Origin of the sequence: Fortiea sp. LEGE XX443 (genome assembly GCF_015206815.1) — a bacterium.
GTDB lineage: Bacteria > Cyanobacteriota > Cyanobacteriia > Cyanobacteriales > Nostocaceae > Nostoc_B.
Window position 1 is genome coordinate 1 of the sequence record NZ_JADEXZ010000044.1, and the last position, 50,358, is coordinate 50,358.

The 50,358-nt window shown below is 40.6% G+C and carries 46 protein-coding genes, 1 tRNA gene and 1 other RNA gene; 27 read left to right on the forward strand and 21 right to left on the reverse strand.

The annotated features are described in order from the left end of the window. Window positions 1–369: four helix bundle protein (locus IQ259_RS16560; RefSeq protein ID WP_193886685.1), on the reverse strand; the 369-nt coding region annotated here is incomplete at its 3' end. 131 nt (window positions 370–500) lie between these two features. On the opposite strand from IQ259_RS16560, the gene IQ259_RS16565 reads away from it, so the two are divergent. From IQ259_RS16565 to IQ259_RS16615, 11 genes are all read left to right on the forward strand, one after another. After that, the gene (locus tag IQ259_RS16565) at window positions 501–659 is read left to right on the forward strand and encodes a hypothetical protein (protein WP_193886687.1); all 159 of its coding nucleotides are present in this window, start codon (window positions 501–503) and stop codon (window positions 657–659) included. Between the two features lie 283 nt (window positions 660–942). Next, window positions 943–1,386, forward strand: a complete 444-nt coding sequence (locus IQ259_RS16570; RefSeq protein ID WP_193886689.1) for an ATP synthase subunit I — start codon at window positions 943–945, stop codon at window positions 1,384–1,386. Between the two features lie 158 nt (window positions 1,387–1,544). Beyond that, the gene (gene atpB / locus IQ259_RS16575) at window positions 1,545–2,306 is read left to right on the forward strand and encodes a F0F1 ATP synthase subunit A (RefSeq protein ID WP_193886691.1); all 762 of its coding nucleotides are present in this window, start codon (window positions 1,545–1,547) and stop codon (window positions 2,304–2,306) included. A 224-nt stretch (window positions 2,307–2,530) separates the two neighbouring features. Next, complete coding sequence (gene atpE / locus IQ259_RS16580; RefSeq protein ID WP_015112744.1) at window positions 2,531–2,776, forward strand: ATP synthase F0 subunit C; 246 nt, start codon at window positions 2,531–2,533, stop codon at window positions 2,774–2,776. A 179-nt stretch (window positions 2,777–2,955) separates the two neighbouring features. After that, on the forward strand, window positions 2,956–3,387 hold the full coding sequence (locus IQ259_RS16585; RefSeq protein ID WP_193886693.1) for a F0F1 ATP synthase subunit B': 432 nt from the start codon (window positions 2,956–2,958) through the stop codon (window positions 3,385–3,387). A gap of 316 nt (window positions 3,388–3,703) precedes the next feature. Further along, a complete protein-coding gene (locus tag IQ259_RS16590; protein WP_193886695.1) occupies window positions 3,704–4,273 on the forward strand; it encodes a F0F1 ATP synthase subunit B in 570 nt (189 codons plus the stop codon). Next, complete coding sequence (gene atpH / locus IQ259_RS16595) at window positions 4,273–4,824, forward strand: ATP synthase F1 subunit delta (protein WP_193886697.1); 552 nt, start codon at window positions 4,273–4,275, stop codon at window positions 4,822–4,824. The genes IQ259_RS16590 and atpH overlap by 1 nt, the downstream gene beginning before the upstream one ends. A 133-nt stretch (window positions 4,825–4,957) precedes the next feature. Then, entirely contained in the window at window positions 4,958–6,478 is a 1,521-nt protein-coding gene (gene atpA / locus IQ259_RS16600; protein WP_193886699.1) for a F0F1 ATP synthase subunit alpha, read from the forward strand. Window positions 6,479–6,569: 91 nt separating this feature from the next. Next, window positions 6,570–7,517, forward strand: coding sequence for a F0F1 ATP synthase subunit gamma (locus IQ259_RS16605; protein ID WP_193886701.1), 948 nt, complete (start codon window positions 6,570–6,572; stop codon window positions 7,515–7,517). Window positions 7,518–7,872: 355 nt separating this feature from the next. After that, complete coding sequence (locus tag IQ259_RS16610; RefSeq protein WP_193886703.1) at window positions 7,873–8,652, forward strand: nucleotidyltransferase; 780 nt, start codon at window positions 7,873–7,875, stop codon at window positions 8,650–8,652. Window positions 8,653–8,654: 2 nt separating this feature from the next. Continuing rightward, complete coding sequence (locus IQ259_RS16615; RefSeq protein ID WP_193886704.1) at window positions 8,655–9,440, forward strand: hypothetical protein; 786 nt, start codon at window positions 8,655–8,657, stop codon at window positions 9,438–9,440. A 150-nt stretch (window positions 9,441–9,590) separates the two neighbouring features. Here the strand turns inward: IQ259_RS16615 and IQ259_RS16620 are convergent, their stop codons facing one another. Then, complete coding sequence (locus IQ259_RS16620; RefSeq protein ID WP_193886706.1) at window positions 9,591–9,920, reverse strand: helix-turn-helix domain-containing protein; 330 nt, start codon at window positions 9,918–9,920, stop codon at window positions 9,591–9,593. Next, window positions 9,904–10,314 (reverse strand): type II toxin-antitoxin system RelE/ParE family toxin, encoded by a 411-nt coding sequence (locus tag IQ259_RS16625; protein ID WP_193886708.1) that lies wholly within the window; start codon window positions 10,312–10,314, stop codon window positions 9,904–9,906. The genes IQ259_RS16620 and IQ259_RS16625 overlap by 17 nt, the downstream gene beginning before the upstream one ends. A 131-nt stretch (window positions 10,315–10,445) precedes the next feature. Here IQ259_RS16625 and IQ259_RS16630 point away from each other — a divergent pair, with 131 nt between their 5' ends. Beyond that, window positions 10,446–10,703 (forward strand): type II toxin-antitoxin system ParD family antitoxin, encoded by a 258-nt coding sequence (locus IQ259_RS16630; RefSeq protein ID WP_193886710.1) that lies wholly within the window; start codon window positions 10,446–10,448, stop codon window positions 10,701–10,703. Window positions 10,704–10,754: 51 nt separating this feature from the next. On the opposite strand, the gene IQ259_RS16635 is transcribed toward IQ259_RS16630, so the two are convergent. Next, window positions 10,755–11,330 (reverse strand): Uma2 family endonuclease, encoded by a 576-nt coding sequence (locus IQ259_RS16635; RefSeq protein WP_193886749.1) that lies wholly within the window; start codon window positions 11,328–11,330, stop codon window positions 10,755–10,757. A 95-nt stretch (window positions 11,331–11,425) separates the two neighbouring features. Here IQ259_RS16635 and ssrA point away from each other — a divergent pair. The 5 genes from ssrA to IQ259_RS16660 all read left to right on the forward strand — a co-directional run bounded on the left by ssrA (window position 11,426) and on the right by IQ259_RS16660 (window position 18,326). Continuing rightward, window positions 11,426–11,815: a transfer-messenger RNA gene (gene ssrA / locus IQ259_RS16640) on the forward strand. Between the two features lie 140 nt (window positions 11,816–11,955). Then, window positions 11,956–13,011, forward strand: a complete 1,056-nt coding sequence (locus IQ259_RS16645; RefSeq protein ID WP_193886712.1) for a low specificity L-threonine aldolase — start codon at window positions 11,956–11,958, stop codon at window positions 13,009–13,011. A gap of 164 nt (window positions 13,012–13,175) precedes the next feature. Next, a complete protein-coding gene (locus tag IQ259_RS16650) occupies window positions 13,176–13,808 on the forward strand; it encodes a DUF2996 domain-containing protein (RefSeq protein WP_193886714.1) in 633 nt (210 codons plus the stop codon). A 608-nt stretch (window positions 13,809–14,416) separates the two neighbouring features. Beyond that, entirely contained in the window at window positions 14,417–14,905 is a 489-nt protein-coding gene (locus tag IQ259_RS16655; RefSeq protein ID WP_193886716.1) for a hypothetical protein, read from the forward strand. Window positions 14,906–15,377: 472 nt separating this feature from the next. Next, entirely contained in the window at window positions 15,378–18,326 is a 2,949-nt protein-coding gene (locus IQ259_RS16660) for an S-layer family protein (protein ID WP_193886718.1), read from the forward strand. 201 nt (window positions 18,327–18,527) lie between these two features. Here the strand turns inward: IQ259_RS16660 and IQ259_RS16665 are convergent, their stop codons facing one another. Then, a complete protein-coding gene (locus IQ259_RS16665) occupies window positions 18,528–18,725 on the reverse strand; it encodes a hypothetical protein (protein ID WP_193886720.1) in 198 nt (65 codons plus the stop codon). A gap of 46 nt (window positions 18,726–18,771) precedes the next feature. Here IQ259_RS16665 and acsF point away from each other — a divergent pair, with 46 nt between their 5' ends. The 4 genes from acsF to IQ259_RS16685 all read left to right on the forward strand — a co-directional run bounded on the left by acsF (window position 18,772) and on the right by IQ259_RS16685 (window position 21,508). Continuing rightward, window positions 18,772–19,848: a magnesium-protoporphyrin IX monomethyl ester (oxidative) cyclase gene (acsF, locus tag IQ259_RS16670; protein ID WP_193886722.1), complete on the forward strand. Its 1,077-nt coding sequence runs from the start codon at window positions 18,772–18,774 to the stop codon at window positions 19,846–19,848. 194 nt (window positions 19,849–20,042) lie between these two features. Continuing rightward, window positions 20,043–20,115: transfer RNA gene (locus IQ259_RS16675), tRNA-Ala, on the forward strand. 729 nt (window positions 20,116–20,844) lie between these two features. Further along, complete coding sequence (locus tag IQ259_RS16680) at window positions 20,845–21,210, forward strand: Mo-dependent nitrogenase C-terminal domain-containing protein (protein WP_193886724.1); 366 nt, start codon at window positions 20,845–20,847, stop codon at window positions 21,208–21,210. Window positions 21,211–21,232: 22 nt separating this feature from the next. Then, a complete protein-coding gene (locus IQ259_RS16685) occupies window positions 21,233–21,508 on the forward strand; it encodes a cupin domain-containing protein (RefSeq protein ID WP_193886725.1) in 276 nt (91 codons plus the stop codon). Window positions 21,509–21,768: 260 nt separating this feature from the next. Here the strand turns inward: IQ259_RS16685 and psaK are convergent, their stop codons facing one another. Together psaK and IQ259_RS16695 are read right to left on the reverse strand one after the other, a co-directional pair. Beyond that, window positions 21,769–22,029 (reverse strand): photosystem I reaction center subunit PsaK, encoded by a 261-nt coding sequence (gene psaK / locus IQ259_RS16690; protein ID WP_193886726.1) that lies wholly within the window; start codon window positions 22,027–22,029, stop codon window positions 21,769–21,771. A 226-nt stretch (window positions 22,030–22,255) separates the two neighbouring features. Next, window positions 22,256–22,873 (reverse strand): serine O-acetyltransferase, encoded by a 618-nt coding sequence (locus IQ259_RS16695; protein WP_193886727.1) that lies wholly within the window; start codon window positions 22,871–22,873, stop codon window positions 22,256–22,258. Window positions 22,874–23,239: 366 nt separating this feature from the next. On the opposite strand from IQ259_RS16695, the gene IQ259_RS16700 reads away from it, so the two are divergent. Then, window positions 23,240–24,964 (forward strand): ABC transporter ATP-binding protein, encoded by a 1,725-nt coding sequence (locus IQ259_RS16700; protein ID WP_193886728.1) that lies wholly within the window; start codon window positions 23,240–23,242, stop codon window positions 24,962–24,964. 69 nt (window positions 24,965–25,033) lie between these two features. Here IQ259_RS16700 and IQ259_RS16705 read toward each other — a convergent pair whose 3' ends face one another. The 3 genes from IQ259_RS16705 to IQ259_RS16715 all read right to left on the reverse strand — a co-directional run bounded on the left by IQ259_RS16705 (window position 25,034) and on the right by IQ259_RS16715 (window position 27,808). Then, on the reverse strand, window positions 25,034–26,422 hold the full coding sequence (locus tag IQ259_RS16705) for a CHAT domain-containing protein (protein ID WP_193886729.1): 1,389 nt from the start codon (window positions 26,420–26,422) through the stop codon (window positions 25,034–25,036). A 120-nt stretch (window positions 26,423–26,542) separates the two neighbouring features. After that, window positions 26,543–27,268 carry a peptidylprolyl isomerase gene (locus IQ259_RS16710; RefSeq protein ID WP_193886730.1) on the reverse strand — a complete coding sequence of 242 codons (726 nt, stop codon included), beginning with the start codon at window positions 27,266–27,268 and terminating at the stop codon, window positions 26,543–26,545. A gap of 165 nt (window positions 27,269–27,433) precedes the next feature. Continuing rightward, window positions 27,434–27,808: a cytochrome c gene (locus IQ259_RS16715; protein WP_193886731.1), complete on the reverse strand. Its 375-nt coding sequence runs from the start codon at window positions 27,806–27,808 to the stop codon at window positions 27,434–27,436. Window positions 27,809–28,016: 208 nt separating this feature from the next. Here IQ259_RS16715 and petG point away from each other — a divergent pair, with 208 nt between their 5' ends. After that, window positions 28,017–28,130, forward strand: coding sequence for a cytochrome b6-f complex subunit V (gene petG, locus IQ259_RS16720; protein ID WP_010995538.1), 114 nt, complete (start codon window positions 28,017–28,019; stop codon window positions 28,128–28,130). A gap of 162 nt (window positions 28,131–28,292) precedes the next feature. Here petG and rsmD read toward each other — a convergent pair whose 3' ends face one another. Then, window positions 28,293–28,865: a 16S rRNA (guanine(966)-N(2))-methyltransferase RsmD gene (gene rsmD, locus IQ259_RS16725; RefSeq protein WP_193886732.1), complete on the reverse strand. Its 573-nt coding sequence runs from the start codon at window positions 28,863–28,865 to the stop codon at window positions 28,293–28,295. Between the two features lie 93 nt (window positions 28,866–28,958). Beyond that, window positions 28,959–29,594: an imidazole glycerol phosphate synthase subunit HisH gene (gene hisH, locus IQ259_RS16730; protein WP_193886733.1), complete on the reverse strand. Its 636-nt coding sequence runs from the start codon at window positions 29,592–29,594 to the stop codon at window positions 28,959–28,961. Between the two features lie 58 nt (window positions 29,595–29,652). On the opposite strand from hisH, the gene IQ259_RS16735 reads away from it, so the two are divergent. Both IQ259_RS16735 and IQ259_RS16740 read left to right on the forward strand, forming a co-directional pair. Beyond that, complete coding sequence (locus IQ259_RS16735; RefSeq protein WP_193886734.1) at window positions 29,653–30,165, forward strand: peptidase C15; 513 nt, start codon at window positions 29,653–29,655, stop codon at window positions 30,163–30,165. Between the two features lie 40 nt (window positions 30,166–30,205). After that, window positions 30,206–31,564 (forward strand): DUF3370 domain-containing protein, encoded by a 1,359-nt coding sequence (locus IQ259_RS16740; RefSeq protein WP_193886735.1) that lies wholly within the window; start codon window positions 30,206–30,208, stop codon window positions 31,562–31,564. Between the two features lie 43 nt (window positions 31,565–31,607). Here the strand turns inward: IQ259_RS16740 and IQ259_RS16745 are convergent, their stop codons facing one another. Continuing rightward, window positions 31,608–32,222, reverse strand: a complete 615-nt coding sequence (locus IQ259_RS16745; RefSeq protein WP_193886736.1) for a hypothetical protein — start codon at window positions 32,220–32,222, stop codon at window positions 31,608–31,610. A 251-nt stretch (window positions 32,223–32,473) separates the two neighbouring features. On the opposite strand from IQ259_RS16745, the gene IQ259_RS16750 reads away from it, so the two are divergent. After that, window positions 32,474–33,040 carry a Uma2 family endonuclease gene (locus IQ259_RS16750; RefSeq protein WP_193886737.1) on the forward strand — a complete coding sequence of 189 codons (567 nt, stop codon included), beginning with the start codon at window positions 32,474–32,476 and terminating at the stop codon, window positions 33,038–33,040. A 1-nt stretch (window position 33,041) separates the two neighbouring features. Here the strand turns inward: IQ259_RS16750 and IQ259_RS16755 are convergent, their stop codons facing one another. The 6 genes from IQ259_RS16755 to prfC form a co-directional block, all read right to left on the reverse strand. Further along, on the reverse strand, window positions 33,042–34,376 hold the full coding sequence (locus IQ259_RS16755) for a hypothetical protein (protein WP_193886738.1): 1,335 nt from the start codon (window positions 34,374–34,376) through the stop codon (window positions 33,042–33,044). Between the two features lie 224 nt (window positions 34,377–34,600). After that, window positions 34,601–34,996, reverse strand: coding sequence for a DUF1499 domain-containing protein (locus tag IQ259_RS16760; RefSeq protein ID WP_193886739.1), 396 nt, complete (start codon window positions 34,994–34,996; stop codon window positions 34,601–34,603). A gap of 791 nt (window positions 34,997–35,787) precedes the next feature. Next, a complete protein-coding gene (locus tag IQ259_RS16765; RefSeq protein WP_193886740.1) occupies window positions 35,788–38,508 on the reverse strand; it encodes a DUF3536 domain-containing protein in 2,721 nt (906 codons plus the stop codon). A 1,203-nt stretch (window positions 38,509–39,711) separates the two neighbouring features. Further along, a complete protein-coding gene (locus IQ259_RS16770) occupies window positions 39,712–40,197 on the reverse strand; it encodes an RNA-binding protein (protein WP_193886741.1) in 486 nt (161 codons plus the stop codon). Window positions 40,198–40,861: 664 nt separating this feature from the next. Beyond that, window positions 40,862–43,120, reverse strand: a complete 2,259-nt coding sequence (locus IQ259_RS16775) for a M48 family metalloprotease (protein ID WP_193886742.1) — start codon at window positions 43,118–43,120, stop codon at window positions 40,862–40,864. A 249-nt stretch (window positions 43,121–43,369) separates the two neighbouring features. Beyond that, window positions 43,370–44,998 carry a peptide chain release factor 3 gene (prfC, locus tag IQ259_RS16780; RefSeq protein ID WP_193886743.1) on the reverse strand — a complete coding sequence of 543 codons (1,629 nt, stop codon included), beginning with the start codon at window positions 44,996–44,998 and terminating at the stop codon, window positions 43,370–43,372. 142 nt (window positions 44,999–45,140) lie between these two features. Between prfC and IQ259_RS16785 the strand changes: the two genes are divergently transcribed. Further along, window positions 45,141–45,482 carry a DUF4870 domain-containing protein gene (locus IQ259_RS16785; protein WP_193886744.1) on the forward strand — a complete coding sequence of 114 codons (342 nt, stop codon included), beginning with the start codon at window positions 45,141–45,143 and terminating at the stop codon, window positions 45,480–45,482. Between the two features lie 193 nt (window positions 45,483–45,675). Here IQ259_RS16785 and IQ259_RS16790 read toward each other — a convergent pair whose 3' ends face one another. After that, complete coding sequence (locus IQ259_RS16790; RefSeq protein ID WP_193886745.1) at window positions 45,676–45,906, reverse strand: hypothetical protein; 231 nt, start codon at window positions 45,904–45,906, stop codon at window positions 45,676–45,678. A 218-nt stretch (window positions 45,907–46,124) separates the two neighbouring features. Further along, window positions 46,125–49,637 (reverse strand): HEAT repeat domain-containing protein, encoded by a 3,513-nt coding sequence (locus IQ259_RS16795; RefSeq protein ID WP_193886747.1) that lies wholly within the window; start codon window positions 49,635–49,637, stop codon window positions 46,125–46,127. Window positions 49,638–50,358 lie beyond the last annotated feature (721 nt).

Consider the following 50,358-nt stretch of genomic DNA (forward strand, 5'->3'; position numbering starts at 1 on the left):
GGTTACTAAAATGCCTAAAATTCGATTGTAATTTCCATAGATTTCTCTGGCTTGCTCAATATCCAGATAATTACATTTCACTGCAAATTTGAGCCAAGTTTGAGCTTCAGCAGCTTCGGCTTGTCTACGACACGCTCCGCGAACGGAATCATTTAACTTAGCCACAAAAGCTGCTTCATAACGTCTTTTTCTCCACGCCTCTGCTAAATTAGCACAGACAGACCGCGATGATCTACGAATTTGATCAGTAAGCGAATATTTCTCTTCTACAGGAAACTTCTTTGATAACTCGAAAATGTTCATGGCTGCATCAAATGCCATTTGGTACACTTCTAAATCTTCATGACTTTTTATAGGTTTTTTTTCCACACCCTACCCCTATGTTTTATGACATTCTCCCTGTTATAAATTATCCCCCTGCTCCCTGCTCCCTGCTCCCTGCTCCCCGCCCCCTGCCTATTAATCGCAAGCAATTTTGGCCAATCTAATGTAAATTAAGAATGTACACAGCAATGCCCTTTTCAGTGGGTAGTACAAATTTAACAGGCTGGAGTTTAGCAAGGTTCAGCTTTGGTGTGATGTCTAACGACAAGACGTTCCGCGTCTACGCTCCTCAAGCACCAACTAATTTTCTAGACCCAGCTTTTCCAAAACATTAAGTAGCTAATTACACAAAAGTTCTGGAGGTCACTGAATTTTTTAGAACAAAGCAATTGCACATAAAGTTAGGAATTATTCAGGCGGCGATCGCGTTGCATCTTCCTTTGCCTAGTTCCTAGATTTACTCTAGCTTTGTCTTTGCCCATAGTTCAGCTTCTATTACCCTTGGGCAGCAAACAAGAAGTTAATTGTTTTTTTCTAAAGTAATGTTACCGGATCGTGATATGATTCAGCTGACTGAATGTGCAGTCAAAATAGTTAGCTGTACTGGTTTCAAGTCCCGTGAGCTTGTCAGAAGAACCAATCGCACCCACTCCGACAACACAACAAGATACTCCCTCTGGTTTTGAGGAAACAAAACCAGCAAGCACCTCTATGCAGGAGTTCCATCAACTCTATCAGAAGTTGTTGGTAATCACACTTGTTTTGACGGGGATTATATTTATCTCTGTGTGGATTTTTTATTCCTTGAACATTGCCCTGAATTATTTAATTGGGGCGTGTACAGGTGTGGTTTACTTAAAGATGCTGGCTAAAGACGTTGAGCAACTCGGCGCTGAAAAAAATCGTCTGAGCAAAAATCGTTTTGCTCTATTTATTGGGTTGATTATACTAGCAACTCAATGGCACGATCTACATGTAATGCCCATATTTTTGGGATTTCTCACTTACAAAGCCACGCTCCTCGTCTATACGGTGCAAACTGCGTTCCTTCCTGATTCTTAAAACAGTGAACAGTGAACAGTGAACAGTAAACAGGGTTCTGGTGTACATAGAAGCAGACAAACTTGACAACTGATAACTGATAACTGATAACTGCTTAACAAGTCAGGCTCACAAAGACAATACACCCATCCTCGCTTGTTGGGGAAAATGCTTGAAGAATGCAAATGCTTAGTGTCTTAAACGCCTTTAATTCTTTTCCCCTCGCCGAATTAGAAGTAGGTCAACATTTCTACTGGCAATTAGGCAATCTTAAAATTCATGGGCAAGTTTTTCTCACCTCATGGTTTGTGATTAGCATTCTAGTAGTAGCTTCATTAGCAGCTACTCGCAACATACAAAAAGTTCCTAGTGGCATCCAAAACCTGATGGAATATGCCCTGGAATTTATTCGGGATCTAGCAAAAAACCAACTTGGTGAGAAAGAGTACCGCCCTTGGGTACCATTTATTGGTACATTGTTCTTGTTTATCTTCGTATCGAACTGGTCAGGCGCTTTAATTCCTTGGAAGCTGATCAAGCTACCATCTGGTGAATTAGCAGCTCCCACCAACGACATCAATACGACGGTAGCATTGGCGCTGCTGACTTCCCTGGCTTACTTTTACGCAGGTTTCAGCAAGCGGGGTCTGGGCTACTTCAAGAAATACATAGAGCCGACACCCGTTTTGTTGCCGATCGCCATTCTTGAAGATTTTACTAAGCCCCTCTCCCTAAGCTTCCGTCTTTTCGGTAACATCTTGGCGGATGAATTGGTAGTGGCGGTATTAGTGCTGCTCGTTCCTTTATTTGTACCTCTACCTGTAATGGCCTTGGGTTTATTTACCAGTGCCATTCAAGCGCTGGTGTTTGCTACCCTAGCTGGGGCATACATTCATGAGGCAATGGAAGGACACGGCGGCGAAGAGCATGAGGAGCATTAAATCAGTAAACAGTAAACAGTAAAAAGTTATCATGCAAGTTGATAACTGATAACTGATAACTGATAACTGTTAATCTGCTCAGTTGTTAGCACAGTTCCGACGAGCATTCATGCTCAAAACGTCGCAAAACGCGATTTGCGAGAACTCGGTGCAGCGTGAAAAAACACGTCTTTACTAGTTAATTTACATTTGTTAGTTCTGTAATTAAAGCAAGGAAAATCAACATGGATCCATTAGTTTCTGCTGCTTCAGTTCTGGCTGCTGCTCTAGCAATTGGTTTGGCTGCGATCGGCCCTGGTATTGGACAAGGTAACGCTGCTGGTCAAGCAGTAGAAGGTATTGCCCGTCAACCAGAAGCAGAAGGCAAAATTCGCGGTACTCTGCTGTTAACCTTGGCGTTCATGGAATCCTTGACTATCTACGGTCTGGTAATCGCCCTAGTGTTACTGTTTGCTAACCCCTTCGCATAAGAACTCAAAGTTTTTTTAGTGTAGAGACGTGAAACATCACGCCTCTACAGTTGTAAAACTTTGAGTATTAAGTGGTTCTGATGTCGGCTGACCCTTGTGGCTATGGGTCTCTAAAATACGAACAGGTTGGATGATGTTGCAAGCCATGAAAACTGCTACTCCAGCCAAAGAGGAGAGAAATGTTTGATTTCGATGCTACCTTGCCTTTTATGGCATTGCAGTTCCTGCTATTGGCAGCCTTGTTGAATGTAATTTTCTATAAACCACTGACCAAGGTACTAGACGATCGCGATAACTATATCCGAACAAATACCTTAGAAGCTAAGGAACGTATAGCTAAAGCCGAACGCTTAACTAAAGAATATGAGCAGCAGCTGGCAGACGCTCGTAGGCAGTCGCAAGCCGCTCTAGAAACAGCCCAGGCGGAAGCTAAGAAAATTACTGCCCAGAAAATTGCTGAGGCACAACAAGAAGCTCAAACTCAAAGAGAGAAAGCTGCTATTGAAATAGAGCAACAAAAGCAGGAAGCAATGCGTTCCTTAGAACAACAAGTTGATGCTCTAAGCAGACAGATTCTAGAAAAACTATTAGGGCCGAGTCTAGCTAGATAAGCTGGAGATTATTGGCCTAGTGAAAGCATACGCGCCACTGGGTATTTGTCCCAGAGCGCTTAATTAAGTGTCAACCAATTTTGGATTTTGGATTGCCGTTAGCGAGTCTGCGAGCGTCTTTTGGATTGACCTTACCAAGTTTTGGATTTTGGATTGCCGATTGATAAATTACCCAATCTAAAACCACAAATCTAAAATTTCGGTGGGGTATAAACCAAAAAATCTAAAATTTAAAATTTAAAATCTAAAATTCGTAGGCACTTTTTTCCTCCGGGAAAACAAAAACTTAATTAGCAAGCGAGCAGCGCACTTGTAGATGGGTATCATGGGCACTTTCTTATTACTTGCCGCAGAAGCTCAAGCTGTTCACTCTGAATTGGCAGAAGGCGCAGCAGAAGGTGGTTTCGGTCTAAACCTAGACATCTTTGAAACCAATCTCATAAACCTAGTGATTCTGATTGGCATACTATTCTACTTTGGACGTAAAGTTTTAAGCAATATCCTGAGCGATCGCAGAACCAATATCGAAACTGCCATTCAGGAAGCAGAACAACGCTTAAAAGAAGCACAAACTTCTCTTTCGCAAGCACAAGAACAATTGACCCAGGCTCAAACTGAGGCACAACGCATCCGCCAAGCAGCCGAAGAAAGCGCCCAGGCAACAAAACAAGCCCTGTTGGAAAAAGCAGTACAAGACGTAGAACGCTTGAAACAAACAGCAGCGGCAGATTTAAACACCGAAAGAGAGCGAGCGCTTACCGAATTGCGGCAGCGAGTAGCCGTTCTAGCATTACAACAAGTCGAGTCACAGCTGCGCTCTGGTGTTGCTGACGATGTTCAACAAGCACTAATTGACAACAGCATCGCTCAGGTGGGAGGACGGTAATGAAAAGTAATGTAGAAACAGCCGAAATCGCCCAACCTTATGCACAGGCGTTGATGTCCGTAGCACAATCCAAAAATCTGACAGAAGAGTTCGGTAACGATGCTCGTTCTTTACTAGACTTGTTGCAAAATTCCCAACAACTGCGGAGCTTGATCGACAACCCCTTTATTGCGCCTGACAGCAAAAAAGCAGTGATCAGTCAAATAAGTGAAGGCGGTAATCCGTATTTACGGAACTTTTTGCTACTTTTAGTAGACAAACGACGCATTTTCTTCCTAGATCAGATTTTAAAGCAGTATCTGGCATTGTTGCGACAGCTGAATCAAACTGTATTAGCAGAAGTAAGTTCTGCTATTCCTCTCTCACCAGAGCAGGAGCAAGCGATAAAAGAGAGAGTCATCGCCATCACCAATGCTCGTCAAGTAGAACTGGAAACTAAAGTAGACAGCGAATTGATTGGTGGTGTAATTATCAAAGTTGGCTCACAAGTAATTGACGCTAGTTTACGCGGTCAACTACGACGCTTGTCCTTACGCTTAACCAGCGGCTAAATGGAGGCAGGAGGCAGGAGGCAGAAGGCAGAAGGCAGGAGGAAAATTTATTACTCAGCACTCGGTACTCAGCACTCAGCACTCGGCACTTTACTATCAAACTTTTCCGTGTTGCAAGAAAAAAACATAAACCATGAGCATATCAATCAGACCTGACGAAATTAGCAGCATTATTCAACAGCAAATTGAGCAATACGACCAAGAAGTCAAAGTTGCTAACGTTGGTACCGTTCTGCAAGTTGGTGACGGTATTGCCCGGATTTATGGCCTAGAAAAGGCTATGGCTGGGGAACTTTTGGAATTTGAAGATGGCACCATCGGTATCGCCCAAAACTTGGAAGAAGACAACGTGGGTGCGGTACTCATGGGTACAGGTAATAACATCCAAGAAGGTAGCTCTGTAAGAGCGACCGGAAGAATTGCTCAGGTTCCCGTAGGTGACACCTTAGTTGGCCGGGTGGTTGACGCTTTAGGTCGCGCAATCGATGGTAAAGGCGACATCAAAACCACCGAAAGTCGTTTGATTGAATCTCCAGCACCTGGTATTGTGGCTCGTCGGTCAGTACACGAACCCATGCAAACAGGGATTACCGCTATCGACTCCATGATTCCCATCGGTCGGGGTCAGCGGGAATTGATTATTGGTGATCGCCAAACTGGTAAAACCGCGATCGCGATCGATACTATCATTAACCAAAAAGGTGAAGATGTAGTTTGCGTTTATGTGGCGATCGGTCAAAAAGCTTCAACCGTTGCTAACGTAGTCCAAACCCTCCAAGAAAAAGGCGCAATGGACTACACCGTAGTTGTTGCAGCTAGTGCCAGTGAACCCGCTACATTACAATACCTAGCTCCTTATACTGGCGCTACTATTGCTGAGTACTTCATGTACAAAGGCAAAGCCACCTTAGTAATTTACGACGACCTTTCCAAGCAAGCCCAAGCTTATCGCCAAATGTCCTTGCTGCTACGTCGTCCACCCGGACGGGAAGCATACCCAGGAGACGTATTCTACATCCACTCTCGCTTATTGGAGCGAGCAGCTAAACTCAGCGATGAATTAGGTAAAGGCAGTATGACTGCACTACCAATCATCGAAACCCAAGCAGGTGACGTATCTGCTTACATTCCTACTAACGTAATTTCCATCACCGATGGTCAGATTTTCTTATCTTCTGACTTGTTCAACGCTGGTGTGCGTCCCGCTGTAAACCCTGGTATCTCCGTATCCCGTGTAGGTTCTGCGGCACAAACCAAAGCAATGAAAAAAGTTGCTGGTAAGATTAAACTCGAACTAGCACAATTTGACGACCTCCAAGCCTTCGCGCAATTTGCTTCTGACTTGGATAAAGCTACCCAAGACCAGTTAGCACGGGGTCAACGCTTACGGGAACTCCTCAAGCAGTCCCAAAACGAGCCTCTGTCTGTAGCTGAACAAGTGGCAATCCTCTACGCTGGGATTAACGGTTACTTAGATGATATCGCCGTTGACAAAGTAACCAGCTTCACCAAAGGTTTCCGGGAATACTTGAAAACTGGTAAGTCTCCCTATTACCAAGCAGTACAAACTAAAAAAGTACTAGCTGATGATGAAGAAGCCGCTTTGAAGGCAGCATTGGAAGATTACAAAAAGACCTTCAAAGCCACAGCGTAATTTAGTCAAGCATCAAGGGTCAACAGTCAAACAACGCCAGACTTTTGACCCTTAACTGTTGACCATTGACCATTGACTACTGACAAAAAATATGCCTAACCTCAAAGCAATACGCGATCGCATTCAGTCGGTCAAAAACACCAAAAAAATCACAGAAGCCATGCGGCTAGTCGCTGCGGCGAGAGTACGTCGGGCGCAAGAACAAGTCCTGGCTACTCGTCCATTCGCTGACCGATTAGCGCAAGTACTATATGGTCTACAAACCCGTCTGCGGTTTGAAGAAGCCAACCTGCCACTACTGAGAAAACGCGAAGTTAAATCAGTCGGGTTGTTAGTCATATCTGGCGACAGAGGTTTGTGTGGTGGTTACAACACCAACGTCATCCGTCGCGCTGAAAACCGTGCCAAGGAACTCAAGGCAGAAGGTATAGACTACACATTTGTACTAGTCGGCCGTAAAGCCACCCAATACTTCCAACGTCGTGAACAGCCTATTGATGCTACCTACAGTGGCTTAGAGCAAATTCCTACTGCTGAGGAAGCTAACAAGATTGCTGACGAGTTGCTGTCTTTGTTCCTCTCGGAAAAAGTAGACCGCATCGAATTAATCTATACCCGTTTCGTCTCCCTAGTTAGTTCTCGTCCGGTAGTTCAAACTTTGCTACCTCTTGATACCCAAGGTTTAGAAGCAGCAGACGACGAAATCTTCCGTCTTACAACTCGTGGTGGTCAGTTTGAAGTCGAACGGCAGAAAGTGACTGCTCAAGTCCAACCCCTAGCCCGCGACATGATTTTTGAGCAAGACCCAGTACAAATTTTGGATTCCTTGCTACCTCTGTATTTGAGTAATCAATTACTACGGGCATTACAAGAATCTGCTGCTAGTGAACTAGCAGCACGGATGACAGCTATGAGTAACGCCAGCGACAACGCCGGTGAATTAATTAAAAGCTTATCGCTGTCTTACAACAAAGCCCGACAAGCTGCTATTACTCAAGAACTCCTAGAGGTTGTCGGCGGTGCAGAAGCACTGAGTTAGGAACAAGTTAATTGGTAACTATAATTAATAGCTAATTGCTGGTGATGTTAAAACCTAGCAATTAGCTATTTTTGCTTTTGAGGATGTTTTAACAAACAAGTTTTATACAAATCGTTGTCGTGTTGGTGTTCCCAACGGTAATAGAATGCTTGAGAGTATTGATTACACGTTTTATCATAAAACTACCAATAAACATTAATTAGTGGTGATATACTGGGTAGACTTTCTCAAAACTACATTAATAGCTTAAAAAAATCTAAAAAATATACACTTCTTTTCTAATTTTACGCCACAACAAAAATGGGCATGAGTTTACTCTGAAAAGTCAATTTATTTAGCTCAATGTTAAAGAACTATGTCCGTAAATTCCCACTTAACAAGTCTAGCAAGCACTCTCGTCCTTGATGATGTGGAAGAACTGAGTATTTCTACTTCTATTAAAACGCTTTCATCTAGGCTGAATTTATACTTTGACAGTATGGTGACTGGCCACTTTCAATTTGGTTCTAGCACTCGTGGCACTATTCTTCCGCGCAAAGTAGACAAATATTCTGATATAGATTACATGGTTGTATTTAAGACATCAGATGGACAAAAGAAACCACAAACTTATCTTGACCGTCTTAGACATTTCGTGGAGTTAAAGTACTCTAGATCAGAAATTTGCCAATCACATCCCACAATTGTTCTGTCTTTAAATCACATCAATTTTGAACTTGTTCCAGCAATCTACTACTCTGGTTATCAGATTCCCTCGCCAGCGTCATCCTGGCTAGAATGGACAACTACAGATCCTGTTGCAACTAATCAATTGCTTCAAGCGCATAACAAAAACAATAATTATCAAATTAAACCATTAGTCAGATTAGTAAAATATTGGAATACGCTTAATGACTATCCATTTACTTCATTTTCGCTAGAGCAATATATTGTGAGTCGGCCATTCTTTCAATGCTCACTTTTAAAAGATTACTTTTATGAGTTTTGGTCAGGTTTCAATTGTAGCTACAATGATGCTCAATACAAAAAGAATATAGTTAATAGTGCCAAGAATCATGCAATAAAAGCTAAGGAGTATGAGAATAATAATATGCCTATGAATGCAGAGTTAGAAATAAGAAAAATTGTACCATAGTTATGAATAATAAAAGTACACAGAAACTTGATGAAGTCTCCCAGTATTACGCTCCAATTAAAAAACTTGAGACTATTAGTATGGTACTTTTCTGGAGCAATGCAGCCTTGTCGTTAGCCATACCATACTCTGTTTCAATTATTGGAAAGGCAGGGACAGGTATTTTCCAAGTATTTTTCCTTGTTTTGGTTTTGATATATTTCAGCATTTCTCAAGTATCAAGTTTGTATCTAGTACCTAGAGCAGAACTAATGAGAAGAAAGCAGTTGCTTTCCGACTCATTTGGAGTACCACTTTCTCAAGACCATACATCTCTTTACTACAACAATTCATTTTCTCCGTCGGTACAACGCCTTGGGGCAAATACTATGGAAAACGCCCTCTTTAGCAAGGAAATTGCTTCAAGGATGTTGGGTCGTAAGAGAATTATTATTTTTGGATATCTTTTAGCTTGGCTATTTGCTTTTTTCCTCCGCCATGACCATCTTGAACTGCTTGCATGGATTACACAGTTAGTTTTTTCTGGTGAAATTATTGCTGAATGGTTGAAACTTGAAATTCTTCGATTTCGCTATGAACGAACGTATGACGATCTTTATTCCCATTTTCTGCATAAAATAGGACAGGATTCCTCTCATGCCACTGCCAATGTATTGAATTCTTTCGTAAACTATGAAGCAGCAAAATCTAGTGCTGGAATATTGCTTTCAACAGATGACTTTGAGAAATTAAATCCGACTTTAAGCAAGCGATGGGAGAAAATTTGTCAAGAACTCGATATGAAGTAGAGACAGATATAGTGGTGTAATGGCGGTAAAAAAGTCTGCATAATGGCATTAATTCTCAAACGATTTTATTGCGATCGCCAATTTACACAGCATAATAATAATAGATTGGGTGAGCGATCGCTAAATCTATCGTTAAATGTACATTAATAGTTAATAGCAAACTACAGTAGTAGAAGCAGAAGAACGATTTTCGGGCTTAGGTTTGACTCTAATTTCTACGTCATTGCCCAAAATATTCAAAAATTTTATTAATCTGTCAACTGAAAAATCTTTTAGTTTACCTCTAATTAAAGCAGAAACTTTTGGTTGATCTATACCTAAAATTTCCGCAGCTTGAACCTGAGTTAGTTTTTGATTAGTAATAATTTCACTAATTTTTATCGCCAGTTCAGCTTTAACTAAACATTCTTCAGGATTAGATAAACCTAAATCAGCAAATACATTACCACTACCACTAACAATTTTATTCTGTTTGTCCATCTTTATTCGCCTCGCTTCTTTTAGTCTCTTGTAAATAATCCTCTTTAGCTGCTTTTAATCTCTTTTCTACTAATTCAATATCTTGTTTTGGTGTAGAAATACCATGTTTTGATTTCTTTTGAAAAGAATGTAGTAAATAAACAAAACCTTCAAACTTAACAGTGTATATTGCTCTATAAGTATCCCCATCAAAATCATCGACAATTTCTAAAACACCTGCGCCTGAAAACCCGCCTAAAGGTTTTGCATCTGGATGCTTTTTACCCGGTTGTGCCAACTCAAGAGCATATCCCATTACATCCTGTACATCTTCAGGAAATTCTTTTAAATCATCAAGTGCGCTGGCTATGGATTTAAATTTTTTTAGCTGTGGTTTTTCTTGTTTTGTATCCATGCACTATAAATTATGCTGAAATTAGCATATTGTGTCAATAAGTAATTTTGGCACATAAAGCAATAACAAATTTAGACATTTTTTGTTATTCCCGGTAGGATAATTGCTATCAGCCTATAGGGAGGTAGCAGATGAACGTTTCTTTAACCCCCGAATTGGAAAAGTGGGTACAATCTAAAGTTGAAAGCGGTATGTATACTTCTGCAAGTGAAGTTATCCGTGAAGGTTTACGGCTTCTCAAGGAACAAGATGCTTTGAAAGAAATACGCCTTGCAGAGTTGCGTAGGGAAATTCAGCAGGGAATTGATAGCGGAGAATCTACACCTTTAAACATGGATGAAATTATCGCCAAGGCAAAACAACAACGGCAGGGGAAAGAATCTGCATAGTGGCGATAATTCTCAAAAAACGAACAGTAGATAAGTATTATTGCGATCGCCTTAACCTCTTGACACAAAAAGACGTGCTACTTCACAGGCAAAGTTAGGGAGCAACGGTGACGTAATCACATCATCCACGAGTAAGGTCGTTACCAGTTTTAATTGAGCATTGTCTCGTCGATAGACTTCAATCCTTTGAGCGATGCGATCAACAATCCAATATTCCCGCACTCCCTGAAGCGAATACAATTTCAACTTAGCTAATCGATCGCGGTCTTCATTGGCTTTTCCCGGCGACAGCACTTCCACCACCAGTTCCGGCGCTCCGCGAAAATGCCCAGCTTCATCTTGAATTTGAGCCAACCGTTCATAACTCACCCACACTACATCAGGCGCTACATTATCAGAGTCCGAAAAAATCAGTCCTGGCATAATGGAGGGTTCACCCAAACCACTATCTATCGACCAAGTGTTTAGCACTGAAAAGATACATCCTATGACATGCTGATGTTTATGGTGGGGCGATCGCGTCACAAACAGTTCTCCGTCAATAATTTCATAACGAATCCATTCATTATCAGGTAATGCTGCGACATCTTGAATTGTCCAGCGAACGCCGCCTGTAGTCTGGCTCATGACAGTTAAGGGTGCGGAATGTAGGTTTAATATTTCTTTGTCATCTTGTAACACATTTCGCCAACAGCGAACTATAATAGGAATATAAAGCACAGGGGTCCGTAACGGTTTCGACAGGTTGGCGAACGCTACTCTGTGATTCAGGTCGAGAGTGAGTCTCCTCTCGAAAATCAAAGGCTCAAAAAAAAGTAAATGCGAATAACATCGTTAAATTTGCTCGTCGGGAAGCTCTAGTAGCTGCCTAAAACGCCTCTTATAGGTTCGAGCGTCTCTAGTTTGACTCCGTTAAGGATTAGAGACCAACCCCCAACGGATGCTCTAACAAGCGTTCTCTGGTTGGCTTGTTAGCTAAGATTAAATCAGAGCATCCTACGTTCGGGATAATGAACGATTCCCGCCTTGAGGGTCAGAAAGGCTAAACCTGTGAATGAGCGGGGGGTCAATACCCAATTTGGACAGCAGTTCGACTCTGCTCGGATCCATTAAAATTAATCCTTAAATCCACCAAACAATTGTTTAGGTGGATTTTGTTTTGGAGCTATAAAATGGTACTGCAAACTAAAATCATATAATTTCTACTTCATAGATTATGATTCGGTAGCGATGATTTTTGCCCATGAAAAATATGAGTATTAACACAGAACAGTTTGCCAGTGATAATTACTCTGGTATTTGTCCAGAAGCACTAGAGTATATGCTTCAAGCTAATCTTGTTAGTGCGCCAGCCTACGGTAACGATGAATGGACTCAAAAAGCGGCTGACTATTTTCGGGAATTGTTTGAAATTGATTGTGAGGTATTTTTTACCTTTAATGGAACAGCAGCTAATTCTTTATCTTTAGCAGCATTGTGTCAGTCATATCATAGTGTGATTTGTCATGAAACAGCCCATATAGAAACAGATGAATGTGGTGCGCCTGAATTTGCTTCTAACGGTTCTAAACTTCTATTGGCTCCAGGGGAAAATGGCAAATTAACAGCACAAAATATAGAAGCCATTATTACCAAGCGTACAGACATTCATTATCCTAAAGCTAAAGTTATTAGTATTACGCAATCAACAGAATTAGGAACTGTATATTCTGTTGAAGAACTCTTAGAAATTAAAGAAATTGCACAAAAATATAAATTAAAAATTCATATGGATGGCGCTCGGTTTGCTAACGCCGTTGCTGCTATGAATAAAAGCCTCGCAGAAATGACTTGGAAAAGTGGTGTAGATGTGCTGTGTTTTTGTGGGACAAAAAATGGCATGGCTTTAGGGGAAGCAATTATCTTTTTTAATAAAGCCTTAGCAGAAGATTTTGATTATCGCTGTAAGCAAGCAGGGCAATTAGCTTCTAAAATGCGGTTTATTTCGGCTCCTTGGTTAGGTTTGTTAGAAACAGGCGCATGGCTCAAAAATGCCAGACATGCTAACCAATGTGCAGAATATTTAGAAAATCAACTATTACAAATAGAAAGTGTAAATGGTTTAGAAATTATGTTTCCGAGAGAAGCCAATGCTGTGTTTGTCAAACTGCCAGAGCAAGTTATTCAAAGTTTAAAAGAAAAAAACTGGCAATTTTATACATTTATTGGTGTAGGAGGAGTACGTTTTATGTGTTCTTGGAATACAACCAAATCCAGAATGGATGAGTTAATTAGAGATATTCAACAAGCGAGCGATCGCCTAAATTAATCCAAACAGGCAGAGAGTAAGGGAGCAGAGGGGATAAAATGACGAATAACCATTGACTATTAACTCTTGACTAGTAACTAGCTCTTCTATGTCAAAATCAAGATAAGTTAGTACTCAAAGGTGAGCGATCGCTCCCAAAGCTAGATAAAGGATTGACCTGAGCAATGGCAGACGAAACCAATCACAATCAAGCGGGAGAGGTAGCTCCCAGCACTGTTGACAAACAAGCTCCCACTGTCGCCGAAGCAAACGCCCCCAGCACCAGCGAACCAGTAGCGACAGATATACCTACTGCCAACACGCCAGATCCCAAAGCAGCAAACCCAAAAGTTAACCCCAATGCTGCTAAAACCGCCGCCGCTAAAGCCGAAGATGGAGAAGAAAAACCCGCCGCCGCTAAAGCCGCGAAAAAAGAGAAAGCCCCAGCAGTTGAAGATAAGCCGTTTGCCGAGTTTATCCAGCAAGAGTATTTACCTGCTTTGCAAAAGGCGATCGCTGAAGAAGGCGTACAGGATTTACAATTGTCTTTTGCCAAGCAGCAACTTCCCATCGCTGGCTTACCTTCAGATGAAGAATACTGGCAAGTTATTGGTAGTTGGCAAAATGGCCAGCGTCAATTTAACGTGTATTTCCCCGATGAAGATATTCAAGGGCAAAAAGGTTTTTCCTGCAACGAAGGCAAAAAAACCAGTACTCTTGAGTCCTTCTTAATCGACGAGCGGAAAACTACACTTGATTTATTAGTATTTGGCTTAGTGCGGCGCTTGAACAGTCAAAAATGGCTAGGTAGAAATTAGTTGCTTAGAAACTGTTCACGCACCGTCCAAAGATAAATTCAGTAAAGTATTGTTACAAATCACTCCTTTGTTTTGCCAAAGGAAAAATAGCTCAGGAAGTAAGAGAAAGAAACTAAGTTGAGCTTTCCTCTTGCTTTCTGAGAATTTTTTTAATATCCTTTTGGCTACTAATACCAATTCACAATTCGCAATGACGCTCTCTACGAGACGCTAAAAGCGTAGACTTCGGCGTGAGCTTAGTCGAACGCTTGCTTCTCCGCAGGAGTACGCGCACTCGCTAACGCAATTCGCAATTAAAAAACTTAGACGCAGTAAAGTTTTCAGGGTTTGCATCTGTATCAAAATTTTCGTGAAATGGTATAACACTATGAGAATTGCAATAGATTTTAAATTATTTTTATTTAAAAAAAATACAAAATTTAATCAGCAAAATCCCAGAGTAGGAAGTAGTATAAAATCAAGCCTTAGTTATTTATAGAATTAGTTATAGACCAGAAATGTTGAATACACTAAACTCATGGATAGTGTAGCTATCAAGGTATGGGAAGTAGCACATTATTTTATAACTGATAGGCCAAATTCATTGCTGTTACTCAGGAGTTATTTATATGATTCAAGTTGGAAAAAATTGGCTATTGAAATTATTTTTCGTAGTCACTCTAACTATAACCATACTAGTTCCAGGAAATGCTGCATTAGCAGATAATTTTACAAGCATGATTCCCGAACAAATGGTAATTTTAAATAAAACTGTTACGCAGAAACCCATTGTCATAGCACTATTAGGTCTAAGTCAAATGCGCGTAACATCCATAAAAAACTCTAGTAGTCAGCCAGGCCAAGTAATTGTTTTAGTCCAAGGAACTAGTGTCAAAAAAACTAATATTTTGTCAATTGCTCCAGGGGAAGAATTCCCACTGAATCTTGACACCTGTTTTAGCACTACAACAACCGTACAATTTGCTGATGCGATTACAAAACTTCAAACTCAGCAAACACTTTCTGCTCTGAATTTTCCAACTGTGTCTTCAAACACAATGGATTTTAAAGGTTACAAGGTTAATTACCAAGTTTCACCCCAAACTTGCCCATCGTAGCCAAAGAAATATTTAATCCAGCCACAATTTAATACAATTATCAGTTGAAGGTAGCCATCACCCTAAAGCAACTCTGTTTCATTCCCTCAGAGAAAGATTTTGTCAAGAGTATCAGCCAAAAATTTTAGGGATTAGGCAATCGAAAAATTACTACTATAACGAGTAAATTTTAACTGCGATCGCCAGATTGATCAGCAAATTCAATTTTTTACCTGATTTTTTTCGTTGATAAACTTGTAAATTGAAGTCTTTTAGGGAACGAAACAGTCTTATCTTATTCCACCACAAGAATAAGGCTATCTGTTCAAATAGCCTTATTCTTTAAGTCTCTCAGTTTATTTAAAAGGGATTAAGAATTTATCATCTCTGAGTCATCAGCAAGAAATTATGGCTATTTGTATAATTTTTGCTCAGTTATTTATCATATAGCTATCTTCAAATATATTAACAATTAACTCATGCACGCAGCATTATGAAGAATTACATTTCTGACTCTTGCGTAGTTAGTGGAATAATCTGGTGTTGTCTGAATCCGATAAACGTTACTCAGGCTCAAATTATTCCCGATACAACACTACCTAAAAACTCTGTTGTTACACCCAATAATATGATATTGGAAATTACAAAAGGTACTGTAGCGGGTAATAACCTTTTTCATAGTTTCAAGCAATTTACTGTTCTTGAAGGGAACACAGCCGATTTTGTCAATCCTAGTGCAAATATTCAAAATATTTTAGTTCGCGTAACTGGTGGAAGCCGTTCTGATATTTTCGGAACTCTCAAAACTTCTGGAAATGGTAGTCCAAACTTATTCTTGTTGAATCCTCATGGAATCTTATTTGGGACTAATGCTAGTTTAAATGTTGGTGGCTCATTTGTAGCAACAACAGCAAATGCGATCGCATTTGGCAATCAAGGTTCTTTCAGCGCCTTTGTCCCCAATAATCCAGGATTGCTCACAGTTAATCCTTCAGCTTTTTTATTCAACCAGATTATTGGTTCATCTATTACCAATCAATCTAGATATCGAAATCCATCTACATCATCCGTAGTTGGTCTATCAGTTCCTAATGGTCAAAGTTTATTGTTATTAGGTGGTAATGTTTCTATAGATGGGGGACACCTATTTGCGCCTGATGGAAGAATTGAATTAGGAGCAGTAGCCGGAAAAGGAACTGTAGAACTGAATACAAATAATCAGAATCTGCGCTTGAATTATCCCCAGAACTTAACGCGAGGCGATATTTCAATTATCAACGGATCTGCCAATGTCAATGTGACATCTAATAGTGGTGGTAGTTTGATAATCAATGCCAGAAATATAGAAATTACAAGTAGTCAGCTAACAGGTGGTCTTATCGAAGATGGAATTCAGGCGGGAGATATTATCCTTGATGCAACAGAAAGGATAAATATTATACAGAGTAATATCACCAATAGTCTTGGAGACTTTTCTACTTCAGCCACGGGTAATACTGGCGGTATTTATATCAAAGCTAGGTCACTATTTTTGAATGATAATTTCATTAGTAGTGATGTGGGCAACATTTTCTCTTCACTCACAGATAATACTGAAGGTAGTACTGAAGGTATTCATATTCAAGCTGGTTCAGTATTTTTGGATAATACGATATTGAGTGCAAGTATTTATGGAACAGGAAGTACTGGTGGAGTATTTATACAGGCGAAAGAATCTGTTTCCATCGCTAATAACAGTTCTATCAATAGTGATATTAATAGTGATATTAATAGTGATGCCTTTAGCAATACAGACGGTATTAAGATCGTAGCTGCTTCTATTTCATTAAATGGCACTACATTGAATGCCAGAAGTTTAGGAAATGGTAATACAAATGGAGTGTCCATAACAGCTAATAATTCCGTTGTGTTAACTAACAGTTTCATAAATACTATTGCTACTAACGAGAGTACTGGCAATGCTAGTAACCTTAATCTCCAAGCTAGAGACATTTTTTTAGATGCTTCCTCCTCTTTAGACTCATCTGCCTTCAATACAGGGTTTTCTGGCAACATAATAATTAATGCTCACAATATCTTTTTAAATAATAGGAGTTTTATTGGAACTCCAGTAGATGGTACGGCTAGTCCTGGACTAATTGATATTAATACTAGAAACCTAACTTTAACGAACGGTGCAGCAATTTCATCTGCAACTACTGGGTCGAGAAATGGCGGAAATATTCAGATTAACGCTACCGAGTCGGTCAAATTGGCAGGATTTTCTTCAGACCCAAGATTCAGATTCTCCACTTCAGGATTATTTACTGACACTGTGGGTAATGCGATTGGTACAGCTGGAAATATTGATATTAAAACTCGTAGTTTGCAGATAACAGATGGAGCATTAGTGAGCGCCAGTAGTAGTAGTGCGGGTGCTGGAGGTAACATTAATATTATTGCCGATACCGTTGATTTATCTCGTGGCGGTCAGATTTTGACTAGTGCTTCTAATAGTGGGAATGCTGGTAACATAACTATTGAAGCAAAAAATGAAGTGAGTATTGCTGGTAGCGATCCTACTTTTGCAGCACGTCTGGCAGAATTTAGTAGTGAATCAATTAATAATGACGGCGCTAATAGTGGTTTGTTTGCTCGTGTGCGAGGTACTGAACGCGCCAATGCTGGCAACATAACAGTAACCGCTCGCTCTTTACGACTTGATAATCAGGGAACAATTACAACAGGGACAACTGCTGGTGAAGGAGGAAATATCAATATCACAGCGAATGATATTGTATTACTTCGGAATAATAGTAGTATTTCTGCCAGTGCTGGTATTGATAATGCGGGTGGTAATGGAGGAAATATTAATATTGACACTAAATTTTTAATTGCTGCCCCTTCGGAAAATAGCGACATTAGCGCCAATGCTTTTAATGGTAGGGGTGGCAGAGTAAATATTACAGCTCAAAGCATTTTTGGTATCGAGTCGCGTCCCAGCCAAACGCCCCTGAGTGATATTACTGCTAGTTCCGAGTTTGGAGTCAGTGGACAAGTTAGCATTTCTACCCCAGAAGTTGATCCTGTCCAAGGCTTAATTGAATTACCTACGAATATTGTTGATACTTCAAAATTGCTGGCAGCCGATTGCTCAACAGAAGACGAAAATGACAATAGTCAATTTATCGTTACAGGACGTGGTGGATTACCGACCAATCCCTATGAACTTCATGGTGGGGATATTCTGTGGTCAGATAGTCGCGCTAGAGAGATTACAGCAAGGCAAAATCAAACTATTGCTACCAAATCACCTTCTGTTAACGTCACAAATGCCTTTGTCCCTGCTCGTGGTTGGGTGTTCAATGGTGCGGGCGAAGTTACTCTGATTTCCGATGCAAGCGCTACTCACAATCCTTTGAAGTCTAGTTCTTACGCCTGTCCAAAACCAAACATGAACTAATTCCCGATTGTGAGTGGTCAATGCTGCAAAGCTTGAAGTATTGTTGCAACTCTTAATGTTTTACACACCAGTTTCCCGCTGCACCTTGGTAGACTGAATTTTATACAAATGAATTATTGTCCTTTGCTGCGCCCTATGAGAGCATTACCTTTTGCTTTCAGGTGAGGCAGTCTGGTCTTCTCCCAAAGAGAAAGGCTAGTGCTAAGGGGGTTTCCCCCATGAAAAACTGCCGTTAGCACAGCGTAAAGCCTGCGGCATGGTGTCTCGTAGAGACGCTACGCGAACGCTTAAAGCGAAGTAGAAGCGTCGCCCGTTGGCGTGGCCTCTGTCTGTGACACGCTGCGCGTAAACTTCGGCGTGAGCGCAGTCAAACGCTTGCTTCCCCGCAGAGGTAAGCACAGAAGGACGTAATCAAGATAATAAAGACACTCATGGCAATCGAGACATGGTAGATTCCCTCAAAAAACCAGGCTTTGAAGAAATACGGCCAGGGATTAAAGTCCCGGCAAAAGAAACCTTATTAACACCACGGTTTTATACTACCGATTTTGATGAAATGGCGCGGATGGATATATCCGTCAATGAAGATGAGTTAAAAGCCATCTTAGAAGAGTTTCGCACTGACTATAACCGCCATCACTTCGTTCGGGATGCCGAGTTTGAACAATCCTGGGATCACATTGACGGTGAAACTCGCCAGTTGTTCATTGAATTTCTAGAGCGTTCTTGTACAGCAGAGTTTTCTGGCTTTTTGCTGTATAAAGAATTAGGTCGTCGCTTGAAAGATAAAAGCCCCGTCCTAGCAGAGTGTTTTAACCTGATGTCACGGGATGAAGCACGTCATGCTGGCTTTTTGAACAAAGCGATGTCAGACTTTAATTTGTCTCTAGACTTAGGGTTTTTGACAAAGAGCCGTAATTATACCTTCTTTAAGCCCAAATTCATCTTCTACGCTACTTATCTTTCTGAAAAAATTGGTTATTGGCGATATATCACCATTTATCGGCATCTAGAATCACATCCTGAAGACAGGATTTATCCAATTTTCCGGTTCTTTGAGAACTGGTGTCAGGATGAAAACCGCCACGGGGATTTCTTTGATGCAATTATGAAATCCCAGCCACAAATGCTGAATGACTGGAAAGCAAAACTGTGGAGTCGCTTCTTCTTGTTGTCAGTGTTTGTGACGATGTATCTCAATGACATTCAACGCAAGGATTTTTACGCCTCAATTGGTTTAGATGCACGAGAATACGATATCTACGTCATCAAGAAAACCAATGAAACTGCTGGTAGAGTCTTCCCAGTCATGTTGGATGTAGACAATCCAGAGTTTTACGATCGCCTGGATAGATGTATCCAGAATAACGAAAAATTGACAGCGATCGCTAACTCTAACACCCCCAAATTCCTGCAATTCTTCCAGAAGCTGCCATTATACATCTCCAATGGTTGGCACTGCTTACGGTTGTATTTGATGAAACCGATTGATGCTGCTTCTGCTCAAGGAGCAGCTCGCTAGATAGAAGGATTTTATTTGAAAGGCGCGGTTTCTGGTTATCAGATGCCGTGCCTTTTGTTTATAACTTTGTAACTAGAATGTGTCAGCACAATAATATTACTCCTGTAAAGAGCCTACTAATTTATACTTTCTGCTCTTTCTGAGCAAAGAACTTCAGGCAACCGTAAGTGAATGTTAGAATACTTTGTGGTAGCGGGGAATTAGCTCAGTTGGTAGAGCGCTGCGATCGCACCGCAGAGGTCAGGGATTCGAGTTCCCTATTCTCCATTTGTCCATTAAATGATTATTGTCAGTTTTAAAGAATTATTGTCCATTTTGACAGGGGTAAAGGACATAAGTTACCTGTTTACTTGATTTTCAGCCATCAAGCTCAAAAAATTAGCTATGTTCATTGGTTTGAGGAGATGCCATGTTGACAATTTCACGCTTTGTAGATTTAGTATAATCAACAATGTAAAGTTTTGTATCAACATTCGACGTTTCTGGATTAGTCTATGCTTATCAAACGATTTTGTGTAGCTAATTAAATAATATCTAGGACTCTTTGTGTAGCATACATGACAAATTATTTGATACTCAATGCCATAAAATTATCTGGTCTTGAGAAATAATCCCCTCAAAGTTTAGCTAAAGTCAGAATATAACTGCGCTTCTGCTCGCAAAATTCCACCTCCAGATACTGTATAGTTTCCGAACCGATAATCTAAATTTAATATATGAAATTGCTATTTTTTGTATCAGCAATCAATAAGTTAAAAAAATCCCACTTTTATATTTTCTTTGTTATTTTGTAGTTAACGGGACAGTTCTCCACCATACTGTGAGTTTAAATATCAATTAAGTCAACTTTCCCAACATTTTGTAACTCAAATAAGCATTTTGTGCTTGTAGCAGTTTATATCTGCAAGCACTATACAAACTAGTGGAATCAATTGCGAGGTAAAACTTAAGTCTGCAAATCCCTAGTTATCAACCTGAAAAAAATTACTAACAACTATGCTCAGAACAACTAATCTATCTATTATTCTGACTGCTTTCATTCAACCTGAAAATTTAGGTCAAACCGCGAAAGTAGCGAAGAAACACCCATTTGCTCAATCTCAATATGATTTTCTCCAACCATTACGTCAATGGCTTGACAACCTCGAAGTTCAAAATCGTAAACTAGCACACTTTATTGCTAAATTGATTCCGGCACAGTGTCCTTTCGAGCGTGATATTATTCTGTTCGGTCGAATAGTAGCCCACATTCCACCCATGTGCAAGCTTAATCCTCTTTATGATCAATTTGTAGGCTTGCGTTTTCGTGCTTTGTGTTATTTAGTAGATCAGTGTGGAGAAGATATCCAGTCCTACTGTTAAAAGCACACTGAGAATATAAAACATGGAAATTAAAGTTGAGCATGAACCCAGTCAAGAATACCTCGAAAATTTGGGTGTGTTCAAATGGGCGATTTGGGAAAAGGAAGTCTCCAAATTTCCCTGGACTTACGATACTGAAGAAACCTGCTACTTTTTGGCTGGTGATGTAATTGTTACACCAGATGGCGGACAACCAGTGCAAATGGGTAAAGGAGATTTGGTGACCTTTCCTGCTGGTATGTCCTGTATATGGGAAATTCTCAGCGACGTAAAAAAACATTATTACTTTTTTGAATAAGAATACCTTTAAATGAGGTATCAATGTCCCTCAGCCTTCCCTTCGCTCTTTGTGATTGGTAGAGGTATTTTTGAAGAAACTGGGGTTATGTCATATGGTAACACCCTATCTCGTCGTCAATTATTGCTTCTGACTCTCCCATCAAAGGCTAATTAAGCAACTGCTAACCGATGTATACAAAAGAGCCAGAAATGTTAATTTCTAGCTCAAATCGTTGAGACAAAACAATATTTATCCGAAAGCAAACTGTGGTACAAAACTTAGAATCTACCCAGGTTATGCAACCCTAAGATGATACCTACGCCTAAAATGTGGCCAAAGGCTGTAGTTGCTAGTAGTGCAGGTAAACCAAAGCCACCAAAGAAATTTGCTGAGGGTAAGGCTGGCTCAGAACTGGGATATTTAATGCTGGATTTGCCAAAGGTAATAGCCAAGATATTGGCAATAATCATGATGATCCCAATTGTGGGACTCCATTGTAGGGGTGTGGTGGCAGCAGCTAGTAAGGTTGAAGTCAACACTAGATTTACTCCTGAAATTTGTTAACCATTGAAAGTATCATCGGGAAATCTGCGAATATAATTCAAGGAAACCCTCAATTTTGCAGCAATATTTAACAGTTATTTTAAATCCTTAATATAAACCAATATCTGACTATTACTACTTAAGGATATATCAAAGGTAACAAGTAATACTTGAACTGCAATGATTAAGCAAGTATAGTGTGTTGGCTTAAAAAAGCCTAATTTATAATTTCTCTTCAACTTTAATACCGTTTCTTTTAATAATGGAAGCAGGAATTCCAACGACTACGCAATCCCTAGGGACATCCTTGACAACAACTGAATTTGCGCCAATTGTGACATTATCACCTACCTGAATATTACCTAGTACTTTAGCCCCCGCAGTAATCCGAACATTGTTACCAATTTTGGGACGACCTGATTTATCTTTATATCCAATCGTCACTTGTTGGTTCACCCAACATTTTTCACCCATATCTGCCATAATAATTGTGCTAAATCCATGCTGGATAAACAAACCTGCACCAATGCAACAGGAGGAATCCAAGAAAAGAGAGGGACATTCTGGATAAATCAACTTGAGTAAATACATGGTCATCCGTCCGCTCAAATTGCCTTTAAATAGACGGTAGTAATATAAATTTCTAAATTCTTGTGTTTTGTTAAGTAAAACAAGTAATTGAATCCACAAATGTTGCTCTAGTAAACCTAGTACTTCAACCCATCTTTTGATATCAGCAGTAATAATTTCCTTTTCTGTTGTTAATAAAAATGGTATTGATAGTGGCAAAAACCATAAAATTACTAAGATAAACAAAGCTTGCTTTAAAATACTTTTCATCGTGGCTACCACATAATCATAGAACTCAAACTTCTAGATGCAATGTATCCGATAAAACTTGTAATGGCAATTGCTTCCTACGCCAACCAGAAAATAGCTTAACAGAATTGCTTTTTAAGCTTTACGGGGTGGGCATTTTACCCATTCTCTAAGAAGATAAGTAGTCGGACGCAATTAAATTCATGGGTGGAGATAAGGGATAGGGTACAGATTACAGTCAAAAGTTTGTGTAATTAATTCTCTCTGATTACTTAGATTATTTATTTCTTAATAAAAAATTAAATTAATTTAAAAATTAAGTACATTGAAACTACACAAAAGCTGATAGCGTCAAACAAAGTAAATTTATCTTCGGGAAGTTACAGTTTGAAAACCCGTTCTAATTACTGGCAACTACTGCCCTATATCAAACCCCAGTCGGCAAATATCATCAAGGGCTTTATTGGCATTATCGGATACGTGCTGGCGACACTGACGTTAATTAATCTTGCAGGTAAATTAGCAGCACCTTTTGGACAAGGTAATGTAGTAGCGATCGCTCAACTAGCCAGTATTTGTGCTTTAGTATTTCTGGTGCGCGGCTTTTTTCAGTCTGTGCAAGATATATATATGGCGAAAGTAGCTTTAAGAGTTGCTTATTATCTCCGCAAGCAAGTATACAGCCATTTACAAAAATTAGATTTGAGCTATTTTGAAAAAGCCAAAACAGGTGACTTAGCTTACCGCCTTACAGAAGATATAGATCGAGTTGGCGAAGTTGTCAATAAATTACTACATGATTTTGTTCCCTGTGTGTTGCAATTAATTGCCATACCCATATATATGATTTACCTCAATTGGCAACTAACATTAGCGACAATTGTTGTTGCACCGTTAATGGGGGTGTTAATTGGCTGGTTTGGGGAACGGTTACGGAAGTATTCCCTTAAAAGTCAAAATCGCGTGTCGGGTTTATCAGCTATTTTGACGGAAGTTTTCAGCGGAATTCGGCTTGTACAAGCATTTGCTGCTGAAAATTATGAAATTGCTCGCTTTGGCTATGAAGCAGAACGCTCTTTAAAAGCAAAGTATTCTGCTGAACGTCTCAAAGCAATTCAAATTCCGATTGTGGGATTTTTGGAAGCCTTAAGCGCCTTATCGTTATTAATGGTGGGGACGTGGCAAATTTATCAACGCAACTTAACTGTGGGGGATTTTTTCAGTTACCTAGCCGCAGCTGCATTGCTAATTGATCCAATAGGACACACTACTAACAACTATAATGAGTTCAAACAAGGTGAAGCATCAGTAGACCGAGTGTTTGAATTGATAGCGATTCAACCAAGGGTAGTAGAAAAGCCGATCGCGCTCACCCTTCCCCCAGTTAAAGGTAAAGTGGAATATCGCCATATTTCTTTTGCTTACAAACCTGGTGAGCCTGTACTTCAAGATATCAGTTTATTGGCATCACCGGGAGAAGCGATCGCCTTGGTTGGTGCTTCCGGTGCAGGAAAGACTACTTTTGTTAATCTCCTTCCGCGTTTTTATGATCCCGAATTTGGTCAAATCTGCATAGATGATATTGATATTCGGGATGTCACCTTACATAGTCTGCGGCGACAAATCGGTATCGTTCCCCAAGAAACAGTGATGTTTTCAGGAACGATAGCTCAAAACATTGCCTTTGGACAAGATAATTTTGACATGGATGCAGTGATAGCAGCCGCGAAAATTGCTAACGCCCATCAATTTATTACCCAATTACCAGAAGGTTATCAAACTTGGGTAGGTGAGCGGGGTGTAAATTTATCGGGTGGACAAAGACAAAGAATTGCGATCGCCCGTGCTGTTCTGCTCAACCCGCAAATATTAATATTAGATGAGGCGACATCTGCATTAGATTCAGAGTCGGAAGCCTTGGTGCAGGAAGCACTAGAAAGACTAATGCAGAACCGCACAGTTTTTATTATTGCCCACCGTTTAAGCACAGTGCGACGATGCGATCGGATCTTAGTTCTGGAAAAAGGTCAAATAGTAGAATCAGGTAATCATGAAGAATTGTTAAGGTTAGAAGGTCGCTATGCTAGGTTTTATGCCCAGCAGTTTAGTTAGTTGTCAATGCCTAAGTTTTATATTTATAGTTTTAGCGATCGCTAACTGTAATTTCTGCTGACAGTCATACTACCAAGGATTTCCAATCAATGTAAATCCAGACCAATAATAAGGATGAGATAACTCATCGCTATCAAGCTCCGCAAGTTCATGCGAATCTGAAGAACTACCCCCAGGAATTACGAGATTATCTTCCAAACTTACGCGCTCTTTAAGCATGTCGATTTGAGCTTGTCGTAATGCTTCTGATTTAACTGGATTAGCTTTCAATTTTCCGTAAAATTGAAGCATTAAAGCCAAAGTACCACTATCATTAACCGTCCAAAGGCTTGCCAAAGCGGCTTTTGCTCCCGACTGTACAGCCAACCCAGCAAACCCCAGTTCGGCTTGGGGATCACCCAATGCAGTCTGACAAGCACTCAATACTAATAACTGCACAGGAGGTTTATCAAGTCCTAGAGTTTTCAGTTCATCTAAGCGAACTTTGGTATCCCAAAACTGAATGTAAGATTGCTCGACAGAACCAGGAGAAAATTCTGCATGGGTAGCTAAATGTACTATTCCAAAAGGATAAGCAGCACGTTCCTTCTTCAGATTTTTGAGCGTAAATTTTTGGTTTAGTAAAGACTTTCCTGCCCAGTTATTGGCAATAATATTTGATAATTCTAAGGGAACGGCAGGTAAAGGTTCATGATTTTTAAATTCCGAGGCTCCCATTGCTAAAATCTGGGTTTTCGTAATATTTGTAGATTGAAAATCCAGGAGGCTGAAAGCAGGAATAATTCCTAAACTATATTTCTCAATTAAAAATTTTTTACCATCAGAAATTGCAGCTAGAGGAACAGTGCGTAACCCACCTCCTAAACAAAATATAAGATTATTAACACCTTGTGTTTGTAATTCAGATGCCAAAGGAGCAATTAGCAAGTCATATATTTTTTTACCAGAACTTAAATACTTACTGCGCGGAGAAGCTGGGTTAACAATATCATTGCGAAATTTAGTAACTAAGCTCGTCAATGCCTCTTTTTTTGCTGCTGGAATACGCTTGTGAATCGGTAATTTATCCGGCAATACCAATATTAAATCAAGGTGATTAGGAGTTGGTACTGCATAGATTAAAGCACTTTTTTTACCAACTTTCTGGCTAATTTTATTGAGAGTTTGACTTATTTTTTTTACTTCAATAACCTGATTTGAAGGCAGTTTCACCTGCATATATTCATCATATTGCTGCTTCCAACCCTTTTCAATATGTATAACAGCAGAGTTAATATCTTTACTATCAAGTAATTTTTTGACAACTTCCGGTTGCAAACGAGACAAGGGAAGCGCATTCTGTTTTACTGGTGGCGGAACTGCTTTGATTTCTGCTTGACTAAACTTTAGCAAGTCCAGCCCAATTATGAATAAACTGAGGGTTGAAAGAGCCAATAAATTTAGCTGATGTTTGTTCATATCTGTTCATGCACCAAGTTATTAATTATTCTTACTGGACTGACACGAGTAAGTAAACTTTAGGTTGTAGTAGCGTGACACGACTAAAATTAAATAGCTAGTTGTTGATTCAGGGATTAATTAGTTTGACATCTGTTGGATTTGCTTCTGTTGTTCTTGCAACCAAGCTTCAAAAAGTTCATTCAGCAGCCGTGCTTTCATCGGTTCATCTAGTTGAGCTGGGATAAATTTCTCCAATCGCAAAATTACAATCCACTCGGCTATTCGCGCTGGCGGTAGGACTTGACCTGGTTGACTGCTAGATAATATCTGCACCATTGTGGGATGAATTGCTTGTAGTTCAACTGGGCCAATTAACCCACCAGTTTGGGCTTCTGGCCCTTGGGAGTATTCTTTTGCGACTTCTGCAAAGGACTGTTCTTTCGCTTGAAGCCGGAAGTAAAGTTCTTGGACAAGTCCAATATCTTGAGTACGTAGAAGAGAATAAATAACTTTATCCAGTTTTCCTTTGTTTTGAAAGAAATAGGACTCTAGTTTACCACCCCAAGTTTCTAGCTTAAATTTCTCTATTTTCAGCTTGCGAATCGTCACGGATTCTAATTGCTCTGGAGTTATACCATGATAGGACATCCAGGTTTTAATATCCGCATCAGTTTTTAACTGCCTTTCAGTGTAAAACTGTTGTTGAGCGCGAGTTACTTCTTCTTTTATACATTCTATATTTGCGATCGCCTCATCAATAATTAATTCCCGTAGTAGCTGTGGTAGCATTTGGTAACTAGCTAGTAAAGGAATTAGCTCAGTAGCCTGAATTGTACGGTTGCCAATTTGAAGAACTTCTGTCATTTTTTTTGCCAATTGCGATCGCATCATCACGCAATTCATTTTCACACATTCAACTACATTGGCACTTAGTTATCTTAAAAGTATTGTTAACAAAAATTAAAGATGTAGAAAACTTTTGTTCCTACATCTTGATTAATTCTTCATTTCTAATGAAAGGTTAAGAATCTACAAAGTTTCCAAGAAGCTCAAAAGATCGGCCATTTCTTGGGGGCTAGGCTGAAATTTGGGCATAGGTGGCGTTTCACCGCTAATTACTTGTTGAATCAACTTATAACGAGATTTACGTTTAGAAACAGCTTGTAAACTGGGGCCGACTCGCCCATCTGCTTGCCAACCGTGACAACCAGCGCAATTGATTTGAAAAATAGCATTTCCTTGCTCTGCATCTCCGGTTAAAGACAAAACGCTTTTAACGTATGGATCTGAGGCTTGTACCATTTGAACACCAAAGATGCCCAAAGGGATTGCCAGCAGTATCGCTAGAGCCAACAAAGCGATCCGCTGAATCAGAATTTCAGGTTTGGTAATCTGGTTATCCAAAAGGTTTGCTGTGAAAGTGTAAGGTTCTAAAAATTTTTCATTTCCTACACATAGCTTAAAAGTTCTTGATTTGCACTGCAAGCACAGATGACAGTTTTATTACAACTAGTCATTGCTCAAAAACATTGTGGTCAGCGGGATTCACCGCAATTTGATAAAATCAAATACAGGAAATGAATCATTAATAATTGCAAACAGGAGAATTAACGTGGTTGAACCCCTGCTTTCAGGCATTGTTCTTGGTCTAATTGTAGTGACTCTCGCTGGTCTGTTTTACGCTGCATATAAGCAATACAAGCGCCCCAATGAGTTGGGTGGTTGAGAAAGTGCTGAGGATTTAGCCAGTAGGGTGTGTTAGGCGTAAGTCATAACGCACCTTGACTGATGAGAGCAAGACGGTGCGCTACTTCGTTAACGCACCCTGCAAAACTGGATTAAAAAAAATGGGTCATGGAAGTTAAGCAAAAAGACTCTTTGGCTAAAATTACGGACTGATATCGTTGATCACATTGGAGTCAATGACTCTGTAGAAAGTTAAGGCTGTGTTACCGTAAACTTTGGCACGGCAAATTTCCCAGTTGGGGATTAGTGGTGGTGTCCAGCTTTGGGGATTATGTTCTACCGCGATTTCACCTTTGGGATCTAAGAGGTTATGGAGAGCGATCGCTTCTAACACAGGCTGATATAATCCACTGGCATAAGGTGGATCGAAGTAAATTCTGTCAAATTGTTTGCCTGACAAAGTTTTTAACTGCTGAATAACATCACCGCGTAATAGCTGCCATTTTTGCTCGCCATCAGCTAATTGCTGCCAATTCTGTTGAATAATCCCACAGGCTCGGCTTGATTGCTCAATTCCTACTACCAAGCTGGCTCCTCTACACAAAGCCTCTGCGCCCATTGAACCACTACCCGCGCACAAATCTAGCCAGCGACAACCTGCTATTTCACCTTGCCAAATATTAAAAATAGCTTCCCTTACCCTAGCACTTGTAGGTCTGGTTTCTTTTCCCGGTAAGGTTTTAATCGGACGATTGCCGTAAATTCTCAGGCTCATGATTGATTAGTCATTAGTCACTGGTCATTAGTCATTGGTCGTTAGACATTTGCACAAGACAAATGACAAAAGACAAAGGACAAATAACAAATCCTATGCAGCAATTTGTTCACGGACTTGAGAAACAAAATTAGACAGGATTTGCAATCCTATATTAGAGGATTTTTCCGGGTGAAATTGTACTGCCATCAAGTTTTCATGAGAAATTGCAGCTGTAATAGTTTGAGTACCGTGGGTAACAGTTGCAGCTTTAACTTGCGGATCAATTGGGTCAACAAAGTAGGAATGAACAAAATAAACCCAAGGGTTAGCTGGTAAATGCTCCCATAAAATACTTTTTGGTTGAGTCAATTCCAGTTGATTCCAACCCATGTGCGGAATTGTAATTCCTGGTTCATGATGAAATCGGCGGACTTTTCCCCGAATAATTCCCAGTCCTGGTTGAGTACCTTCTGCACTTGATTCAAACAGAATTTGCAATCCTAAACAAATTCCTAAGAAGGGTTTACCAGATGCGATGGTGTCCTTAATCGGTTTTTCTAAACCACGTTCTCGTAAATGTTGCACGGCTGGATCAAATGCTCCGACTCCTGGCAATAGTACTCCATCAGCCAACGATATCTCTTTAGCAGAATCAGTAATCTTAGGAGTTGCTCCAGCTTTTTCTAAGCCTTTGCAGACTGAGTGCAAATTTCCCATGTCGTAATCTACAACTGCAATAACTGGCATTGACCGGCTCCTTGTAAATTTATTATGGAGGGTTTTTCTATTTTAAATAATAATTCCCATGAAGAAAAGAATTCTATTAACTTCTTTTGACACTTGGTTAAGCGATCAACAGTCAAATTCCTCGGATGATTTATTACTAGAAGTTACCAAAGTTGATTCCATCCCACACGATTTAAAATTTTTGCGTCTGTTACCTGTAGATGTGATGCTTGCTAGTTCCTGGGTAATTCAAAAAATCGCTGAGTTGCAACCAGATTACATTATCTGTTGTGGCATGGCTGCCAGTCGTCAGCAATTAAGTGTGGAGGTGGGTGCTAATCAAGGGAAAATGTTTTTGCCGACGGTAGTTGATTTGGAAAAACTAGTGTCGGGAACAGTAGCAACTGATATTAGTAACGACTGCGGTAAATTTGTTTGCGGAGGTCTTTATTATGCAGTTCTGAACTATCTACAGGAATATCAACTGACAACTCGTTGTATCTTTGTTCACGTTCCATTTTTAAATCAAGAAAATTTGGTAGCTATTCTTGCCGATTTCTTATTAATTATTCACAATCTGGCACTCGCATAAAATAGTGTGCGTCTTTTAGGAAAAATAGCTAACTAAGTATATGTTGTCATTTTTACTGGGTTTACTGATTGCTCAAACAACTCCTCCCACACCACCACCAGAAGAAGTTGTCCAACCACAACAAGTCCTTCCCTTACCAGGACAGTTAGATAAAGTACCAACTTTTAATAGCAACAGTCCAGAATTAGTATTAAAAGAAGGGATTTTACTGTCTACTTTTCCGGGAGATAGTAAAAAAGTCCCAACCGCCCATTTGAATTATCCTTTTCGGGGACGATTTGATATTTTTGCTCATCACGTCGCCAAAGCTGATCCACCAGAAAATGTGCGATCGCTCTACCTCGGCATAATTCTAAATAACCCAACTGAGAAACCAGTCACAGTAGATGTATTGCAAGCGGCAAGTTATTTAAGTCAACCTGATGCACCGTTTGTTGAGTTACCGCCTTTTGTGGAAGATCCTGCGGGTAAAGTATTTGCCGGGCCAGGCGATCGCGTCATGTCTGATATTCTTAGAGGCAGGCGACAAGCAACTTTCCCCGCACAAATTGTACTTCCGCCGAAGCAAAGCCAAATGTTACTTAATCTTCCAATTCCTGTGCAGGGATTAACACCACCTTTAAATGGTCGCTCTACCTTAATGCGCTTGCGGAGTAATGGTAGAGTCTACACTGCTAGTTTAGCGATGTTTGCCAAGACTAATGCTGATGGCAGTGAACGTGCGCCAACTTTAGAAGAGTGGCAAAGTTTATTAGATAACGGTGAGTTGTCCACGCCACGAGATAAAACACCTACTCCCTTAGAAGAAACTGGTAAGCCAAGAATTTACGGACGTGTGGCTGGTGTGGCTGGTGGTTCCTCTTGGAGAGCATTTATAGTCGATAGTCCCAAAGCCAGATTGCTGACAATTCCTCAGCCGGGAAAAGCTGTTTCATATGCTCTTAGTACCTTGGATGGTGGTACTTTGGGGACTAGTCAAATTCAGAGTGCGCCGATGTTAGTACGTTATCCTGACACTGCATATCGAGCGCATGGCAACTATGGAATTCAATACAACCTCAAGTTGCCGCTACATAACAATACTTCCAGTCCGCAAACCGTTGCTGTATCTATGCAAACACCAATCAAAGAAGATCAGTTAGTCAAACCTGGACTGCGCTTTTTTAGTACCCCAGCACGTCAAACCTTCTTTCGGGGAAGTGTGCGGATACGTTACAAAGATGACAAAGGTATGCCGCAAACTAAGTTTGTGCATTTAGTTCAAAAGCGGGGTCAACCAGGAGAGCCTTTGGTAGTATTGAATATGAAAGCTGGCGATCGCAGATTAGTCGAAGTAGACTTTCTCTATCCACCAGATGCGACACCACCACAAGTATTAACGGTGTCAACTCAAAGATGATTGTTTGATGTGTAGAGACGTTGCACTGCAACATCTCTACACATTAGTCAACAGGTTCAATACCAACGTGTTGCGTAAAGACGTACCAATCTTGCGCGAAACCTTTAAATTCGATATCTTTCAGGCTAAATTTTAGATGACTATCCTGAAGCGAAAATTTAACAATATTATTAGTGTCCGGCTTGTCTGTTAATAAAATTAATTCTGTACCGGCTGGGATTACCTGCTTAGATTGATCATTCAGCACTTTAGAATCTACAGGCTGGCGCTTGATGATGGTGTCTGCGTTAAACACAAGCTTGAGAAAACCTTGTTGATTACCGACACTTTGGCGATCTACAGTAATTTTTAATATATCCTTGGATTGTTGCTTAGTTGCGATCGCTTGAATAGTTGCTACGGGGTTAATTGTCTCTTGGATAATTTTGGCGTGTTTTGCGAAAGCAAACCAGTTACTACTCAAGCCTTTAAATTGAATATCTTCTAAAACTAATTTATAGTGGTCAGAATTATTGGCAGGTATTTCGTAAGACTTGAGTACCAGTATTGTACCGACGGGAATTTTCTGTTGTTTAGTGCTAGGTAATTGACTTGATTGCACTGGTTCTTGTTTAAGATTTGTCTCTTGGATAAACAGAATGCGGTTTAAGGTAGCCATATTTTCGCCCTGAAAAACTCATATCAAGTTATACAATATAAAATTCAACTTCTACAGCGAAAATTCCAGATTTACTGCTATTCAGATCCCCGACTTCTTAAAAAATCGGGGATCTTATCGTTCATCAATAATTAAGCTGGCCATACCACTAAAATTTAAGGTTTACTTTATAAATCATCTCTTATTATCTACTGCTAAAATTTAACTTAAAGATAACTAATGCTAGTAAAAAAGACACGAGGAAAGGTTAAATGAATAGTGTGGTTCTCAATCTAGAACCGATAGCTCATTTAAGTGATGAGCAATTCTATCAATTATGTCTGGCGAATCGTGACTTAAGCCTGGAAATGAACGCAGCAGGAGAATTAATTATTGTGCCACCAGTAGGAGGAGAAATCGGAAATCAAGAAGCTGGACTAATAACTGATTTAGAAATTTGGAATCGGCAAGCTAAATTAGGCAAAGTTTTTAGTTCTTCAACTATTTTTATCCTGCCAAATGGTGCAAAACGTTCTCTTGATGCGGCTTGGGTAAAATTAGAACGGTGGCAAGCTTTAACCCCAGAACAGCGCCAAAAATTCCCGCCACTTGCACCCGATTTTGCTATTGAACTCCGTTCTCAAACAGATAGGCTCAAATCTCTCCAAGAGAAAATGCAGGAATACATAGAAAATGGTTTGCGTTTAGGATGGCTGATTAATCCTCAAGATGCCAAAGTCGAAATTTATCGACTAGGAAAACCTGTTGAAGTGATGCAAATGCCAGCCATTCTTTCTGGAGAAGATGTATTACCTGGATTTGAGTTGCAATTGAATTAGTCTAACCTCTTTGAAAACCTTTTGCTGGTTGTTTTTGTCCCTTACCTTTGGGTTTAGATTTATTAACTTCTGCGATCGCTTCTTGAAATAAATTATGCAAATGTAAAGGAACGCTGGCAATTTCTGGCAATTCTGGCTCGATAGATTTACCAAACTCTTGCAAAAGAGCATCCAAGTCAGTAGCAAGGCTAAACTCAGGACGCTGCAAGAAATCCTGCAATACTTTTTCTAGTTGAGTAGGATATTGTTGCGCTAACCGATGCCAGATATAAGCATTAATACTTTTATCTTCTAAATAGTGACGAATTAGTTTCTCCGCACCATCAATACTTTGCCAGTCATCAGCTAATAAAATAGTTGTGACTTTAGTGTATGTTGGTAAAAATATCAATCCCCAACGAGAATGAGAAATTGCTGTCACTTGTTCGGCTTTTCTCAGTTCAGCGGGTAAATCTACCTTGGGAGCAACCATCTTTTGATTGCCGTTTTTACCATTGAACATTTCAGAAACGACATGAGAGTCAGCACCGATTTCTTTGGCTGCGGCTTGAATCTCATCTTCTCCGATACCAGATTCTGCTGCTATCTCATCCAAAGATTTAGAAGTATCGAGTCCTGCTGCTTTTAGGTATTTATCACTGATAATTTCTTGGAATTCAGCTATTTTTTTATTCAGTTGGTATCCTGGCATAGTGATTTCATCACCGCCAAAAAAATCAACAAACTGCTGATAATATTGCTCTACTGACTGCCAAGCTTCTTCTAATAAGTCCGGCGCATCGCTGTAAAGATGATTTTTATAGTTATCTTTAAAATTCCCAATTGCAACAGCAAGTTTTGGCTTACCTAAATTCCCCATAAATGTGTGAGTTCCAGAAAATATCCAGTCGCTATCAGTGAGGGGAGAAATGCGTGTAAGTAAGATATCTCCTGGCTTAAACCGAGATATTGTTTGTAGTTTTTCTGCACTATTTGGCTTGACAATGTAGTGTTTAGCTGTCAGCCAGTTCATGAGTTCTACGCCATCAGGTAGAATTTGGGTGATGGTAAATAAACCCATAAAACTACGATGCCAAGTGTTGATCAAATTGCGATCGCTATCTGATAAATCTGTATTACTGGCGATAAATAACTCTATTGGTGAGTTATCATTAACTTTCCCTTCTGCAATAAAGCTGTCAATGATTAAGTCTTGTTGCGTGCTATCTCCATTACCACGACGCAACTGCGTGGCTGCATAAACCTCTAATGCTTGTGCTAGTTCGCCTTCCGCATCCAGGACAAAATCAACCAAGGCTTGTTTGAGTGTGTGCGATCTTTCTACTATGACATCCACAAGCGAATCTCTCTGCTCAACAGTTGTAGACTATAGCGTTTTGGAAGATGACAACATCTAGCAATAGCTAGATTTAGTTTAGCTATAAGTAATTAGATTGATGCTTAAGCTGACGACCAAAGTACAGTGAAGCAAGTCGGGAAAATTAATGTTAACGAGGTAAGCCTTTAAGCACAGAGGTGTGCGAGGGTAAAGAATTTAAATCTTCACCCTGTTTTAATAGACTATAACTCCTGAAATTTAGTGCGGATTGTTTCAATTCTTTGACGATTGACACCTAAATCACTTTGACCTAACCGAGAGGCTGAACGCACTTGAATAACATTAGCATGACGATCTAGATAAAACTCTACATCATCGACAAATCCCATCAGTCCACTCTTAAATTCTGCATATAAATAGTCCTGATTTTCGGCAATAATTGTAGTTCTGGGTAAGGATTGAATAATACTTTTGAGATTGGCGATCGCTTGTTCTGGACTAGTATTAAAAGTTAGCGGTGCAATTTGGTGAACTGCGTCTGTACTCTGGCTAGATACACAATTAGGTGAATTGGGGCAAGCTGCTAATTTGCCATCATGCACACCCAAGTTATTCGGACGTTTACCTGCAAAAATCATAGTTTTATTGGCTGATAGGGGAAATACTCAGTAATTAGTACTTTTTTATAATTTAGCAATTTATTTGAGTTGCTTAATTATGATGTGGGTTATTTATTAAAACTAAAATATTTAGACTCTTCAGTACTTATTATGCTAAATCATTAGACAAAACATAAAAATATCTAAATAATTATGTTAATATCTATTCATGCTGAAGCCTTAATTTACTTGACATGCAAGGATTATTTATTATTCACTACAAGAATAAAAATAATAATTTTAAGTTAATTTATGGTCATGCTTAAGAAAAAAGGAATAAAAGTTTTAACAGAACTTTTAGATTTACCATCTGTAAAATTACTAGCATAACGTATTTATAGAATGATCATGGAACAACCAGTGGAACTGTAGAAGGAATTAATCACAAACTTAAGCTGATTAAACGCTCCTGATATGGATTCTGAAATTTTGATAATTTCAGAATAAGATGTTTGCTAAATTGGGCTTGACTCACTATTTTAGCATAACAAGTACTGAAGAACCATAATCGTTAGTGTTCCACTTTTATTTGTGCAGCGATCGCTTCCCTAATTCAGGCTAATAAGCTAATCGTCATTTAAATTGCACCATTTTCATGGTAATCAAAGCTGCAAACCCTCTCCCTTGCTCCCTGCTCCCTGCCCCCCTGCGGCCTCAATGTGCAAATTAAATGCTTAACAGCTTAGGAGTAATCGTTTCTCCATTTTGGATAAAAAACAAGATCCCCAACTTCTTGAAGAAATCGGGGATCTGCGCCTACTACAAATCAACTAATCCAATTTACTCAAAATTGCACTGACATCAACAGCTAATTTTTGTCCTAATTTCAACAACTGCCGACACTGATTAGTATCATCTTTATTCATCAGACTAGTAATACAAACAGGTACTATCCGACTGTGCAGACAACTGAAGTACAGTTCTTGAGAACGATACAGAGAAATACCCAAATTTAGCTGATATCCGACATCAATCAATCTTTCTAAAAGTTGGATATCTGTGGCAAAACTACCATTGGCATCATGCAATAATTGCCAGAGCGATCGCAAGATCAACTGCTCTAACATTTGCTTACCTTCAGCAATATTTAATCGACAACGCAGATGTTTGGCTTCTGTGGCGATCGCTTCTAATTCTACAATGTGATTCCAGCACAATTGCGGTTCGGCTATATCTTGCTCTAGCGATCGCAATTTTGTCATACAGCGATATCCTAAAGCAATCTCGGCTGCTACTTGCAACTCTTGTGGTACTTCTAGTTCATCCCGATGGAATGCCATGAGTACGCCGTAATTTTCCCGGTACGTTTGAGTATAAAGTTGGTCGAGCCGTGTCAAGGTTTCTTGACTAATTAACCGCATAATTCGATGGCGTTCTTCGGCAAATAGATTTTGCAAACTGAAAGTTTCATTGCCAAATAACTGTGTCATCACCAAAATAGTATGGGCTGCACTTGCTTGTTGGAGTGCTGCAAATAGCTTTTCTTTCAACTGACTGTAATCACGTCGCCCACTAAACTGTTGAATGCAGCAGTGAAAATCCCAGCCACCCAAATGCAAAACTGCAAATACTAAATGTTCGCTTTCCCAGGTAATTTCTGAGACTAACTTCAAATGTCCCACCACCAAAGTCAGCGATCCCATACGTTGCAGTTGGTAATCTAACTCATTGGCAGTGTAACAATAAACCCGCTTATGGCGAGGATGGTGCAGTTTACAAGAGATATCTTGTCCTGATAAATTGCCAGTTTCTGGTGATCTATGATGATTGAACAACGAAGTAATGGCATAGTGGGCAGCTACTTGCTTGAAGCTGACTTGAGCAGTTAGCACCAAATGTCGATAAATCTCACCACCGTGCTTGAAAAATTCTACATTGCTCGGTGCTAAACCCAGACGTTTGAGGAAGCCTTTTTCTAGTTGTACGCCCGCTACATCTCCTGCTAGTTCTAACGCACGGGCGGCATAACGGAGAATCTGAGTACCTTCTGGACGAGATAGTTCTTCAAAAAACCAACCGCAACTGGTGAACATTAATAAGGCGTGACGCTGCATTTCCAATAGACGCAAAGCATCTACTTGTTCGGCGGCGGTGAGTTTGTGAGTTTGATGACGAGAGAGGAAGCGGCTGACATTGGCAGGAGAGCGATCGCGCATGACTTTGATATATTCATCTCTAGCTATCCAAGGATCTTGGAAAAACTGCTGGCCATATTCGTCATACACTGCAATTAACTGATCCCGCAGCCAATTTAAGGCATTGCGTAAAGGCTTACGCCATTTTTGATGCCAAACACCGCCTTCCCCACCACAACCACAGTCATCTTGCCATCTATCTACGCCGTGGGCGCAACTCCAAGCTGTGACTGGTTTTAGCTCTACTTCCCAGGTGGGAGGATTTAAGCTGAGGTAGTGAGCAAAGTTCGTGACTGTCCAATCGTGATCTGGAAATTCTTCTGTAAAGGCGTAAGCTAAAGTTTTTTCAGTGCCTTTTTTATGGTGTCCGAAAGTTTCCCCATCGGTGGCTACAGAAATCAATTGCGCTGGACGATGATCCCCTCGCACAGCTGAACCGATGCGTCCCGCCAAATGATGGGAACTATAAGTAACATCTGTAAAACCCATGTCCCGCGATATCGGGCCATCGTAGAAGAAAACATCAATATAAGGTAGTCCTTCTACAGACTCGTCAATACTCTCTGTTGAGGAGATAGTACTAAGAGGTGAAGCCGCTGTCTTCAAAGTTGGCTTCAAATAGCAACGATAGGGACGAGTGGGATCAATCTGGCAGCCGCCTACTTCATACCATTCTGACTGGGGATCATTTTTATGGGGTAGGGGACGGCAACGTTGTGCTTGTGATGGTGCCAAGATAATGAAACGAATACCTTCGGCGATGAGAGCTTCTATAGTTGGATAGTCTACACCTGTTTCTGCTAACCACATACCTTCGGGATCGCGGCCAAAGCGGGATTTGAAGTCTTCTTTGCCCCAGCGAATTTGAGTATATTTATCGCGTTCGTTAGCCAGAGGCATGATGATGTGATTATATACTTGCGCGATCGCATTACCATGACCTTGCAAGCGTTGGGCGCTTTTAGCATCTGCCTCTAATATTCTTTGATAAACCTCTAAATCATAGCGTTCTAGCCACGACATCAAGGTAGGGCCAATGTTAAAGCTGAGGTATTCGTAATTATTCACGATCCCCATGATTTCGCCCTTATCGTTCAATATCCTGGCAAAGGCATTGGGACGATAGCATTCAGAGTGAATTCGCTCATTCCAATCATGGAAAGGAGCAGCACTAGGTTGGCGCTCAATTGCATCTAGATAAGGGTTCTCGCGCGGTGGTTGGTAAAAATGACCATGCACCGTGACATAAACACCAGTAGACGTTCTCAGGGGATCGTTTTGGTGAGTCTCTTTGATCGTGGGATTATTTGTAAATGTCGAGCCAGAACTAGCTGGCAATTCAGCAGCAGAAGTCATGTATGTATATTTATCCAAAACAAAAAACTTGTACTAACGCGGAAAGCGTTGTATTCCAACCTCATTTACACAGGTTTCAACACAAAATCCGGTATAGAGTAAAACTATGGGTCTAGGATACAGTCTAATTTGTGAAAAAGCAGTCTGACTAGAGTGTGAAATCTGCGTTATCGCATAGCTGTTTCTCAACTATTACTAAATTCTCAGCCATCTAACAACGCCTCTGTTAGGGTTTTCTCTTCAGGAGTCCCAATAAAACTTTAATTGTCTTTTGATATATTAAACTCGATTTTTGGTGTGATTATTCACGTCACAATTGATACTTTTACTACAAAAGATTGCAAAAAATCTTTAAAACGCAATCTTAATTTACATATTTCTTTTCTGTTATACTGGAAAGATAACTTTCTGCCATCACTCTCAGAAAATAATAATTTAAATCAAATTCTGGGACTTGAATTTCATCAATGTTTGAGACATGATTTCTTAATAGTAACTAAAATTTCTCCTCAAAAAGTGGAAAATATTTTCTTAAAAAGCTTTCAATGATTGGGTCATCCCACTCTGACAAAAAAGAATACAGTTCAAATAAAATAATTTTTCTATATAAATTTTGTAGAGATGTTGCATTGCAACATCTCTACATTTTTTTAGTTTAAGAGTTTGAATGTCTCTTACTCTGGCGGTTCAGAACTCTGGAAGATTTGCAAAAACTTAGTGAAGTTGAACCTAGGCGATACCTACTGCGGTAAACTACGCAATGTTTGATAAATTGAGGATGCCTGAAAAATTGTGACTCTGTGCCAAGGTTCCACAAAAAATACTTTTGCGTAGCTTAATTTTTTTAGTCAATTACCTCAAAAACAAGCAAAATTATTTCAACAACAAAGTCAACCCAGCAAACACACTTCATTTAACACTAGGGATGTCTAACGACATGCGAGAGTCTTAGCCGTTGGCGTAGCTTTTGAGCGCCGCTAACAGCAGTAGCCCGCTTCCTCCTATAGGGGTACATGTTGGGGAAGCCGACGACAGTTGCTATAACGCGGGGAACCCGCGCAACGCACTGTCTCACCACTATACATCTACGCTCTAACAATAATAGCTGGCAGTAATCTTTGATTGAGTCAATCAGGATTCATGGACAATTAAAAATTAAAAACCAGCAACTTGATTTTTAATTTTTAATTTCCCTTGCTAGTGTTAGTTTGTGGTTTGTGCGGCTAACATCTGCTTCAGCTTTTCCAGTTCAGATGCCCAACGGGGATCTGGACGGATTGCATCTGATTCAGTAGAAGTGCTAGTTTCGCGCCCACCGCTGCTACGTTTAGACTTTTTAGAGCTTTTATCACGACGGTTGCTGTCTTTATTACTGCTAGGAGTGGGACTGCTATGTACAGCAGCTTTAGGCGCTGGCTCTTCGCCCTCATCACCCTTGGTTCGGGGCAATGCTTTTTCTAGCTTTATCGGGGTATCTTTAAACATCTGACCATTATATTTTTCAATAATTTGATCAGCTTGATCGTCATTGTTTACGGTTAAGAAACCAAAACCACGACATTTACCAGTTTTCCGGTCTTTAATTAGTTTTGTGGTAACAGCATCGCCTTCTTCTGCAAAAACTGCTTGCAGGTCTTGACGATCTATTTCTTCTTTTGGCAAATTGCCTATATATAGGCGAACAGACATGAACTATACCTCCAGAGTTTAATGAACGTAGCAAGGCAAGAGAACAATCACTTGGTTTTGGCTTTTAAATAGATAGATGCTATTGATTAAAATTGCCACAAACCAATTTTTTTACTCCAAACTGTCAACCTATACAATACAGTTTTTCGTTTGGACAAAGCTTGTATATTACAAAAGCGCACACAACGCTCAGTTAATACCACCTTAATTCTAAAATTTGTAAATTTATTAGCTTACTGTCTGCCACAGTAAACTTTTTTTGATGTCCTTGCCCGCAGAATTCAACACCATTTCCTACATTATCACGGTATCTTCTACGTAGCTAGTTCAGAACACACATTTCCGATTATATTGCGAATTGATCGTAGCATAAAATACATTTTTTTCTCAAGAGCGGATATTTGAAACAAAAACCAGCCATTGGCTGGTCGATTTGCTGCTGTGTTGGGAGGATAAAAAGATCCATTGGCGCAAGCAGTTGATAGCAATCACTAAGTTGGGATGCTAAGTTATGCTGTTTGCTAGGAATATTGTTAATAAATGTAACACTTGTAAAGAAATGTTGCAAGTTTTATCATTGGTTATTGGTCATGTGTGAAAAGGCAGGAGGATGAAATTTCATACTACCCTGCGGGAACGCCAGGGGCGAACACACTTCTTTTGGCTAACCTAGGAGAAAAATGTAAGCACCCCAAGCTTGTGCAGCTACCGCCAAAACAGTAGACCAAATCGGGTGAGGACTATAAATAGTTGTGCCACTTTGAGTTTGTAAAGTTTGAATGTCAATCCAAGGTGTTGCGCCTCGACGAAACCAGCCTGTGACAGTAATTTGCCGACCAATCAAATCTTGAAGATTGACTTTCTGCCCCAAGCATAGCCAAGGAACGTGGTGTAATTTCACCAAACCTGTGCTGGACTGTAATATTAAGTCTTGTCCTAGAGAATTAGCTGTGCCAGAACGACCTAATAACTTCCCAACCAGACAGACACTAATACTATCAATGGGGATTGTGGATGGGTTAGCTAACAGGTTAGGTAAGCTTTCATCAGCTTGCCAACTAGCAGTTTTGATGTTCGGAAAAAAGGCATTCATCCGAATTACTAAACCAATGCTAAAACCAATCAGTAGGCAACCACTCAAAAAATTCCAATCTTCGTAAATCCACTTCAAGTTCAAATATTTGAGAGTGAAAGCAATTTGCCACATCAACCAAATCAACCCGGCGAATCCAAAACCCAATGGAACACCTAAAAAAGGAGCGATTTGGAGTAGAAAAGATTGACGTGTAGTTTTGATCAACTGTTCGCTAGTGAGATGGAGTTCGGTTTCTATGTGCCAGTGACGAGCTATTTGACATAGCCATTTGATACGCTGGCCGATTAAAGGATGGCTATTATTAACTGTCAGCCAGCGACTATAGGGATTGAGATAATCCCACATCAAGGCAGATTCAAAGGAAATATGCCCAGCCACACTACCAAAAGACAGACTTTGTTGATAGCTGACAGGCATGAGAAGATTTAAACTTTCTAATTGGCAGTTGGTATGCTGGGTTTGTTGAATATCATGAGCAATGCCGATCGCAATTTTCAGGAAAGCACGAATCAGAGCATTGGGATTACCAGTGATTTCGGCAGCTAGGCGATCGCTATAATAATGCCGGGAGCGCGAAAACCACAAAGCCGTCCCGGTAAATAAACACCACATCCCATAAGACAGGCTGGAGAGAATGTTAAATGGCCATTGCCAAAAACCGGGAGTGATGCTGTTTCCCCACTGGGAAATTTGCTGATATAGTCGGTAAATTGGTAAAGTGAGCAGCAATACCAGCGACATCACCAAATAGTCGCCGTGGGCAATGTGTCCTAGCTGCGTAGCGTAGATAGTAGCAATTTCATCATCTGCCAGTTGATTTAATAGCCCTTGACTAACTACAATCCGGGCATTGCGGGGCAAATTTCCGTAGGTTAAAGCTACAGGCGCAGTTATGGGTAAAATTCTTAGTTGGGGTGAGTGCCAGCGTCGTTGTTGACAGTAGCGCTGGAGTACCCTGGCTGTTTCCCGACTGCGGCTGTGTAAGACATCTTTAGACAATGGTTGCTGGTTGCAAAACCTAGCTAGTAACCAATCTAGTAGCCAAGGGGACAAAGCGATCGCACTGCCCAAAAATCCGATCACAATTAGCTTTGGGTCGCGGTACAAAAACTGCAATGGTTCTAAATAAGGTAGCTTGTTTAAAATCCCATTCACCGATAGCATTCCTAGTCTGAGGATGAACTCTATCACCCAAAACAAGGCGATGATTGTCAAGAGTGCTTGCAACCGCAAAGGCAGTAAACTCGGTTTACGTAGGGGTTGCCACACCTTGGCGCGTTTTGCTTGTCGCCAGTAAATATTTAGTCGCTGAGTTGGTGTATAACTATCAGACTCTGTAAAACCATTGTGTGGTGTTACAGGTGTTTCGATGAAGGTATTTTGATAATTATCTGACTGTGTAGATGTTTCGAGCAAAGGCTGTTGTGAGTGTCCTGACGACAGAACCGATGAATTGCCAGAGCTTGTAGTTGTTTTTGATGTTTGTGGCGATGCGGTGGAACTTTGGCGATTTTCTGCTGATGATTGCTCTTTTTTGACTGCTTTTTTTTGTTTTTTGCGTTTTGTTAAATGTGTCAGAGCGCGTTCTGCCCACTCTTGGACTTGGGGATTCTGGCTATCTTTGAGAGTTTGGCATAGAGCGATCGCTTTACGGGCTTCGCCAGTGCGGGCATAGGCCATAACTAACCCAACGCGAGCTTGTAAGCTAGTAGTGCTATTGCCTTGACTACTAGCCACAGACTCTAGTTGAGCGATCGCTGTTTGATAATTTCCCTGTTTGAGGGCAGTTAAACCAGCCTCCAAAGATGATTCAGCATGTGAAGGCATAGAAATTCTGGCACTCCAATCTCTGCTAACTGACAGAATAAGGTAAAAGTAAAAAGTTAAAAGGCAAAAGAAAGAAGAACAAAATCGGTCGCTAGTCCTTAGACTGCCGCGCGCGCTGTGCGCTTGGGATAAGAGGATTCTCTTTTTACTTTTTACCTTTATCTTTTGACTTTTTATCTACGGTTGTGCAACAACACGATCCGGCGATGCCGTGGACATCAACTATACCCGATTGGCGCACCAAATGAATTATGATTCCACTGGTGATTGACCATAAAATACCGGGGCGATCGCGCTTAATTTTAAATTGGGATGATCTTCTTGTAACTGATTGATATTCCATTCATTGCGGAACAGCAATACTGGCCTGTCCAGGCTGTCTTTGACTGTGGTGCTGTTAAATAAACGTCCCACTTTATTCAAAGCTTCCCAACCACCTTCTACCCAACGAGCGACGCTGTATGGCAGTAATTCTAAAATGGTTTCTACACCATACTCGTTTTGTAAGCGAAACTGCACCACTTCAAATTGCAACTGACCTACCGCCGCCAAAATTGGGTCGCGTTTGGCTTCGTCAATTGAGTACATAATTTGCACAGCACCCTCTTCCCGTAATTCCGAGATGCCTTTTTGAAATTGCTTAAACTTCGAGGGGTTGGGGTTTCTGAGTGTGGCAAACAGTTCTGGTGAAAAATACGGAATCCCCTCATATTCCAGCTTCTGCCCTGTGTAAATGGTATCACCGATCGCAAAAACGCCGGGATTGTTCAAACCGATTACATCACCAGGATATGCAACATCAATTGATTCTCGTTCTTGGGCAAAGAGTTTTTGCGGACGAGATAAACGGACAACTTTGCCTGTCCGGGCGTGATTGACTGTCATATCCTTTTCAAATCTACCAGTGCAGACCCGGATAAAAGCGACGCGATCGCGGTGCTTTGGATCCATATTTGCTTGCAGTTTGAAGACAAATCCGGAAAATTCCGGGTAAGTCGGGGGTACTTCACCGACGCTGCTATTGTGAACGCCTGGTTTCAGAGCAAAATCCAGGAAGGACTTGAGAAATAACTCCACACCAAAGTTGGTCATGGCGCTACCGAAGAACACTGGAGTCATTTTGCCTTGATGCACCAATTCCAAATCTAGTTCCGGGCCAACTCCCTCTAAAAGTTCCAGATCATTTTTGAGTTGGTGGTACAAATCTTCTTCCAGCAGTTGTTCAATTTTGGCATCGCCTAATTCTATAGTTGTGTCGCGGGCTTCCTTGCTACCGTGGGCGCTGCGTTCAAATAAGTGAATTTGTTGCTGCTGACGATCAAATACACCCTGAAAGCGATCGCCCATCCCAATCGGCCAATTCACTGCGTAAGTCTGTAACCCTAATTCCTGTTCAATTTCATCTAACAGTTCTAGAGGTTCTCTACCCGGACGGTCGAGTTTATTTACAAAGGTAAAGATTGGCAACCCCCGCAGTTTGCATACTTCAAATAACTTGCGGGTTTGAGGTTCCAAACCTTTAGCGACATCAATTAACATCACCGCATTATCGGCGGCGGCGAGAGTGCGATAAGTATCTTCACTAAAATCTTGGTGTCCGGGCGTATCTAATAAATTAATCTGACAGTTTCGGTATTCAAACTGTAATACAGTGGAGGTAATAGAAATTCCCCGTTGTTGTTCCATTGCCATCCAGTCTGAAGTTGCCTTGCGCTGCGCCCGTCGAGCTTTCACCGCCCCAGCTTCGTGAATTGCGCCTCCGTACAACAGTAACTTTTCTGTAAGCGTAGTTTTACCTGCGTCAGGGTGAGAAATAATGGCAAAATTGCGCCGCAATTCTACTGCTTGACCAAGTTCTGCTTGAAGTTCCGTTGACATAGTTGACCTAAATGTATTAGCTATTTTGTTACTTTACTTAACTTAATTTTTTTCTACTTTAGTAAGTCTTTTAATCTTAAAACAACGAGGCTCGTGATAGGGTCGTAATATTACTAATAACCGGAGTGAATAGGAGAAAAGAATGAACGACCCAGACAAGCGAAAGCTTTTATCTGCTTTATGTCATGGAGCCATTTTTTTCAGTACGGCTTTTGTATCCGTCGGTGTACCGATCGCTATGCTATTCATCACGAGCGATCCAATTGTGCAAGAAAATGCCAAAGAATCCATTAATTTTCACTTGAATGTTTGGATTTATGGAATTATTATTACAGCATTAATTTGGGTAACTTTAGGTTTGTTATTTCCTTTAGCAGGTCTTGGATATTTGCTGCATTGGGGATTAACAATTTGGGCGATCGCTAGTGTAATTACCAATCCAGATCAACCTTTCCGCTATCCCTTCATCTTCCGCGTCTTATAATCCTCTGCGTTCAGGAATCAAAAATTAACATCTTTTTTCCCAAACTATTAGCTAGATGCAGCCAGGTAGGTTGGGTGGAGCGATCGCACCACCCGACAAAGTCTTGATGATGTTAAGTAACGCACCAAAAACTTTGCGGTAGATGCGTACTCTCGCCGCTAACACATCCTACGTGTATTTGTGAGTCATTTTTTTATAATGACGCAGTGTTAGATTGAATAGACTTGGCAATCTTGACGAGCGATCGCAACGCTTCATTTACAGAAGCCGAATCTGGAAAAATTTCCGCTACATCTGGATCAAGAATGACAACATTACTCGATTGCGTATAAGCTGCGTAGTACTTACCACGAACACCACCTGAAAAATCATACTCAGATCGCATTTCATCATTATTAGTTGTTGCTTCAAATTCCTGACTCATAATTCCTTACTTCTCTCTAACTCTGTGTTCTCTGTGTCTCTGTGGTTCGTTAAAAAAAATGGCGTTGCTGAATTTAGGGATGAAATAATGAACCGCAAAGTACGCAAAGTACACAAAGAAGAGGTTTTGAGAGATAAATATAAGAAAATCATCCCGCATTTATGCAACACCAAAAAAATTAGTCTTTGACTTTTGACTTTTAACTTTTGACTTGCTTATCACGACCTTGGCCGTAACAACTGCACGAAAGTATCACTCACAGTATGATCCTTCGTATCAGCCGCGTATTGAATTAACTTTTCTCGCAGTTCCTTCGCCGCATCTAAAGGTAGTAGCGTCGCCAGCAAAAAGTATACACCACGAAAACGCGGGTCGCCCATGTGGTCGATGAGGTGTTTTTCCGCTTCCTCATTGTCACCCAGAAAGTTCTGCACTAAGAAAAATTCCATGATTTTATCGTGGCGGAAATACCATTCCTTTTTCGCTGCGCCTTCTTCGTTTTGCCACTGACGGCTGACGACCATTTTATATTTATCATCTTCCAAAGACTGTAAAACTTGGTGAAATTCTGCCGCAGGTAGCGCCTGTTCATCATCCAGCCGCATTTGATAAACTGCATCGGAGAATTTTTTTAACGGAAATTCCTGCTTCCACTCTTGCAAATACTCCGCCGCCATCAATACATATTGTTGTTGTTGCAAGTGAAACAAGTTAGGAGACTCACCTTGAGATAACATCAACGCCACTAGGGATAAATCCATTGGGTTAGAGAGAATCCTTTGATTAGCGGCTAACTCCTCTGGTGATTGTTGCTGGCTGAGGGCTTGAGTTAAATAATTATTGCAGGCTTGTTTGTAATTATCACCTTGAATTTTGGCATCTTTGGGCAGTTGTGGCTGTCGGGAAAGTAAAAATTGCTGAATTTGGGCTAACTCCAGGGATTGTAATTTATATATCTTGGCTGTGGAAGGTGGTGTCCACTCTAAGGGCTGGGTAGCCATGATGATGTTACCCCGGAAATAGCTTTCCACAAACTGGCAGATTTTCGCCCTCGTGTCGGCGGTGACTTCGTTTAGCCCATCGATGCAGATATCTAACGCGCCACTGTAAATCAAATTCTTGAGAAAATCAGCGTCTTGTGCTTGTCCGTGCAGCTTGGCTTGAATGGCTTCAATTACCCCCTTGTCGCACTTGCGGGCGGGGAGATAAACGACAATACGCCGTGAGGTTTGCACCAAATACCGCAGAAACATCGACTTACCCAACCCAGAATCACCTTCCAGAACAATTTGCCCGGTGATGCTTGGTAGAACTTGGTTAATTGCTTGGGGTTTCTCTGCGCCGGGAACTTTTACCAGAGATTCTGGGAAATAAGCTTCCGGGTTAAAATTATCTAACCCAGCATCGGCTAACAGGGATGGCTTGAACGGTTCAAATAACTTGCGGCGGAAAAACGGAACCCAGGTGAGGAGAAAGCCGACGTAACCCACGCCTAAGATGCGACGCACCCAAGGATTCCAGAAGAAGATGGCTTGCACTTGGGGAAACTTGGGATAAGCGAAGATGAGCGCCAGCCAAACCAGAGCATGAGAAATGATAGTGATTCTGGCGTTGAAAAACCACTGCCAACCTTTGAGGTTAACTATCACTGATTGCAGTGAATCCGCTTCGTTGAATCCGGCGTTTTTGAGGTTGTGGTAGTGAGTTTCTAAGATGACAATATCTTGTGGTTGCCAAGAGACTTTTCTGGCGACTACTGCAATTTGGCTGGCTAAGTCTTGTTGTAATTCTGGTAAATTTTGGCTAGGTTCCCAAGCGTCGCGGAAGACTTCTAGTGTTTTGACACCTTCAGCGTGTGTTAGTTTATCAGGAATGACTTTCGGTTTGCCTAGCCATGTCAGCAGTGTTTTGACTTCATTTATACCGCCACCCAGGAAATAAGTTAAAAATCGCCACTGTGCAATTTGTAATTGACCTTCGTAATAAACGCTATCCAAAATTACAACAATATTATTCAGCTTGAGTTGTTCTATTTTTCCCAACGCTACTGCTACACCGACACGAACATAATTGTCAACAGATTTATCCTTGAGGGTGTCAGCGATGTCTTTGACATAAGGTTTGGCAGCATCACCCAGATTTCCTAACGCCACTGCTGCACTGGTACGAACATAATTGTCAACAGATTTATCCTTGAGGATGTCAGCGATGTCTTTGACATAAGGTTGAGCAGCATCGCCCAGATTTCCCAACGCCTCTGCTGCACTGGCACGAACATTAGATTCAACAGATTTATCCTTGAGGATGTCGAGGATGTCTTTGACATAAGGTTGAGCAGCATTGCCCAAATTTCCCAACGCCTTTGCTGCGTTGGAACGAGCATTAAAGTCAACAGATTTATCCTTGAGGAAGTCGAGGATGTCTTTGACATAAGGTTGAGCAGCATTGCTCAGATTTCCCAATACCTGTGCTGCATAGTAACGAACATTATTGTCAACCGATTTATCCTTGAGAATGTCAGCGATGTCTTTGACATAAGGTTGAGCAGCATTGCTCAGATTTCCCAATGCCTGTGCTGCATAGTAACGAACATTATTGTCAACCGATTTATCCTTGAGGATGTCGAGGATGTCTTTGACATAAGGTTGAGCAGCATTGCCCAGATTTCCCAACGCCTCTGCTGCACTGGCACGAACATTATAGTCAACAGATTTATCCTTGAGAATGTCAGCGATGTCTTTGACATAAGGTTGAGCAGCATCGCCCAGATTTCCCAACGCCTCTGCTGCAATGGCACGAACATTAAAGTCAACAGATTTATCCTTGAGAATGTCAGCGATGTCTTTGACATAAGGTTGAGCAGCATCGCCCAGATTTCCCAACGCCACTGCTGCACCGTAACGAACATTATTGTCAACCGATTTATCCTTGAGGATGTCGAGGATGTCTTTGATATAAGGTTGAGCAGCATTGCCCAGATTTCCCAATGCCACTGCTGCACCGTAACGAACATTATTGTCAACCGATTTATCCTTGAGGAAGTCGAGGATGTCTTTGACATAAGGTTGAGCAGCATCGCCCAGATTTACCAACGCCTCTGCTGCACTGGCACGAACAGTTGTGTCAACAGATTTATCCTTGAGGAAGTTGAGGATGTCTTTGACATAAGGTTGAGCAGCATTGCCCAGATTTCCCAACGCCCCTGCTGCATAGTAACGAACATTAAAGTCAACAGATTTATCTTTGAGGATGTCGAGGATGTCTTTGACATAAGGTTGAGCAGCATCGCCCAGATTTCCCAACGCCACTGCTGCATTGGCACGAACATTAGAGTCAACAGATTTATCCTTGAGGATGTCGAGGATATCTTTGACATAAGGTTGAGCAGCATCGCCCAGATTTCCTAGTGCTGATGCTGCACTGGCACGAGCATCTTTGTCAACAGATTTATCCTTGAGGATTTTGAAAACTTTCTGTGCAATATCCTCTGGTTTGTCAAACACCAATTTCAAATTTTGCAAATCATATTCCTTGAGCTTGTCAAAAGCAAATTTCTTCACTCCGTCATGTCCATCATCCAGGGCGGCGACTATACCGTTAATCTGCCATGCTTCTGGTTTAGGCTTGGGCTTTTCTTTGGCGCTTACCCAAGGTAAACACAGCAAGAGTGTCAGCAGCAGGGTAATAAGAAAGAGGAAAAAGAGCGATTTATTTTTAATATACGTATACATTTTTAATTCGTAATTCGTAATTTATTTAGTAACGCACCGCAAACTTTGTGGTAGATGCGTTACGCTATCGCTAACGCATCCTACTGGCTGTTTCATTTTGTTATGGAATTGGTGTCAGACATTGTTTGTGAATCACAAAATCCCCGACTTTTTGGAAAAGTCGGGGATTTGAATTTTTCTAGTCGAGTGTTGACTTTATTACAAAAGTTGTTGTCGTAAGGACACAAACTTCTGTCGTAAGTACACAAACTTCTGTCGTTAGAACACAAAGTTTTTTTGTTATTCAGTTAGTATTTGCCTATTACAAATAACAGTCTGTAATGAACAATATTTGTATTAAATAATGCTACTAATATTACTTTAATTCCACAGTATTTATCTGTGTAAAAACTGGTAAATTTTTCCTAAAAATCTTGGAAATAGTAGTTGACAAGTATAAAATTATACCTTAATGTATAAAGTATGAGAAAGGCGATCGCTCCACTCCCGCAAAGAAGAAAGCAATCGCCCTAATCAAAACCCCCTCAAAAGGATAAAAGCGATCGCTCCACTCCCGCAAAGAAGACAGCAATCGCCTTTATAACCCCCCTTAATCCCCCAGGGCTGTTTCATTCCCTAAAACAGGTAAAATAGCAAGAGTGGAGGGGAAAAGAATATGGGTGCAGATTTGATTGAACAATTAAAGCAAGTGGAAGATTTTAGAACGACTGATGGACGAAGA

Excerpts from the sequence above, each read along its gene's own strand:
- acsF (WP_193886722.1), top strand. The coding sequence starts at position 18,772 with ATGGTAGATTCCCTCAAAAAACCAGGCTTTGAAGAAATACGGCCAGGG.
- IQ259_RS16620 (WP_193886706.1), bottom strand. The coding sequence starts at position 9,920 with ATGGACAAACAGAATAAAATTGTTAGTGGTAGTGGTAATGTATTTGCT.
- IQ259_RS16630 (WP_193886710.1), top strand. The coding sequence starts at position 10,446 with ATGAACGTTTCTTTAACCCCCGAATTGGAAAAGTGGGTACAATCTAAA.
- IQ259_RS16680 (WP_193886724.1), top strand. The coding sequence starts at position 20,845 with ATGCTCAGAACAACTAATCTATCTATTATTCTGACTGCTTTCATTCAA.
- IQ259_RS16760 (WP_193886739.1), bottom strand. The coding sequence starts at position 34,996 with ATGATTTTTGCAGGTAAACGTCCGAATAACTTGGGTGTGCATGATGGC.
- IQ259_RS16645 (WP_193886712.1), top strand. The coding sequence starts at position 11,956 with ATGAGTATTAACACAGAACAGTTTGCCAGTGATAATTACTCTGGTATT.
- IQ259_RS16625 (WP_193886708.1), bottom strand. The coding sequence starts at position 10,314 with ATGGATACAAAACAAGAAAAACCACAGCTAAAAAAATTTAAATCCATA.
- atpA (WP_193886699.1), top strand. The coding sequence starts at position 4,958 with ATGAGCATATCAATCAGACCTGACGAAATTAGCAGCATTATTCAACAG.
- IQ259_RS16705 (WP_193886729.1), bottom strand. The coding sequence starts at position 26,422 with ATGAACAAACATCAGCTAAATTTATTGGCTCTTTCAACCCTCAGTTTA.
- IQ259_RS16750 (WP_193886737.1), top strand. The coding sequence starts at position 32,474 with ATGAATAGTGTGGTTCTCAATCTAGAACCGATAGCTCATTTAAGTGAT.
- IQ259_RS16735 (WP_193886734.1), top strand. The coding sequence starts at position 29,653 with ATGAAGAAAAGAATTCTATTAACTTCTTTTGACACTTGGTTAAGCGAT.
- rsmD (WP_193886732.1), bottom strand. The coding sequence starts at position 28,865 with ATGAGCCTGAGAATTTACGGCAATCGTCCGATTAAAACCTTACCGGGA.
- IQ259_RS16770 (WP_193886741.1), bottom strand. The coding sequence starts at position 40,197 with ATGTCTGTTCGCCTATATATAGGCAATTTGCCAAAAGAAGAAATAGAT.
- IQ259_RS16790 (WP_193886745.1), bottom strand. The coding sequence starts at position 45,906 with ATGAGTCAGGAATTTGAAGCAACAACTAATAATGATGAAATGCGATCT.
- IQ259_RS16655 (WP_193886716.1), top strand. The coding sequence starts at position 14,417 with ATGATTCAAGTTGGAAAAAATTGGCTATTGAAATTATTTTTCGTAGTC.
- IQ259_RS16660 (WP_193886718.1), top strand. The coding sequence starts at position 15,378 with ATGAAGAATTACATTTCTGACTCTTGCGTAGTTAGTGGAATAATCTGG.
- IQ259_RS16740 (WP_193886735.1), top strand. The coding sequence starts at position 30,206 with ATGTTGTCATTTTTACTGGGTTTACTGATTGCTCAAACAACTCCTCCC.
- IQ259_RS16585 (WP_193886693.1), top strand. The coding sequence starts at position 2,956 with ATGTTTGATTTCGATGCTACCTTGCCTTTTATGGCATTGCAGTTCCTG.
- IQ259_RS16795 (WP_193886747.1), bottom strand. The coding sequence starts at position 49,637 with ATGTATACGTATATTAAAAATAAATCGCTCTTTTTCCTCTTTCTTATT.
- prfC (WP_193886743.1), bottom strand. The coding sequence starts at position 44,998 with ATGTCAACGGAACTTCAAGCAGAACTTGGTCAAGCAGTAGAATTGCGG.
- IQ259_RS16590 (WP_193886695.1), top strand. The coding sequence starts at position 3,704 with ATGGGTATCATGGGCACTTTCTTATTACTTGCCGCAGAAGCTCAAGCT.
- IQ259_RS16605 (WP_193886701.1), top strand. The coding sequence starts at position 6,570 with ATGCCTAACCTCAAAGCAATACGCGATCGCATTCAGTCGGTCAAAAAC.
- hisH (WP_193886733.1), bottom strand. The coding sequence starts at position 29,594 with ATGCCAGTTATTGCAGTTGTAGATTACGACATGGGAAATTTGCACTCA.
- atpB (WP_193886691.1), top strand. The coding sequence starts at position 1,545 with ATGCAAATGCTTAGTGTCTTAAACGCCTTTAATTCTTTTCCCCTCGCC.
- IQ259_RS16775 (WP_193886742.1), bottom strand. The coding sequence starts at position 43,120 with ATGCCTTCACATGCTGAATCATCTTTGGAGGCTGGTTTAACTGCCCTC.
- atpH (WP_193886697.1), top strand. The coding sequence starts at position 4,273 with ATGAAAAGTAATGTAGAAACAGCCGAAATCGCCCAACCTTATGCACAG.
- IQ259_RS16765 (WP_193886740.1), bottom strand. The coding sequence starts at position 38,508 with ATGACTTCTGCTGCTGAATTGCCAGCTAGTTCTGGCTCGACATTTACA.
- IQ259_RS16710 (WP_193886730.1), bottom strand. The coding sequence starts at position 27,268 with ATGACAGAAGTTCTTCAAATTGGCAACCGTACAATTCAGGCTACTGAG.
- IQ259_RS16785 (WP_193886744.1), top strand. The coding sequence starts at position 45,141 with ATGAACGACCCAGACAAGCGAAAGCTTTTATCTGCTTTATGTCATGGA.
- IQ259_RS16610 (WP_193886703.1), top strand. The coding sequence starts at position 7,873 with ATGTCCGTAAATTCCCACTTAACAAGTCTAGCAAGCACTCTCGTCCTT.
- IQ259_RS16615 (WP_193886704.1), top strand. The coding sequence starts at position 8,655 with ATGAATAATAAAAGTACACAGAAACTTGATGAAGTCTCCCAGTATTAC.
- IQ259_RS16745 (WP_193886736.1), bottom strand. The coding sequence starts at position 32,222 with ATGGCTACCTTAAACCGCATTCTGTTTATCCAAGAGACAAATCTTAAA.
- IQ259_RS16635 (WP_193886749.1), bottom strand. The coding sequence starts at position 11,330 with ATGAGCCAGACTACAGGCGGCGTTCGCTGGACAATTCAAGATGTCGCA.
- IQ259_RS16650 (WP_193886714.1), top strand. The coding sequence starts at position 13,176 with ATGGCAGACGAAACCAATCACAATCAAGCGGGAGAGGTAGCTCCCAGC.
- atpE (WP_015112744.1), top strand. The coding sequence starts at position 2,531 with ATGGATCCATTAGTTTCTGCTGCTTCAGTTCTGGCTGCTGCTCTAGCA.
- IQ259_RS16695 (WP_193886727.1), bottom strand. The coding sequence starts at position 22,873 with ATGAAAAGTATTTTAAAGCAAGCTTTGTTTATCTTAGTAATTTTATGG.
- IQ259_RS16565 (WP_193886687.1), top strand. The coding sequence starts at position 501 with ATGTACACAGCAATGCCCTTTTCAGTGGGTAGTACAAATTTAACAGGC.
- IQ259_RS16685 (WP_193886725.1), top strand. The coding sequence starts at position 21,233 with ATGGAAATTAAAGTTGAGCATGAACCCAGTCAAGAATACCTCGAAAAT.